The sequence below is a fragment of the Anabaena sp. UHCC 0253 genome (assembly GCF_009712085.1).
Classification (GTDB): Bacteria; Cyanobacteriota; Cyanobacteriia; order Cyanobacteriales; family Nostocaceae; genus Dolichospermum.
In genome coordinates, this window is the sequence record NZ_VILD01000003.1 from 570010 (window position 1) to 616725 (window position 46716).

Below are 46716 nucleotides of genomic sequence, written 5' to 3' on the forward strand. Positions count from 1 at the left end.
TTCTTACCTTGACGAGGATAAGGTGCATCCACAAAACCTAGTTCAAATAATTGTTGATAAGCTTTTGTACCTAATTCTCTGGTGGGGTTTTGACTTTTGATGATTTGCACTAGTAAAGGTACGGCCAATTCTGGCTGATTTTGCGCTCGATGGACTAAGGCTAGTTGATAGGTGGCTTCATCTCGTTTTTGGGCTGTTGCTAAGGCTCTTTGGCGTTGGGAATCGGATACACGAATATCAATGCCGGCAAAACTGGAATTTAGGTCTTGATAGAAGCTGGATAATTGATTATATACCTGGCGTGCTTCTTGGAGTTTTTTGGCTGCTAGGGGGTAGTTTTGATTAGCAACCGCTTGGGCTGCATCGTTCATTAAGCGATCGCCTCCTTCAATACTCAAGACACTATTACTAGGTCCAGTGGGGCTGAGGGTATTAGGCTTGTCTGCTTCAGTGGGTTGTGCTTGACTAATAATAACTGATAAGTTTTGCACTTGAGCCTGGGCAGGTGATAGCAGTCCCAGAACTGTAATAAGTGACAAAGACGTGAAGCGAATTAAGGGCGCAACAGCAACATTCATGAGGTTCATTAGGGCAAAAATTATATAAAAAATATTGAGAAACTCTGTGTATCTTAACTCTGTTTGTCCATCAAGTCGTTTTTGATCTAGTGCTTGTTCCCTTTGTGGTTTTTATGGTGATTTGCAAAAAAAAACAGGAAAGTCGGAGAATTTGGCAACGAAAAGGCCAACCTTCCCACAGGCTGGCCTCTCAAAAAAATGTTGTTCGCGTTATCTTCTTAGTAGAGTCAAAACCAAATTGCGCGTTCCCAAAATTCAACGGGCAACCTTTCTTAACAAGATTGTAACAGCCAGTACAGTTTTTTCATGAAAATATCTTAAAAAAATATCTGTCCTGAGTGAGGAGATTTTCTATTCTAGGGTAGATGACAGAAGAGGCAGGGAGCAGGGGGGCAAGGGAGCAGGGAGCAGGGGAGCAGGGGAAACCCTATTTATTTTTCTTCTTCAATGCGTGACAGCTTAGGCTGGAAAGTATTTCTGGAGCTAAGTTTTATTACCAATGACAGATTGCGGTTTTCCCCAAATAATAGTTTCTTGTTTATAAACCACAAGTCCTGGTTTCGTTCCTTTGGGTTTGTAGACGTGCTTGGGTTGGGTGTACACTACCGGTACTTGGTCACTTTGACGGGCGCGACTGAAATAAGCTGCTAGGTTGGCTGTAAATTGTAAATCAGCTTCTTCGGCGACTGTACCGGGTTCTAGACGGAGGAGGGTATGACTCCCCGGAATTTCTTGGGCGTGAAACCACAAATCATAATCTCCGGCTACACGAAAGGTTAGTTGGTCATTTTGGAGATTATTGCGACCGATGAGGACTTCAAAGCCGCTGGGAGTGCGATAACGATGGAAATTGGTGCTGGGAGTGTTGGCGCTGCGGCTGCGATATTCTGGGTCTTCTAGATATTTTTGCCCAATTAGTTCATCACGGATTTCTTCTAAAGCTTGTAAATCTTCTGGGGTTTGATAGTTGTCTAGCTGAGAAATGGTTGCTTCTACTTGTTCCAAATAGTCAATTTCTGCTTGGACTGCAAATAGTAGTGGTTCGACAGCGGCACGGGCGCGTTTAAGTTTTTGGTGCTGTTTGTAAAGCTTTTGGGCATTTTGAACGGCGTTTTTATCTGGGAAGAGGGCGATCGCTCTTAGTTCTCCAGTTTCAAAATCTGGGAGGCTAATTTCTTGCATTCCCGGTTGCCAGTGGTGGAGATGTGCCATTAATAAATCAGCTTTTTGGCGATATTCCTCTGCTTGATCTGATTGTTGCAAGCGATCGCTAAAAGTTTTGGCTTTGGTGCGTAATTTACCGAGAATATTCACCAATTTCTGACTTAATTGATGACGCAGTTGCACAAATACTTGTTGATTCAACTGGTCAGTATAATAACGGTAAATTAACTCTTGAATACTATTAGCTGGTGCGACTCCTCCCCAACCCATGACAGTATATCCATTGTCTGTCCAGGCTGGTTGAAATTTACCTGCTTCTAAAGCTTGTAGCCATTCTTGCCAGCGGTGAAATAAATTTTGCCAATCATTGGCAGTCAGGACATCAGTATTTGTATCTGGTGTAATATTGGCGGCTAAAAGCATTGTATCCAGCAAAGCTGCACTCAAACCACTATAACTTTTGAGTAACTGCCGTTTAATACCACCAGGGACTAAACTTACGCGTTCTTGCCAGCGTTCTAGAGACTCGCTAAAACTAGGGATTTTGCCTGTTAGTTTAGGGGGTGTTTCGTAATTTTGTCCAGTTTGGATAGGACGAACGCTAGATTGTTGCTGACTAACTTGATGGGCAGCGGTGATAATTTCATTACTAGCATCAGTCAAAATCACATTACTGTATTTACCCATCACTTCTGCATAAACGTGATAGAGGGCGTTTTCTCCAGGACGACGAGCAAATTGCAAATCAATCACCCGTTCCCAAGGAGAAATAGCTTCAATTCCTACTAAGGCCAACCCACCCAACTGATGTCTTAACTGTTGGCTGAAAGTAAAAGTATCTGGGTTGCGTGGTGGTGGATCACCAATACAAATATGAGCAGCTTGGGGATGCCAGCAAACTTCCAGCCAACCCCGTTGATTTAAAGTTCGTAAAGCAATAGCAATAGTATAGCGATCGCGCTGATATACCTGTTCTGTGCGTGCAGGCAACCAGTTCGCGCGGATTTCGCTACAAGCAGCAGTTAAAGCCGTAAAGTCAAGGGGTTGCAAAATAATTAGTTACAATAACGAAGTTTTTCTTACTAATTAGGTTATCAGCAAATCAAAAAACGAGGAAATAATGACTATAACATTCTTCTTCTTTTCCGATTTTCAGGCTGTGTTCTCCGCAAAGGAACTACTTCTGCTTCACTACTTTCCCTAGCTACGCGAATTAATAATGCCGAAGATATCAAACTGGAAATCATGGAATTACCACCATAACTAAACATGGGTAGAGGTAAACCTGTCGTAGGTAGCGCACCTGTTGTGACACCAATATGTAATAATGACTGTCCAACCATGACAACCACTACACCAATCGCTACTAATTGGGATGTGAAATTTTTGGACTTGATGGCAATGATTAATCCTAAAGTAGCAAATATGGCTAACAATATTAATAGTAAAATCCCACCAACAAAGCCAAATTCTTCCGAAAAAATTGCAAATATAAAATCAGTATCTTGAATTGGTAAATAAAACAGCTTTTGTTGAGAAAGTCCAAATCCAACTCCCCATGTTTGCCCTGAACCTACAGCTAATAAACTTTGTACTAACTGATAGCCGTCTCCTGTGGCATCAGCCCAAGGATTGAGAAAGGACATAATTCGTTTACGTTGATATTCTTTAATACTAATACTGAGTAATGCTAACATTACCCCACCAATGGCTGTTCCTCCCAAGTATTTAGTCGGTATTCCTGCGGCTAAAGCAATAAACCAAATTGTCATGCCACAAAGTGCTGTTGTACTTAAATTAGGTTGAGCAAGAATTCCTAACAAAACCAGACAGAAAACACCCAACCAAGATAAACGAATTCCCCAGTTAAGTTTTTCCCACTGACTAAAAAGAGTCGCACTTTGTAAAACTAAAAATGGTTTAATTAATTCTGATGGTTGGATAGGAATTGGTCCAATGGCTATCCATCTAGCTGCATCAAAGGCTTTTCTTCCTAATCCTGGTACTAAAGTCAGAAAAATTAACATTAGGAAAAATATCAAAAACCAATGAGCTACTCCCAAAATTTTCCGTAATGGCAAATTAACAATGATATTGAAAATAATTAAGGCAGCAAATGCCCAAATAAGTTGACGTTTGAAATAAAATAAACCATCACCTTGACGGTCATCAGCTACAACATAGGATGCGGAAAAAAGGATAATTAACCCAATAGACATCCACAAAAATGTTAACCAGCGCAATAACCGTGCTTCTAAAGCCCAGCTAGAGACAGAATCATCAAAAAATGGTATGAAACGGAGTAGATTCACAATATTTGTCAGTTGTTAGTTGTCAGTTGTCAGTGGTAATGCTTATTTATCAATTACCAATTACCTACTTAAATCAATACTAAATTATCTCGGTGAATCACAGTATCTACACCTTCATAACCTAAAATTGCCGGAATTTCCCGTGAATGTCTTCCGCAAATTTTCTGTAATTCCTTGCTATTATAATTCACCAATCCTCTAGCTATTTCTTGTCCATTATTGTCATACAACTGCACAGCTTCTTGATTGTCAAATTCCCCTTCTACAGCTTTAATTCCCGCTGCTAATAAAGATTTTCCGCCTTGAACAATAGCTATAATTGCTCCTGCATCTAAATATAATTTTCCCCCCTGGTATTAAACCATAAGCTATCCAGCGTTTCCTGGCTGAAGTTGGTTCTGGTTGGGGTGTAAAGTGTGTTCCAATCAGTTCCCCTTGAATAATTTTTTCAATATTGCGGGGAAAACGCCCTTGGGTAATGACTGTACGGATACCAGCAGCGATCGCAATTCTAGCCGCAGAAATTTTAGTCATCATCCCCCCAGTCCCCCATTGAGAACCCTGTCCCCCAGTTTGAATCTGTAATTCTGTCAGTTCTTGCATACTACTAACTAAACTAATCGGTTTAGCATCGGGTACGGAACGAGGATCGGCTGAGTATAATTTATCAACATCCGTTAACAAAAATAGCCAATCTGCTTCTACTAAACTGGCTACTAATGCAGACAAGGTATCATTATCCCCAAATTTTAATTCTTCTACTGCTACTGTATCATTTTCATTAACTATGGGAATGACTCCTAAACCCAGTAATTCTTGAAAAGTATTATTGGCATTAAGATAGCGGCTACGTTGTACTAAATCTGCTCTGGTTAATAATACTTGAGCAATGGGTTGTTGTAAAGTAGTGAATAAATCATCATATATCCGCATTAATCGACCTTGCCCAACTGCTGCTACAGCCTGTTTTAAAGCTATGGTTTTAGGACGTTCTGTTAAACCTAACCGCGCACAACCTATTCCCACAGCACCGGAGGAAACTAAAATTACCTGATGTCCTTGTCGTCTCAAATCACTGAGAGTTTCCGCTAAAGTAGCAATGCTAGAAAGGGCTAATTGTCCCGTTTCTGGTTGAGTTAGGCTAGAAGTACCGATTTTAACAACTATTGTTTTGGTCATTAGTCAGTTGACATTGATACATAAAAAATTGTACAGCGCCAATCCATCTATAGTGAAGGTTGACGCTGTACGGGTTTATATTTATCTATTATCTGCTAGGGTCTTTTTTTGGCTGACCCTGATGTTATTAACATTAATAATCGCTGATTTTGGGGAAACTATAGAATTTCTTAAGTATTTCTTTAGGTTTACTTTCCTGACGAATTATAAAATATTTATGAATTTTTGTATCTTTTTCAGTAAATAGCACAATAAATACTTATACAGAAATCCTATTTAAGTCTAAAATAAAACAATATATTCGTTTTTTACTGAAATCTCATTACGAAATTTGTATATTTTGTCTATAAACTTAATCAAACAAAGTATTTACAATCACGTTGAAATATGATTGCATACTAATTAATATATCTCTTGCTACATCAAGTAGTGAGATTGACGTTAATAAATTAACTATTGATAGTCCCATAACTAGACATTGATTAGCTAATTCGTGGTTTAGGCTTAGAAAATAACAGAGGGAAACTGAATGGTAATGAATATTGATGCTAAATTAAACAATGCCCGCACCCTATTAAACGAATTAGGTAACTCAATTGCTAATTTAGTTAATTCGTCTCCCGATGTTTTTGCAGATCCAGGAATTAAATCAGCTTTAGACGGTTTTTTAGATGCTTTTGAAGAAGCGGTAGAAAGATTAGAAAATCCCAGTTTTCGTATTGCTACTATTGGTACAACATCCTCTGGAAAATCAACTATAGTTAATGCTTTAATAGGGCGAAAAATTGCCCCCATAGAAGCAGGAGAAATGAGTGGAGGAGTTTTAACACTCAAACATTCTCAAGAATCAAAATTAATTATTGAAAAAACCACAGATGCAGCTTGGGAAACAGGAGAATGGACGGGATTAACTGATGATGATTTATATCAACGTATTCGTTCAGTCATGCACTCCTATCATGAAGCCAGACAAAAACGCGAATATGTTGCACCCCAAATAACTGCTTATGTTCCTTTATTACCAGCTTGTGATCCTTTTTTATTAGGTTTACCTCCAGGAATAGGCGTAGAATTAATTGATTTACCTGGTTTAAAATCAGTACAAGATCGGGCTAATTTGGCAACTATTCAACAGCAAGTTAATAAGGCTTTTAGTTTAGTTGCTTTGGACTATATGCAGATAGATGATAGTCATAGAAAACGATTATTAGAAGAATTAAAAAGGGTTGTTGAATATTTACAAGGGCGTACAGACTCGATGATTTTTATTTTAAATCGAGTTGATCAACGTGGTGCGGATGATTTACCTTTAGAAGTGCGAATTAATAAGTTAAGGGAAGAAATTAAAGAGACATTATCACTGGCTGAATTGCCTGATGTTTTACCATTTAATGCTCGTCTTTTATATTATGCCCAATGTGCTTGGGGTGCTGGTGCTTTAAATAAACCTTCAACAGTTGATTCTAAATTAAGATTAGAAAATTTAGAAAAGATGTTTCAAGATTGTGCTGGAGTAATTAAGCTAAATCTTAAAGGTAATAAGGATTTAAAATATTGGTTTTTGGAAGTTGAAGAGAAAGTTGAAAATAATGAAATAATTGATGATGAAACCATGTTAAAAATCCTTATTCATTCTTTAGAATGGAGTGGAGGTAAGGAACTATGGCGACGTTTTAAGGTCAGAGTAGAAGAATCATTTGATAAGTTGGTAATTTTTCCTGCATTAGTAGAAGTATTTGAAAACTATTCAGCTTTATCAGAAGTATTAGATGTTTTGATTCAAACTCGAAAAATTTACAATCAGGAACAGGTTGAATTAGAAAAAGAAAACATAGCTAAAATTCGTCAAGATTTACAGGCAAATATCAATCAGGTGATTCAAAAATTTAAGAAAAAAAGTGAATTGATTATAGAAACACTCCAAGCGAATGATAAAAAAAAGATGGTTAATCTTAAAAAAAGAGATGAGGAATTATTTAAAAAATTATCCCCTTTACTCGGCACTGCTAATAAAGTAGGAACAGATATAACTATAGATTTAATTGTTCCCGTGCGGGATGCTTTAAAAAATAATTCAGGAGTTTTTGAGTTAAGAGATAAACTTCAGGAAGTTACATCACCTGCATTAGCTGATGATATTGCCAGAAACTATGATAATGTTAGTCGCAGATTAAGTAAATTTTCTCCACAATCAGAATACTTCTTTAAAAGTGTAAGGGCTGATGATGAAACTGCTAAAAAAGAACTTGAACATGATGAACGCTATGTTAGGCTACTCTATCACTGTATGAGACAAGCTATATCAGCAAGAGCAGAATTTTTTCTACAAGGAAAAGCACAACAATTTTATGAATGTTTAGATTTTTTAGTTAATCAACAAGTTGAATTATTGAAAATTTGCTTATCAGATGATATTTTTGCTTCTTCAATTAATATTGAAAAAGCAACTATAAGTAATTTGCTAAAACAATTATCTCAAAATCCGCCTAATTTACCAAAGAATTTTTTTGATTTAGAAGCTAACATTAAACAAAAACAAACTAAGAAAAAAGAGGTAGTTGGGCAAAAAACAGAAGATGAAAATTATACAGAATACTATCAAAGTGGTTCGTGTTATAAAAGCACAAAAAGTAGAACCAAAAGCGGACCAGTAACTCGTGATATTACCGATGATGTTGAATATGTGGAATTGTTTTTACCATCTCCAGATTTAATGGCTGAACAATGGTTAAGCGGTATTAATAAAGGAAAAGATAGTTTATGGGATAATTTACTAGACTGGATTCTTCAAAGGTTAGATTATGTTAGTAGTATCTTTGAGGAATCAGTTAATGATATCACTAATTTAGCTGAACGGGCTTTGGAACAGCAATTAAGGATTATTGAGGAAAATTTCGAGAATGAAAAACAATTTTGGCATAATTTTGAATTACAAAAAGATAATGCAAATGCCATTTGTCGAAAACTAGAAGATAAGGTTTAAGTCTTTTAAAAAGATTTCTATATATTTTCTAGGCATTTTGCTGTAATTAACAATAATCTATTTAACAATTAACATTTATTATGTTTACTAAATTATTGCAGGAAGTTACAAAGCAAGTCGAATTAAAGATTGAATATGAATGTAAGGGAAAGAAGATTTATATATATGATCTTATTAAAATATCTGTAGAAATATGGTGTTACAAATTGGAATATTATATAGATATACATCCTAAAAATATAAGTAACTACATTTTCAGTGGATATAGATTGGATTCTAAATTTAATTCACTAAGTGATTATCTTTATACAGAATGGGCAAACGAAAAAAGCCAATTGTACAAGTTAATAACACCAATTGTACAACCTACTTTTAAACGAATAATTGTAAGAAGGAAAGATATGAGAATTGTAGTCATTATTGGCTTTGTTATTACAGCCGTTGGTTATTTACTTTATATCATTAATCGTCAAAAGGCAACGAGAGAATCAACACAACAAATAACATATACAACACCATTAGTACAAAGTGAACATCTTGATGTTCCTGCATCTATTCCATTACAAACAAGTACAAAACCAACTTTAGTTTTAGTTATATCTGCTTCAAATCAATACTTTGTAGAATCACTAAAGATGAAAGGAATAATTGATATTAATGATGCCAAGCAACTGATGAAAATTACAAAATTCCTTTGGCTGGGTTCTAATGATAAATTCAAACAAATACAATCCAATTTTAATCAGTATTCAGTATCAGAAATACGAGAATCTCCAGATGATATTTTTTTATTGTATTTTACACTTAAAGAACCTCATCATGGTTTTCAAGAGAATAAGAATGATCTAGATAGATATGATGCTTTTGATAAACTAGCTTCTTTAGAAACTGGTTTTACTCCATCACCTAGATTAAGAATGGAAGCATTAGATGTTCTTGAATTTTATAGCCTCTAACATAGGTAGATTAAAATGCTAATTGATACTACTCTTTTATTAAACAGTCCAGAAATTATCCAAGGTTTATTAAATGGTTCAATGCAACGCTATGGTAGCGTTATTCGCTGGTCTGCTGGTACAGAAAAAGCAGGTCAAATTGTCCGCCATTTAGCAGAAACACCAGGACTAACTAACCAATTAACAAATATTCCATTTTCCCCCGTATTAGGCGGAACTAATATTATAGGTCATGGATTAACCTATCATAAATTAATGGGAATTGAAAAAACCTTATCATCAGTAATGGGATTAACTCAAATAGCTGCTGGTGCAAGTGTTTTAAACCTGGGAGTAAGTATTGCTGGTTTTGCTTACATGGGTTATAAATTACATCAAATTCAAAATTCTTTAAGTAATCTTCAGCAATTTGTAGAAAAAGAATTTGCAATTGTTAAAGAACGCCTAGATATAATTTCTGGACAACTTGCATATTTATATCTCTTAGTTGAAGATAATCGCCAAAAACAACAAAATTTAGCAAAAGCAATTTCTCATATTCAACAAGCAATGATAATTAAAGAAATTGCCTCATTAAATGCCGAATTAAACGACAGAAAGCTATTCCCCAGTGAATCACCAAGAGAATGCTTAAAAGTTGCTAACAGAGTACGATTATTTTTATCAAATCAAGCGTTACAAATTTCCCCAGCATTAGACGCGGAATTAATGCTAAATACAGATATTGCTATTCAAGGTTGGGCGGTAGCAACAGCAACAGAAGCTAACTTATTATTAGAAATTGGACAACATCAAGAAGCTAGAGAATTACTATCTGTAGAAGTTGCCAAATTTCAACAAATAGCCCAAACTTGGGGAAACCAATTAATCAATGATGAAAACTCTTATTTATCTACAACTTATCGGTTTACACATTCTCGGTTTCAAGACCATATTACACCACAACGAGTAGAAAGAATCACCCAAATTTCCCCCAAAGATTATACATTATCATCTGAAGATATTCGCCGTAAAAAAACTAATATTGATGTAGAATTTCAAATGTCCTATAGTAATCAATGGGATGAAATCTGGACACATCGGCAAATAGCTATAGCTGAATATTTAGATACCCTCAGCGAACTTTTAGCCAGATTAGATAGTTTACAATCTTTTGCTGTTTTATGTGAAAGTGAAAATGTCAAAAGTAGTAAAGATATTCTTCCTAATGAAAATACACCACCTGGTTTGTATCTTTTACCTTATGAGGAGAAATCAAAATGACCATCATAGAAAGAATAAAATGTATTATTCCTTCATTCCTACTTATAGGAATTGGTATTTTAGAAATTAACTATCCTCACTTCATGGATAATTTTGATGATGGTTATACAGGGCGTGGTATATCAGGCTTTATAATGCTATTGTTCGAGTTATTTATCAAGTTTACATGGGGCAAGATAGAAGGGTTTATTGCAATTATTATAGGTATATTTCTCATAGTAATTTTCTTGTTGCCAGATTTTGAAACCAAAAATGAACAAACAGCAGAACAAACAGAAATAAATAATCAAAAAAAATCATTAACTAAATCTCTATCTTCAGCAGCATTTCGCGCTGGTAAATCTTACTTACAACGAAAATATGATCAGAAATGAAAACATGAAAATAAATTTCCCAACCATTACTTACAAACTTACTCATCGTCTAATTACACACCTTCAATAATCAAATAAATAAACTAGCGGGAACATGAAAATATTTACCTAAAAGAGTAAAAATAAACTCACCTATTTAGGAAATTTCACAACTACAGATTTTTACTTTTTAATCACTTTACCTGTAATAGATGCACCTAATATCTCTGATATCCAGACTTCAATGTTGCGGATGGGATGGGTGCTGATAGCTGTAAAATCGGGATGAATGATTGGCTCGACTAAAATTGTAAACATTCCCAAACGATTACCTGCTAAAACATCTGTAAACAAGCGATCGCCTACCATTCCCACTTGATGTGCAGGTAAATTCATCTCTCGTAACGCCGCTCTAATTTTCCGCCGGGAGGGCTTAGTCGCACCTAAATAGTAAGGTAAATTTAGAGAACGGGCAATACTACCAATTCTGGCTTCACTTAAATTATTACTAACTAACCACAGTGCTGTGCAAGTCCGTATCTCTTCTACCCATCGCTGTAGTGCAGGGGAAGCAGAACCCGCTCTAATTGGTACTAACGTATCATCAACATCTAACACCAGTCCTTTCAGCCCATATTGTTGGATCACATCTGGTGTCAGCTTCAAAACTGAACCCGCTAAAATCAAGTCAGGCTGTAAGAGATGGTTTCGAGTCATAATTTTGTATAGTTAACCCAAGTTGCTAGTTATCTAGTTAAGGCTGGTAATTGGTGACTTGCCCTGAGCGAAGCCGAAGGGTTGGTAATTGGTGATTGGTAATAAAATGCCAGTTTCCATCCTGTACATCCTTAAATCCTGGACATCCTGATTTTGACAATTTATCTAACTAGCAACTTACGTGATTACTTTTCCCCGTCTTGTAAAAACGGGGATTATAAACTAATGCTACAAGGAAGAATAATTATTCAACCTCATTAAAAAGATGTTCTTCTAGAAGGGGTTGGAACTGACGAAACTCTTCAGGAGAAAGTAATTCTGGCTCACCTGTCTTAGTAATTCTAGCGAAAAATAACAGGGGATCGAGAGGAGTATAAATTGCATACTCCTGTTCATCATGATAAAAAGTTGTAATTTCCAGTAGTTGCTCAGGCTCTAAACCGTTTTCTTCATCTTCAATTTCTAAAGTGAATAATTTTGATTCATCATCTTCAGGAGGCAACTCACCGGCTACAGTCAAAGCGTAAGCAGTATTTTTGAGAATCAGATTTTGCTCAGAAAGAACAGCTTGAGCCGTACCAAAAATTTCGTCAATGATTTCATCATCTTCTACCAATACGGCTTCTTCTTCGTCGCCATCAACTTGCCAAGCAAAAATTTCTATGGGGGCATCAACCGGCAGCAGGAGAACATATTTTTCCCCATCTACCGAGAGCGTATGCTCAATATAACATTCTAGAGTTCGTTTTAGTTCATCTGTTAAGGTCAGAGAATTCCCGGAATCGTGATCTTCAGAAAGTGGAGAGGAAAACATAGCTGGATTATGTAACTTTAACAATATTTCAATTGCTACATAAATCCTAGACAAGTCTAGACATTTATTTCTTACTTCAACGGGAGCATGGGAGCATTTATCCCTCTGTAAGCTTACACGCTGTAGCCAAACGCGATTAATTAATTGCTCTTAAATATGGAAATCATTGAACCGTTAAACGACAGTCAATGTCAACCATAAATTCAGAGATGCAAGTAATAGTTTTTAGAATACCATGGGAAAACCAATCACTCATCAGTAATTGCTACTGATCTCTTTATCGAACTACGCCTAGCATCTAGCCATTGTTGTAAAATTAATGCCGCCGCCTTGCGGTCAATTAAACCCTTATTTCTAGATGGGGAGCGATTTTCAGCTATCAATAATTGTTCTGCCTGAAAAGAAGTTAATCGTTCATCCATATATTCCAAAGGAAGTTGGAGCGCACCAGCCAATCTAGCTGCAAATTTCTGCACATGACGGGCTTGAGTACCTATAGAACCATCCATTGAGTATGGTAAACCAACAATGAGAATTTGTACCTGTCGCTCATTCACTATTTGTTGAATTTGCTCTACATCTTCTATAAAAGACCTGCGCTCAATTGTCGTAATACCTGTAGCAATCAAACCAGTCCCATCACATCCCGCTAACCCAATGCGTTTACTACCAACATCCACACCCAAGGCGGAAATAAATAATTTTGATGACTGTTGAGAAATCACGCTATGGTTGCTCCTGGGAAGGCTCTATAGATGAGTCAGATGGGCAGGGTGTATCTATAGTAGGGTTTTTATAAGTGAAAGCCACATTTTCGGACTGAATGGGTATAACTTGTTCTTGCTGTACCTGCTGTGCTTGCTGCACCCATGACATCCCCCCTGGTATGGGCTTCCGCGCTGGTTGTAAGCCTTGTAACACTTCTTGCCACTGAATCCCTTCTAAAGAGACAAATTTTGACTCTCGTAGTTTATGCCAGACTGAGCGAGACATGATCAAGGTATGTTCTATCCGTTTAGCCCCAATCCGCTCTAAATATTCTTCCCTTTCTGGTTGATAGTCTGAAGAAGCTAATTGTAACCCTTGTTGCGGAAAATCTTGGGCAATGCGGGCTAATTGAGACAATAGTTCAGGATACAACCAAGTATAAGCCGGATGCACCGTAAGTGAAGCTACATGAGGATTTGTGCCTGTGCGGTCAAGCTGTACCTGAAAATAGCCAATGGCTGCTTTGCGCTGGGGTTCAAAGACATAGCCGCTCACAACTTCAATTTTAGTCATCCACTGCTTGAGTCCATCACTAATAGCCCCAAACAAAGTGGTTTTAAAGTCGTGGGTGTGACGATCAAATACTTGCCTTACCAAAGGAGGCATAGATGCTGTATCTAGTTGATATAGTAACTGAGCATCAGCGTTACTAACTGGTAATAGATTGGGTAAATCTGGTTCGGTTTGGATTAATTCAGCTAATAACTGGGGACTAATTTCCCAGTATGTCATTTCTGCCAGCCGTTGAAATCCATTGTGCCGATAAAGTGCTAAGGCATCAACATCATTGATATTAACTTCTAATATCCAAGTTCGCGCTTCTAAAATTGATTCAAAGCAATGCCGCAGCAGTTGTGAGCCTACTCCTAGCTTATCCCCAGTCGCTTCTAGCATCACTCTGTCAATGCGCCAAGTGCTGCGAGTCCGATTAAAGGGTGATACTTGAATCATTCCCAACAGTATCCTTCCCTGTTCGGCGACGTAGCCCCAAAAGCGGTACTGTAGTGGGTTGGGAAACCAACTTAAGAATTTGAGTAATCCATACCAACGTCGTAGCCATTGCATTTGACCCATGGCTTCACCAACTTCTTTGGGGGAAAGATGGGACAATGATTCTTGAGTTAAGCGATCAATTCCGTCCAAGTCCCTATGTTGAACTGGTCGGATTACAACGCTGAGGTTTCGAGGGAGTAGTGAAGTCATGTTGATTCAAGCCGCCATTTAACCTTTACAAAATGCGATTGGTGATGTAATTCTGGAATTATTTTAACGGCTTTTTGCTCTGAGGTCTTGCTACCAAAGAGTGATTTTCTTAACTAAATACGTAAAAAAATATAAAAAGCAGAAATCGTTAGTATGCCCTGCGGCTGAAAACAACAATATCTGCTTTTATTTTAGGTCAATTATCGTAAAAATGCTGTTAAATCTATAGACTTTGGCGAGAAGCGAATTTTTCAAAGTCAGCTTGGGTTTGATGAAGTAATTGTTGACGACTATCTTCTACAGTCTGTCTAAGGCTTGGAACTAAGTTGCGAGCTTGTAGTGTCATGTGTAGTTGTAAATGAGCAACATATTCACTAATATCTTGATTATTTACAGTTGCGCCCGTTAATACGTTTAATTCCATTGCCACTGTGTTCTCCTTTGTGAATTCAGAGTAATTGCTTGACCAAATCCGAACCTATCATATTTTTCACCTAGCTGCTGATTTTGCAATGAAGTGTAATGATTGGGGAAGAGGCAACATCCATGAATAAAGATAAAGCAGGAGTTAGAAGTCTTAGGGGCGAAGCATTCGGTGTAAGGGCGTTCGCGAAGCGTGCTGAAAGCATCAGCATTCGGAAAATAAACTTGGGAAAAAACCGATAATTAATCGCCCGAATGCTTCGCCCCTACTTTGTGTATAGGTTTAAATTTAGATTCTGTACCTCATTGATATGCAATCAGCATGAAACCCAAAAAATGCGTTGGGTGGCGTTGTCGCTTAACCCAACAAAGTAGAAAATGGACAAGGTATTGGCTGTAAATAACCTTATTTTTTACGAAATAGCAATTTTCTAATCTGCCCAAAGTGTATAAGTTTCCTGAAAAACCTCATCCCAACTTAAAGCAATAATATCTGGTTTTTTGCCCATTTCATCTCTAGCATCCTGTTTTGCAGACACAAAACACTTATCCCAAATTGACTTCAGAAAATCTCGATTGAGACTTGGCATTTCCTCTTGACTGGCAGTAATTTCTGCCCTAGCTGAACGAATAGAAATTACCCAACTAGCACTACGTTTTTCCGGTTGACATTTCCACTTAATTATATGCAACATCAATCGAGTTAATTGACTAATTACTGCTCTTTTTTCTGAGCGCCCCATTGACTCTGCTAAACTTTCTAAAATATGATCAACTTCTGTCATTTTTCCCTCCTGTAGTAATTGTTTTGCTTTCACTACAGCTAAATATGGCGATTGAAAAACCAGTTCATCATAAGGTACTGTCATGATTGATAACCTCCTTAGCTTGTTTTTCACCAAATCTTTAATCAAAGATGGTAATGTTTTAAAAACTTCGAGAAAAATATCTCTTTGTTATTAGATACAATCAGCAACAAGCTCTGCCTTAAGAGTATTGTAAATTTACAAATCAGTCAATAACCGTTATAATCTTACGCCTCATAGATAAATTATTTAGCAAGCCCTAAGTAAATTTGGACATAATTCCCAGCTATACATATAATATATGTATGCAAGTTGAATGGAATCCTGAAAAAGCTAAAAGCAATTTACAAAAACACGGAGTCAGTTTTTCGGATGCTGAGGCTGTGTTGTTCGATCCTTATGCACTTTCTTTTGAAGATCAATCAGCACAAGGTGAACAGCGATTTATTATTATGGGAATGGATCACCTTTGGCGGTTGCTGGTAGTAGTCTATACCTATCGAGGTGATAACATTCGCTTAATTTCTGCCCGTCCCGCTACTCCTAAGGAGAGACGTGAATATGAAACCGGAATATGATTTTGATCAAGCTAAACGGGGTGCGATTATCCCACAACAAGGTAAAACTCGTATTACCATCTATATTGATGATGATATTTTGGAAGCGTTTAGACAAAAAGGAGATGCTGAAGGGAAAGGTTATCAAACAATGATGAATCAAGCGTTACGAGAATATCTTGATCAAGCCAAACCCCCCTTAGATGAAGATACACTACGCCGAGTTTTTCAAGAAGAACTGCGGGCTGTAACTTTTGTTAGTTCAGTTTGATCTAAAGTTTGTAGTGAGGAATTTAATCCTAATTTAAGGGCTGAAGCCCTTACTAGCAAATAATTTCAAGATTTTTTATTACTTAGTGTTGATAAGATTTAGCTGCGTAACAGCTTACTTGTAGCAATGACCATTCAAGTGAGGTACAAGCAGTATTAATGAAACGCAGATGGACGCAGATAATTTTGTACTTCACCAGACTAGAAAACACTATATCATTCCATCACTGCTAGGACGGATTTTGGTAGTAGTTTTTCTTTAAACCAAATTATTCTGGCGGGAACATTATCTAGTTTTATACCGGCTTTTTCTAAGTTCAATCTTTCGGAAATTGCTAAAATTAAATTATCACAATTTGCTTTTCTGACTTGAGCGAATTTCTTTTGTAAATATTCTGGCCGCCAATAACCAACAATTTCTAATAAAAATGTCCGTCCGTCAGGATGAACTAGCCGAAAATCGGGAATCATTACGCTACCAGGAATGGCAATTAAATCAACTTCTCGCTCTAATATCCAACCACTTTTTAAAGCATCCCATTTACTAGCAAAAGATTCTTCTAACATACTATCATAAGGTTTACCTGGGGGATAGTGAGAGACTAATCCACATTCAGAATTCAGGGTAAAACGTCCTGTTTTCCATTCATTGGTGTAAAAATCACGGGTTTTTAAAGTTGCGGATAAACTCCATTTGGTAACATGAAGTAAGGCGGGAATTAGTTTGGCTATGGCTAAACCGTAACGGGTGCTGGGAGTAAATAAACTTGTGGGTCCATCTACACTAATTGTAAAACCATGATCTGCATCACCTTCAATATAAGCCATTAATTGAAATAGCTTTAAATAACGAAATAAGAGTTTATATTCTCCGGGAACATTGCGATGAGCATTTAATACTAATTGACTGGCTTTGTAAAAAACTCCTTGCACTTGAGATAAGTTATAACGATGTAACACATCTTCTGGTTTAGGAGCTTCAAAAGCTGTTAAAATTTTATTTTCTGATAAATCGGCATAAAGTCCATCTCGGATTTGAATTGGTAAAACTTCTTGGTTAAGTTCTTGACTTAAATCCTCGGCAATTTTGTTGAGTGTAATATCAGTTGATTCTCGACTAGAAACAGATTTTGCTGCTAAAGCAAATACCCTTGCTCTTAACATGGGTGGTTCGAGAGGACTAACTATTTCAAAGGTGCAAAAACCACTTTTGAGAATATAGGCTAAACCCCTTTTCATTCGGTAATCTGTTGTATCTCCTTCAAAGTCAGATAATTGACGTTCTAGTAAACCTTGAGTTTTTCCTACTGCTTCCTGAAAAAAACTAATTAAATCAGTAGCTAGACCCAAATGTTTATGATCAAGTTTCAGTCTTTTTGGGATAATTTCTTCGCCGTTTTGGCGGTGTATTAGTAGATCCGTTGGTAACATCTTTCTTTTCGGTTGAATAATTAATTTCTAATTGTTCGGCTGCTTTTAAGTCGCTGTTATTTTCCCTACTATAAATAACTTGTAAATTTGCTCTTTGCGGTTTTTCTTCTTGGCTGTTATTTTCTCCTCTGCGTCTAGCGGAAGTTCTTTCTTCGCTGGTGTCTTCGGCTATGACTTCATATAAAATCGCTTGTTTATTTGCTATATTTCCTTTCCGTAATATTCTCCCCAAACGTTGAATATATTCCCTAGTTGAACCTGTACCTGATAAGATAATGGCGATACTGGCTGCGGGGACATCTACACCTTCATTAAGAACATTAGAAGCAACTAAACTAATATATTCACCTTCTTTGAATTTAGTTAATATTTCATGTCTTTCTTTGACCGGTGTTTGATGAGTAATCGCGGGAATTAATAAATCTTGAGAAATGTGGTAAACTGTGGCATTATCAGCAGTAAAAATTAAGATTCTTTCGGAAGAATGCGTTGCTAATAAGTCTACAAGTACCCGAATTTTACCATCCGTTCCCAAAGCGATTTCTTTGGCTTGACGATGTGCTAACATGGCTCTGCGTCCAGGTTGCGATCGCGCACTCATTTGTACAAACATTTGCCAACCTTGAAGACTTCCTAAAGAAATTTTTGATTGCTTTAAAAAATCATTGCGCGTTTGAATTAATTGATTGTATTTCTCCCGTTCTAATTGGGATAATTTAACTTTTATTTGGACTATTTCATGGGCTGCTAAAGCTTTACCAGCTAAATCTTCAGGGCGTTGACGATAAACTTCTTTACCAATGAGAATATCTAAATCAGCGTGTTTACCATCAGTGCGTTCTGGAGTTGCGGAAAGTCCTAAGCGATAAGGTGCGATCGCATATTCAGCAATAACTCGGTTAAAATCCGTAGGTAAGTGGTGACATTCGTCAAAAATTATCAAGGCATATTTATTACCCAAACTTTCTGCGTGAATGGCCGCACTATCATAGGTAGCAACTAAAATTGCTGTTCTATCCCGTGAACCACCCCCCAGTAAACCCACTTCCCCATCAGGAAAAGCCGCTACTAAGTGAGCATACCACTGGTGCATTAAGTCCAAGGTTGGGACTACAATTAACGTTGTCCGTGGTGTAGCTTGCATGGCCATTTGTGCCAAATAAGTCTTACCTGCGGCTGTAGGCAAAACAACTACCCCCTGTCGTCCCGCCAGTTTCCAAGCTGCTAATGCCTCATTTTGGTGGGGATAGGGTGTCATTTCCAAACTAGCAACCAACTCTAGGGGATAAAAAGCCTTGGCTTCATCAATAAAATCTGTTGCTTCTGCTTGGAGGGCTTCGACTAAAGAACGGTATCTAATCGCAGGAATCCGGAATTTTTCGACTCTATCATCCCAAGTTGCATAGTCTATCCAAGTTTTACTTCGTGGTGGTGGGTGTAAAATTAACGTACCACGATCAAAAGTTAAAGTCGGGTGACGAACCATTTATTTTCTCTCGATACGGTTACACTGATTTAACTACTCATAACGCAAAACGGGCATGATGACTAATATTAATGCTGTCAGAACCCAGCTAGAGGCAATTGTTGGTCCAGAAGTATTCGACTTCGAGACAAATGAAAATTTTGCTGAATCCTATAGAGAACAGCGCAAAGTTTTTCTGCTGAGTCGAATGAAATTACAAGCCAAACTGATGATCATTATTGGCTTAACATTAACTGCTTTTTTTGTCTGGGTAAATGAAGGCATACCTCAAAAAATACACGCTTTTAAAATTGGCTTATTAATTGAGTTTTTCATTATTGTTTGTTGGTTTTTGTGCAAAAATCCCCTAGCACGTCGTTACCCACAGATGATTTTTTTAAGTTTATGTTGGTCAGCAACTTGTGCTATCCAAATTGATACAGCTATATTATTTAATTATGTTGAGCCACTCACAAATATTTGGAACTTGATGTTTATTACCCAAGCAACAATTATCCCTGTTCAATGGCGGATACATTTAATATCACAAGTAGGAACAATTGTTTGTTATTTAGGATTATGTGCAGTATATAGGCCTAAGTTTCAATACCAAGTTTCCCATTATATAGAACAAGGTTTATATTTATTTTGGACTGCGATAATTTGTGTTTTTTCTGTTTATTTATATGAGAAACTCAAGAAAAAAGAATTTCGTGCTAAACGAGAATTAGAAATAGCCCAAGAACAATCTGAAAAAACTATTATTAAATATTTTACCTGCGGTAATTGCTAAACAGTTAAAACTGCAACCTACTACTATTGCCGACATTTTTCATGAAGTGACAGTATTATTTGCTGATATCGTCGGTTTTACAGAATTATCAAGTCATACATCACCACCGGAATTAGTAGAATTATTAAATCAAATATTTTGTTTATTTGACGAATTAGCAGAACGTCACGGAATCGAAAAAATTAAGACAATTGGTGATGCTTACATGGCCGTGGCTGGTTTACCTAATTATCAGAGTGATCATGCTTTAGCGATCGCTAATATGGCATTGGATATGCAAAAAGCTATGATTGAGTTTAATCAACAAAATAATTTATCTTTTCAAATTCGTGTGGGTATTAGCACGGGTCCCGTAGTCGCAGGTGTAATTGGTTTAAAAAAATTTGCCTATGATTTGTGGGGTGATACGGTGAATACAGCCAGTAGAATGGAATCCCACGGTATACCCGATAATATCCAGCTTTGTGAAGCTACTTATCAATTGTTAAAAGATAAATATCTGTTGGAAAAACGGGGGTTAATTAAAATTAAAGGGAAAGGAGAAATGATGACCTATTTACTACATGGAAGGAAGATGTCAGACATAGGTTAATGTCAATAATTTAATAATTCATTCAAATCCCCGATTTCTTTAAGAAGTCGGGGATATATTCAATTGAGAGTTTGATATTTAATGAACTTGAATTTTCAAAACTACTTTACTAACAAATGTTTCTAAAGATCGCCAAGTGAATAGTTTACGTCTAATTTCCTCAATTATTGTCGGTTCTTTGATTGTAGAAACCTGTTCATCTAATAGCAAATTTATCACTCTCCCATTGTTATATTCAAATTCAAACACTAACTCACCGCTAACACTATCAGGAACTTGAATTAATTGCAGGTATTGAGTGATTTGAGAAATCATTTGTTGAGTTAAGCCTGTAATACTTACTATTTGTAAACGAGAAACAAGTGCATTACTTCCCGGTAAATATTGTGATTCTTCTAACTCAATTTCTAGTTCATCAGGTTGATTTTTTGGTGATGGAGATAGAGAATCATAACTACTAATGATAGCTCCCAAATCACTAAACTCATCATCCGAGCTAATACTCTCTGATTGCAGCCAATTTCTACTTTCTTCTCTCTTAGGAGCAGAAATAGACGTAGACGGAGCGGGTGCAGGTGGAATATTAGCCATTATACTTCTGCTTCTAGTTAAAAACTCAGGTGTCTCAGATTGAGCTACTTTTTTGGACGTAGCATTACCAAATATACCTTGATGGCTAATACCTTGTGGCATTTCTACTGGTACTTGTAGGGATAAAGAATCTTGGAGAGGATTAACTCTCACATCATCACTCACAGCAACAAAGGCGGTATATTGGGATAATAACTGATAAGTTAATGCCGTATTTGTCACAGCTTCTACACCTGCTTTGGTGTCACCACTAACCATTTGATTCATTAAATCTTTAATCCGAAAACGTCCCCAAAGTTGAGCAATACCAGGATTTCCTGTAATATCAAAGTTCAAGTTAAAAGTTTGTTGATGGTATTTACCACCAGCAGTCATACCAGTAATATGCAATTTTCCAGCCAGACGATCTGGTTTATTTCCAAATAATACTAATGGCTGTTCTGCAAATAAATCTGGTGTTGTTAATGGATAAATAGTTGGTGATTCTCCATCACCTTCCCATTGCAATTGAATGTTAGTAAAAACAGGATTATTAATTTGTTGGTAGAATTTTTCTACTACTTCATTGACTGGTTCATCGTGACGAATAATCCGTGCTATTCCTCTACCTATTTCGGCAATTCTATTTAATAAAAAGCGATTTATAGAACTACCTGCACCAAAACTATGTAAACGAGTTCCCGGTTGCAGATGGCGTTGTACTTCTGCTAAAATTTGGTTTTCATTACCGATATAACCATCTGTTAATAAAACAATTGTTCTTAACCTACTAAAATCTGTAACTGGGAAATTTAAGACTTTGCGAATACCTGGTAACATTTCTGTTCCCCCACCTGCATTTAAGCGATTAATATAATTAATTGCTGCTGTACGATTTTGGGGAGTATTATTTAAAGGAATCGGTGAAAGTTGCTGTGTAGTGTCAGCAAAATCAATGATGCTAAATGTATCTTGAGGATTAAGTCCATTGATAAACTGACGCATTAATTCTTGACATTGATTTAATGGTGCGCCATGTTGAGAACCAGATGTATCAATTAAAAAGATGACATCTTTAGGAACTAATTGATCTGGTTGATATTGAAGTGCAGGAATTAGATATAAAGCGAAATGTCCACCTCTTTCATCAGCTTGGATATGTACACTAGCTTGAGTATTTTTAGTAGCTATTTGGTAGCGGAGAATTAAGTCTTTGTTGGGTATTGTATCTCCACCTGCTAGTTTTATTTCTGCTATTTGTTTGTTGCGGGTAATTTGAATATGGTGAGAGGGTGAACTAATATCCTGAATTTCTACGCCGGCGTTAATTTCTACTGTGACATTAATATCATGGCGGGAGCGTGTTCCGACTGGGAGAATAGGAGCATTTAAACGGGAAGCATCTGGAACTAAATCGGTATCTTGATTGAGAGTCATGGGTGCAGATGCAGAACCACCAATAACTGTATTTTCCTCAATAGTGATACCGGGAATGTAACGGGGTCCAACTACCATTGGAAAGACAAATTCATAATTTCCACTCTCGAATTTGAGGCTTTCCGTGTAGCGAATGATGACATCAATTTGTTCACCGGGTTTGATGTTAGCGAGGGATTGGGTGAAGATATTGTCTCGTTCTTGTTCTAGGAGTCCTGCGGTGCGTCCTTCTCGTTTGGCTTGTTCGTATATTTGCTGTGCTTCTTGGCGTTTTTTGATACTGCCTTGAATTGTGCGATCGCCTATCTTGATCAACATATCATCAACAGCAGCTTCATCGGGTAAGGGAAAAATATATGTAGCTTCTAAGGTAGTTGTAAAGGGGTTTTCAAAGCTTTGGGTAACTTCTACCCGCGAGATATTACCATTAACTTTAGCTTTAACTTCAGTGTGTTTGAGGGGAAAAGCGATCGCTTGCTGGTTAAGGTTTTGAATGTATAAACCACTGGTTTGAGTTTCTAAGTTGCGAGTCATAGTCTTTACCTGTCGCTATTGTTTGTATGTCTCTAGCGTAGGTTGGTTTTGTGGGGAGATATGCTCAGTTTTATGCTCAGTTGCTGCTCACTGGTAGGTTCAGGGTTATTAATTTTCAATAATTAGTCAAACAAATCTATTATAATTAATTCATCAATTATGATTTTCTACATAATTATGCAAAATACCTTTATTCCGGAAGAAGAAGTAACTTTTTTTGAAGAAAGTGAAGATCAAGATATTAATTCGGATTCTTCTATAAATTACAAATCACAATTAGAAGAAATCTCAGAAGTTGTTGTAGTAGGAACTGACTGGACAACAGCAACAATATTTGATCAAATGGTTCGTGAGAATATACAGTTAAATCCCAAATTTCAGAGAAGAGATGCCTGGAATATAACTCGTAAAAGCAGGTTTATAGAATCACTGATGCTTGGGTTTCCTGTTCCACAAATAGTATTAGCAGCTAATCAAAAAGAACGTGGCAAGTTTATAGTTCTTGATGGTAAACAACGGTTACTCACAATCCTACAATTTTATGGTAGCAGTGAAACTTCAAATAATGGTTTTGCGTTGAAAGATTTGGAATTTAGAACTGATCTAAATGGATACACTTATGAGAATATAGAAAATAATATTTCCTTCCGAATGGAACAAAATGCTCTTGATAATCAAACTATTCGTACCATATTAATTCGGAATTGGAAAAGCGAAAATTTTCTCTATAAAGTATTTCTACGGTTGAATGTAGAAAGCACTCCTTTATCTCCTCAAGAACTCAGACAAGCACTGCATCCAGGTGAGTTCATTAATTTTTTAGATGATCAATCTATTAAAAGCCAGGCTCTTAAAAAAATATTCAAATCTAAAAACCCTGATTTTCGGATGCGTGACGTTGATTTGTTATTGCGTTATGTAGGATTCCATTATTTTCTGTCTGAATATCGTGGTAATCTGAAATATTTTTTAGATATGACTTGTGAAAGACTTAATGAAGATTGGGAGAAATTACATAATGATATTGAAAATGTAGTAAACGAATTTGAGAAAGCAGTGCAAACAACCATTCATATCTTTGGAGAAAAAAATTTTTCTCGGCAATGGTTAAGCAACAATAAATACAAAGGACATTTTAATAGAGCCATCTTAGATGTAATGGCTTTTTATTTTTCTGATGAAATCATCAGACAATCTGCTGAAGAACATAAACAAGCAGTTGAAGAGGCGTTTAAAAAATTATGTTCATCAAATAGACAATTTAGAGAAGGTATTGAACGAACAACTAATAATACTCGTGAAACTTACAATCGTTTGAGATTATGGGGAGAAAGTCTTTTAGAAGTTTTAGAAATAGAGTTTAATCTACCTGAGCTTGTTGATAATCGGATTATTTTCAATGGTTTGAGGTAGGTTATAAAAATGCCTAAATCTAATAGATTTCGTATTTTAAACCAGGAATTAAGTAGGCTTAAAAAGCAATTAATTCCAAAACCTAGTTTCACAGGTTTATATTCTGATAGACAGCTAACTAGAACTGTTGCATACCGAGTTTTAGCTCATGCGGAAATTGAATCTTATCTTGAAGATCGAGCTTGGGAAGTTGTTCAAAATGCCAAAAATATTTGGGATAATACAGGTAAGATTAATCTTACTTTAATATGTTTACTTGGTTTTTCTGGATTAACTATGGATGCACCACCAGAAACACTGAGTCCAAAAAAGGAAATAAAACTGTTAAAGATGAACAAATCAAAATCCAGAAAAAAATAGATTTAGCTTTGGCAAATTTTAAGAGGATTATTAATGAAAATCATGGACTCAAAGAAAAAAATCTTCTAGCTTTACTTTTACCTATAGGGCTAGATATCAAGGATTTAGATACTTCGTGGCTTGTTACTATGAACACATTTGGAGAAAATAGAGGTGAAGTAGCTCATAAATCTGCTAGTTTTTATAGTATTATTCAACCAATAAATCCCGTAGATGAAGTAAATATGGTTAAGCAAATTATTCAGGATCTTCTCAAAATAGATGAGTTAATGAATCTGTTGATGAAATAAATATTAATTAATATTATTTTCTACCCTATAATTAATTCTGATCTCAAAATATATGTCCAATTCTCTTAAAGCATCACCCACAGGATTAGAAATTGTTGATAAAGCCCGTCAGCGGTTAGGATGGACTAAAACCAGCACTGCAAGATGGTGGCAAGATGCTCATACTTCTAAGGCTACTTTACGACGATTTTGGCAAGGCGATCACATTCAGAAAGAAATCTTCATCGCTATCTGTCAAGCTGTGGGAATTAGCAATTGGGAAACTATCACAGATTTAACTGATATTAATACAGATAATTCTACACCCTATATAGATTGGGATGAAGCGCCTAATGTAGAAAGTTTTTATGGTAGAAATCAGGAATTATTAAAATTAGACAAATGGATTAAAAATGGTTGTAAATTAATCAATATTACGGGAATTGCTGGTATTGGTAAAACTTCCCTTGTGTTAGCTTTAGTAGATCAGATTCAGTCTCAGTTTAATTGTTTAATTTGGAAATCTATTGATAATATCTTCTCAGTTAGTGATTTATTAGCTAATTTATTAAATCAGTTTAATTTACCTCTTACTGCTGATATTAATGCTGCTAGTTATCAAATTATCAATTATCTTCAAAAGCATCGCTGTTTAATAGTTTTAGATGGCATAGATAATATTAGTGAAAATTTAGAATTAAATAAATTTATCCAACAATTAAGCCTTCATCGTCATCAAAGTTGTATAATTACAACCAGTCGCAAAAAACAAAATAATACAGAAATCAATCCCAAAATAGTTGCTAATCTGGCTTTAAATGGGTTATCAAAAACCGAAGCTTTAGAATTATTAAATTCACGGGGATTTACAGGAAAAGAATTAGGAATATCTGCCTTAATTCAACTTTATCGCGGTAATCCTTTAGGCTTAAAACTGGTAACACCGTTAATTCAATCTATGTTTTCTGGTAATGTAGCGGCATTTATTAATCAGAATACCTTAATTGTAGGCGATCGCTTGCGTATTGTCCTCAAACAACAATTAGAAAACCTCTCAGAATTAGAACAAGAAATTATTTACTGGTTAGCAATTTGGCAAGAACCAATATCTTTTGCTCGCTTGCAAACTCACTTAATTGTATCTATTGATCCTGCTAAAGTTTTTACAGAAATTATCGAATTAGAACAAAAATCACTTTTAGAAAAGTGGGTAAATGATTATGAACCTTCCTTTACATTGCAACCATTAATAATGAAAATAGTCACAGATGAATTAGTTGAAAATGCAACTCATGAAATAAAAAATTGTACAGAAAATCAAGATATTAGTTATTTAAAAATATTGCGAAATCATTGGTTATTACGCCCAGGGACAGATGATATTGCTGGAGAAAAAATTATCAAGCAATTGCGAGAAAGTTTATTCCGGATTTATGGTGCAAATTTACCCCAAATATTAAAACAAATTTTATTACTTTTAGATAACAAATCCCCCTTAGTAATTGGTTATATTGGGTGTAATGTTATAGCTTTGGAAAATTTCAATTAATAAAATCTAGATATAGGTAATTTTTCAGAAATTGTCAAACTCAATATGATTATACTTAGAATAGGGAGTATAATTATATCATAAGTCTACAAGCTGAATATTTACACATTTTCCTGCTCAAATTAAGTTATGATAATTTTTAGTTGCTTCTGATACGGCATTTTTATAGACATCCAGAGATAATAATTAGATATTCAATCAATCTTCACTACCATCTGACACAAAATTAGCAATTAGTCTTAGTTGACAACTAATGACTAATAACCAATAACTAATGACTAATTAGGTTTTGTTCTGATGATAAATACTTACACCACTCAAGAGTTAATTCAAATTTTGGCAACCGAACGCCAAGCCTGTTTAAAAGGGGAACGTTTAAAATTAGAAGTAACAGTTTCTGGTAATCCACTTATAGACCAGTTTATCAGAACTGATGGATTACAAAGATTTACTGCTTATCAAGATTTTAAGTCTTCCATTCACGAATATCAAAGAGCAAATCAAGTCTCTGGAATTATTTGGAAAGATATAACAGTCAAGGGTAATACTCTTCATTATCCAGAAATTAATAATGAATTGATAGCTTTAGAAAATGACTTAGAAATATTAAAAAGTGCCAAAAATTCAATTTTAGATTTTTGGTATCTAACAACAGTAGATATGGATTTATATTTGAGTTTTAGTAATGGTAAACAACATGATAGAATTACTAAAATAGATGTCGAGAGAATTGCTCAAATAACAGAATGGGCAACTTTATTAAAATGGGAAAATCCCAATTTTTTAGAACTTATTTTACAATTAGGTTGGGGACAACCAGAAGAAGCTGCTTATAAACGGGGAAGGCCACTAGCTGGGAGTGATTTTATTCATGCCGTCAATCCGGGTTATTATCCTATAGGATAGTATCAATCAGGATTTAAGAAAGTTCGTGAAAACAGATACCATATTTTATCGTCTATTTCAAAGTTTTCCCAGCGTCTTCTTTGAACTTATTAATCAACCCACAGAAACCGCTAATACTTACCAATTTTCATCCGTTGAAGTTAAACAACTAGCTTTTCGTATTGACGGCGTATTTATTCCCAAGGGTAATGCAGCATCATTACCTATCTACTTCCTAGAAGTTCAATTTCAACCCGATAAAAAAATATACTCTCGGTTTCTTGCTGAAACATTCCTTTACCTTGATAAAACTCAACTTACGAACAATTGGCGAGGTGTTCTAGTTTATCCTACCCGTAGCATAGATATAGGGGAAACAGAAAGATATATTGAATTACTGGCATCTGGACGCATACAATGTATATATCTCGATGAACTAGACTCGACAACAGAAGTCTCTATTGGCGTTGAAACTGTTAAATTATTAATAGAACCGGAGTCAGGTACAGCCACAAAAGCTAAGGAGTTAATCAATCTCGCTAGACAACAAATAACCTCAGCCATTACCCAAAGAGAATTTATCGAATTGATAGAAACAATAGTTATTTACAAATTTCCCCAAAAAAATCGGCAGGAGATTGAGCAAATGTTAGGATTAAGTGAATTAAAGAAAACAAAAGTTTATCAAGAAGCTAAGTTAGAAGGCAAACTAGAAGGTAAGTTAGAAGGTAAATTAGAAGGTAAATTAGAAGGCAAACTAGAAGGCAAATTAGAAGCTATTCCTTTTATGTTGAGCTTAGGTGCAAATGTAGAACAAATAGCAGAAGCATTAAGTTTGGATATCGAGTTAGTTCGATTAGTAGCTAAGAATGGGTAATGGATAATAATAAATAGTGAAAAAGGGAGAAGAAAAATATATTTCTCTCCCTAATTTATAACATCAGAAAAATCTAAATTTTGCCGATGTTATGCAGTCCTAAAATAATACCTGCGCCTAAAATATGCCCAAAGGAAGTAGTTGCTAATACCGCAGGTAAACCAAAACCACCAAAAATTGAGGTGCTGGTAATTCTGGTTTAGCGTTAGGATGCTGAATAGTAAATTTACCGACAGCAATAGCAAAGATATTGGCAATAATCATAATTATGCCAACAGTAGGACTCCATTCTAGAGGTGGGATAGTGGTAGCGGTAGCGATTAAGGTTGAAGTTAACATTTCAATTACTCCTGATATTTTTGAATGCTTGACAATATAATCTGAATATTGACAAAAAAAAATCTATATAATTGCTTACTTTGTCACAAATTTTAACAGTTGTTTTCAATCTATAATATAAACAAGTGCTGTACTGAATAGAAAATTTTCATATTTGCTGTTTTAATACTTATGGTGTCCGAAAATGCTAGTGATTGCTAAGATAAGAGTAATTATTTCCTGAATTGATCATGTCCTCAACTCTTGATTCCTTACCACCCGCATTAAATAAAATTGTCCAACGCTTTCAACGGGCTACAGAACCAAAAAGACGCTATGAGCAGTTAATATGGTATGCTCAGAAGCTACAAGCATTTCCAGAAGCTGAGAAACTGCCAGAAAACAAAGTTCCTGGTTGCGTTTCTCAGGTATTTGTTACAGCTTCATTAGAAGATGGTAAAGTGATGTTTCAGGGTGATTCTGATTCCCAACTAACTAAGGGATTATTAGCATTATTGATCGAAGGATTAAATGGATCAACACCTACAGAAATAGTCCAACTTACTCCTGATTTTATTCAAGAAACTGGTTTAAATGTGAGTTTGACACCTTCTCGCGCTAATGGTTTTTACAACATTTTTAAAACTATGCAGAAAAAAGCTTTGGAATGTAAGTTAGAAAGTTAAGAGATTAGGAGATTAGGGATTAGAGCATGGGTAAAGTTGTTTTATGACAAACTTAATCAGATGTCTACTAATTTATTAACAAATCCTGCTGCTGGTGCATTTGGTGGTAAAGTACAGGAATATTTTTGGCAATGGGAAAACCAACAGTTACGAGTGGTTTATGAAACTATTGGTCAAGGTTCACCAATTTTGCTATTACCGGCTTTTAGCAGCGTTTCTACAAGGGAAGAAATGGGAGAGTTAGCAGAATTACTTGCACCCCATTTTCAAGTCACTGTTATAGACTGGCCTGGGTTTGGTGAATCTTCTCGACTCAGTTTAGATTATAGACCAGTCATATATCAGCGATTTTTAGCAGATTTTACGAAATCTGTGTTTAATACGGCAGTTTCCGTAATTGGTGCTGGCCACGCTGCTGGTTATATTCTCCAGTTGGCGTTGAAAGAACCGCAGATATTTGCCAAAATTGTCTTACTCGCACCAACTTGGCGAGGTCCTTTACCAACAATGGGCGCAAGTCAGCAAATTGCAGCTATGGTAAGGGGAATAATTAGATTTCCCATTATTGGTCAATTACTGTATAAACTCAACACTACTCCATCATTTTTAAGTTGGATGTATAGTCGTCACGTTTTTACGAATATGGCAAAACTTACACCCAATTTTATCACTAAAAAATGGCAAAGTACCCAGCAACCGGGGGCGAGATTTGCTTCAGCGGCTTTTGTGACAGGTAATATAGACACATTTCGGACTCAATCTGAATTTCTCTCTCTAGTTCAATCCTTGTCTATACCCATTATGGCTATCCTTGGCGCATCTAGTCCTCCCAAATCACGCCAAGAAATGGACGCATTAGCAGCTTTACCAAATGTAGACAGTGTAGTTGTTCCCGGTTCTCTAGGACTCCATGAAGAATTCCCCGTGGAAGTTTTTGAAGCTATATTGCCATTTTTAAAGGTTGTTTAAAAAGCAAAAAGTATCAATTGCAATAATTTAAAATGCGGGATTATGTTCATAATCCCAACATTTATTATCACGCCAAACTCTATCTGTTGCTTCACAGTTTTCCTGGTCTTTAATGCCAGGAATTGATGTAGGGTGAATAGTGTTTAAGCTGGATGTAACATAAGAGATCAGAAAAGAACCTGTAAAGAAACCACAAAATATTAATGTTCCAAAAAAAACGTAAAGCTGACAAATTTAACAGCAGCTACAACAGAAATAGTCCGTTTTTTTCCATAAGGTTTATAGCGCATACATTACCTCAAAATGGTGTTTGTGGCAGATCACACCCTGGGAATGTTTTCGCGCTGATAATATAAACTTGCAAAATTATTTATAGCAGAATGTGATGGGTATTTCTGTTAGCTAATAGACAAAGCTAAATTTTAGAGAAAGAAACCTGCAATATCGGTTTTTAATATTCCTCAATTGTCTCGATTTATTGTGGTGCGGGTCTCTTGCTCGCTAATTTCATACCAACTTCATCAAATCTTTACACAAATTTTACGTCTTATGACGGTGCAAACCACTGACTTAAAGCAATTACAACTGATTCATCAGTATATTTAAGTATGTTTTTTCTGTAAAGATAGTCTTAAACTATTGACCTCGCTGATGGTGGTATGAAAATATATTTTCAGTGAAGGTACTCAGACAAGCTCGGTGGCCAAATCACCGCAATCAGTTCTCAAAATATATTAATAGGTGGTTTTTAACTATAAAAAGTTTATATCGAATCGCACTTGTGAGTATCTACACTGTCAATATTCACTTTTTTAGAGTAGGACTTACGCAAGTGTCACACCAAAAATCTGTTGTAGGGTGCGTCAGATATCAAGAATCTGTTTATTTGCAGGATTTATGCAGTCTGACGCACCCTACCAATGTAACAGTTGCGTCAGTCCTGGAGAGACTGGATCTGATAGAGGCTTTGTGGTGTGGGTCTCTTGCTCGCTAATTTCATGCTAACTTCATCAAATCTTTACACAAATTTTACGTCTTATTGCGGTGCAAACCACTGACTTGGAGCAATTACAACTGATTCGTCAGTATATTGAATTATGTTTTTTCTGTGAAGATAGTCTTAAACTCTTGACCTTGCTTGATGCTGGTATGAAAATATGTTGTTAGTTAAGGTACTCAGATCAGCGGTATGTAAAATTACCGTAGTTGAATTCTAAATATATTGATAGGTAGTCTTTACCTGTTTAATACTATCAACATTTACTTTTTCAGGAGATAAGAATCATGCCCATATCGAATTTGATCAAGAAGTTATCAATAAGTCTGATTGGAGCAACAGTCCTTGGTTTAGGAACATCAAATGCAGCACAGGCCACTTCTTTTTTCGTTTCTACTAACGACGGGAAAGTTGGTACTGTAGATCAAGCAACAGGAGTATTTACTCAAATTGCTAGTGGTCCAGTATTTACTGATATAGCTTTATCTAATTCAGAAGAGATTTTTGGGGTGACTTTTAGTCAACTGTATAAAGTTAACCAAACCACAAGTACATCCTCACTAATTGGTAATTTGGGTGTATCAAATATGAATGGGCTAGGATTTACTACTAGCAACACACTCTATGGAACTGGTGGTTCTAGGTTTTACAGCGTTAATACCTCAACAGGTGCAGCCTCTTTAGTATCTAATATCTCTGGATTTAGTAGCAGTGGTGATATAGTGTACGACCCTGTAAATAATAGATTTCTAGCTACATCAGCAGGTGATAGCTTGTGGTCTATTGGTTTAAATGGTATAGCTAACAAGATTGGAGATATTGGTTTTGGTGATGTCTATGGTTTAGCTTTTGATGACGATGGGACTTTATATGGTTACACTGCTAATAGACAGCAGATAGTTATTAATCCAACAACAGGATCAGGTACATTTAATCAAAATGTTACTGGTATTTCTAGTCAGATATTTGGTTCTGCATCACTGCCATCAACAGGACCAAGCACTTCTGTACCTGAACCTGCTTCTGTATTAGGTTTGTTTGCCTTTGGTGCAATAGGTGCAGGTTCTTTGCTTAAACGTAAGCAGCAACAACAAGCGACGGTAAAAGCATAATCGTCCAATCTCCTATTCCTCTATTTCGCGCCAGTTACTACAACTGAGGAAGCCAAAAATTCACCTATTTTACAACAACAAAAAACCGGGAACTGAAATGCCCCCGGTTTTTGTTGTCAAGGTATAGTCTAGCTATACCCTAATTTATTGCTGAGAAAGATTAAACTTTAGCAGCCGCTCTCATTACCAATTCGCCTTTAGCATACTTAGCAGCAAAATCTTCTAAAGAAACTTGCTTAATTTTGCTTGCGTTACCAGCAGTACCAAATTGTACATAACGGTCAGCACAAACCTTTTGCATATATTTAATAGAAGGCTTGAGGAAGTGACGAGGATCGAATTCCTTGGGATTAGCAGCCAAAGCTTCACGCACAGCAGCGGTGATAGCCAAACGGTTATCGGTGTCAATATTTACTTTACGAACACCACTCTTGATACCTTTTTGAATTTCTTCTACAGGTACACCGTAGGTTTCAGGGATAGCACCACCAAATTGGTTAATCAGTGCAATCAAATCTTCAGGTACAGAAGAAGAACCGTGCATTACCAAGTGGGTGTTAGGTAGACGGCGGTGAATTTCTTCAATGCGGCTGATAGCCAAAATTTCACCAGTGGGTTTGCGGGTAAACTTATAAGCACCGTGGCTAGTACCGATAGCAACAGCCAAAGCATCTACTTGAGTTGCTTCTACGAAGCTAACAGCTTCATCAGGGTCAGTTAACAGTTGAGAATGGTCTAGTGTACCTTCAAAACCGTGACCATCTTCAGCTTCGCCAGCGCCGGTTTCTAAAGAACCTAAGCAACCGAGTTCACCTTCAACACTCACACCCAAAGAGTGAGCTACATTCACTACTTCGCTGGTAACTTTAACGTTATACTCAAAACTTGCTGGGGTTTTAGCGTCAGCTTCCAAAGAACCGTCCATCATGACGCTGGTGAAGTTGTTCTTAATTGCTGAGTAGCAGGTAGAAGGAGCATTACCATGATCTTGGTGCATGACAATGGGAATCTCTGGATAGGTTTCTACCGCAGCCAAAATCAGGTGACGGAGGAAGTTTTCCCCTGCATAGTTACGAGCGCCGCGAGAAGCTTGTAAGATTACGGGGCTATCTGTATCAGCCGCCGCCTTCATGATTGCCTGAATCTGCTCTAAATTATTAACGTTAAAAGCTGGAATGCCGTAACCGTTTTCAGCAGCGTGATCCAAAAGCAACCGCATTGGTACAAGCGCCATATATATTCCTCCTAATTTGGGTATCAGCTAGTCAGTTTAATAGAAGCGTAATCTTTATTTTAATGTAATTTTTACGCTAATCTTAAGAGTTTTTTCAACTTCTTATAGGAAATTATAACCAGTAGCGGGTGCTTATGTTTAAAAACTTTGCAGGCTTACCATATCAAGATAATCTATGGTTTGTCAGTATTGCCGTTATTTTTACTACTGTTAGCTAAGTGGTTTTAGTAAGTTTAGATACAGAGTTAGGACTTACGCATTGACAGGAATAACTAAATATGGCGGATGAGTTTCATGTATGGAAAGGTGATTTTTGGGCGATGATGGGCGATCGCTAGATGATCCAAAATGTAAAAGATGGTTTTGTCTAGATTTTGCATATTAGGTACTGAAATTTATTCTTTTTAGGTGCGATCGCTCTTACCTCAATTCCCATAATTCCAACCATGTATATACAATACTATTCTGCCGATTCCTGACTATCCCCAAATCCTTGACGGGCAAAGATTTCAATCATCTCGCTGCGAGTTAAATTATTTGTTGCTGCTAATTCATCCAACTTTGCCCAAGCGGTATCTGTAAGCCGGATAGACCGCAACTTTTTAGACTCAGAACCATAATCAGCCTCAAATTTGCCCCCTGGTGTCCGCTTACGTCTGGGTGATTTATGCCTTGTTCCTGAATACTTATCACCATGTATATCTATTTTATTACTGGTGATTAAATTAACTAGATTATCAATCAAGCGATCGCTCTCCATTGGTAAAATATCTCGACCATGCAACATATCTTGAATAATCTTAAAATGCACCAAAGTACCCATAAAAATCCTTGCAGCCACCGCTGCATCAGGTAATTGCAATTCTGGATGCGCCGCAAAATATTGGGTAATTGTATCTAAACCAGTTTTATCTACATTGCGAACAAAAACCTGCGCTAGTGAGGGAAAACGCCCAGATTCGGCAATAATCAACCTTACAAAACTCAATAATTCCTGTGAACAACCAATATTATTTAAAATATTGTTAGCAATCCGCCGCAGAACTATCTCCGGTTCTCCTGCGAGAAATTGCGGATCTTGGGGGTTAAAAACTGCCAAATATTTTTTCTGCACTAATTTTTCAATCAGCGCCGTAAATAATCCTTCCTTATCTTGAAAGTAGCTATATACCGTTGTTTTCGACACTCCTGCGGCTGCTGTCACCTTATCCATCGTTGTCGCTGCGTAACCATTTGCCAAAAATTCCTGCATTGCACCAGCCAAGATAGCATCAACTTTTTCTACTAACAGCAATCTTTCTACAGGAATTTCTTCAACTTCCTTATTCTTTTTTCGCATATAAGATTAATTATTTTGGTAATAACTCTTGACAAGATTGTAATGGACGGTTTAGTTTAGTTGTATAACTAAACTGATTAGTTTACTTCCCATTTTAAATCATAGGGGAAAACTTATGGTGCGTGATATAACAGCTAAAGATTCCGCATTCTGGAAACCTAGTTCCCGGCAATTGATGATGCTGACAACAGCTATAATTATGACAATTCTAGGAATCAAAGGGTATAGATTTTCACAAGTCCAATCCCAAAATACTGTAATCCAAGCTGCCCAAATAACTACACCGCAAATTAAGACGGTGACAGCATTAGGGAGAATCGAACCCAAAGGAAAAGTCATTAAACTTTCTGCACCTACATCTAGTCAAGGTAGCCGAGTAGAGACACTTTTAGTCAAAGAAGGGGATAACATTAAAGCAGGGCAAATCATCGCCATTTTAGATAATCGTCCCCGTCTCCAAGCCGCTTTTCAAGAAGCCCAAGCCGCAGTGAAAGTTGCCCAGGTAAACTTAGAAAAAGTCCAACAAGGAGCGAAAACAGGTGAAATAGAAGCCCAAAAAGCCGATATTGCCAGAATAGAAGCGCAAAAACTCGGAGATGAATCTGGACAAAGACAAACGGTTGCGAGATTAGAAGCGCAATGGCAAGGAGAAACAAGCGCCCAACAGGCTACAATTAATAAACTACAAGCAGAACTGAAAAATGCTCAAGTAGAATGGCAACGCTATCAGCAACTTTACCAAGATGGGGCAATTTCTCAGTCATTATTTGATAGTAAACGTCTCAGTGTTGATACCATAACCCAACAATTGAGCGAAGCTAGAGCTAACCTCAACCGCATTGATAGCACGGGACGCAAGCAAATTAGTGAAGCTAAAACTGCCCTCACCCGAATTAATGCCACAGGTAGCAAACAAGTCATTTCTGCTCAAGCCACATTAAATAAAATAGCCGAAGTGCGTCCAGTAGACATAGCCGCAGCCAAAGCTGAAGTTAACCGTGCTATGGCCGCAGCCCAACAAGCAAAAGCGAATTTAGATCAAACTTATGTTAAAGCACCTCAAAATGGTGTAGTTTTTGACATTTATACCCGTGCAGGTGAAGTAGTATCCAATAACGGCATTGTCGAACTTGGGCAAATAAATCAGATGTATGCAGTAGTTGAAGTTTACCAAAGTGATGTTAGTAAAATCCGTCCCCAACAAGAGGTAAAAATATCTAGTAACTCCCTGACTGGAGAATTACAGGGAAAAGTAGATTGGGTTGGCTGGAAAGTGCAACGGCAAAATATTATCAATTCTGATCCTAGTGAAAATATTGATTCTAGAGTAGTAGAAGTTCATGTCCAGCTAGATGAAGCCTCAAGCAAGAAAGCAGCAAAATTTACCAATTTGCAAGTTAAGGCGGTAATTTCACTATGATAGGATTTATTCAAGCAATCCAAAGACGCACACCGCTGGGATGGTTGCAACTTAACCATAGTAGAAGTCGCTTATTAGTTGCTATATCGGGAATTGCCTTTGCAGATGTGCTAATTTTTATGCAGCTTGGCTTTCAAAATGCCTTGTATGACAGCAATACCACCTTAAACCGGGCTGTGCTTGCAGACATCGTTTTGATCAGTCCGCAAAGCCGAAATATGCAAAATATGTCCACCTTTTCCCGCAGAAGGTTATATCAAGCTGCTGATGTCCCTGGTGTCAAATCTGCTGACTCCATGTATATCGGTTTAGTTACTTGGAAAAATCCCCAAACGAGACGCAAAACCACAGTTCAAGCGATCGCTTTTAATCCCGAACAACCTGTATTAAATATACCAGAAATCAACACCCAATTAGATAAAATTAAATTACCCGATCATTTTCTTTTTGATCGTGGTGCGAGAGGAGATTATGCTCAAATTTTGAGTCAAATAGATGCAGGTCAAATTGTCACCACAGAAATAGATAAACGGACAATTAATATTAGTGGTTTATTTAAATTAGGAGCATCATTTGGGGCTGATGGAACAATAATTTCTAGTGATGAAAACTTTCTACGGATCTTTCCTAGACGCAAAGCAGGAAGTATCAACCTTGGCTTAATTTATATTCAACCAGGATATGAACCAGAACAAGTAGCAGCAGCATTAAAATCCCATCTCCAAGATAATCAAGATGTAAAAGTTTTCACCCGCCAAGAATTTATCAAATTTGAAGAAGCATATTGGAAAAAAGAAAGTCCCATCGGCTTTATTTTCACATTAGGCGTATCAATGGGATTTATTGTCGGTGTGATCATTGTTTATCAAGTTCTCTCCACAGACGTAAATTCCCATCTCAAAGAATACGCCACATTTAAAGCCATGGGATATCAAAACTCATATTTATTAGGCGTAATTTTTGAAGAAGCCATAATTTTAGCAGCATTAGGCTTCATTCCCGGATTAATATTACCAATAGGACTTTATCAACTAGCAAGAAACGCCACCAAATTACCCATATACATGACCTTAGCTAGAGCATTAATGGTTTTTCTAATGACAATCATCATGTGTATAATTTCCGGCGCTATAGCCACCAGTAAACTACAATCAGCCGATCCAGCCGATATGTTTTAAACTCCTCTCTGCGCCTCTGCGTCTCTGCGTGCAAAAAAATCCTGAAAACCTAATTATGCAAACTATTAACCCTCAAAAACCAGTAATTTTCATCCAAAACCTTGACCATTATTTTGGAACTGGAAAACTGCGAAAACAAGTATTATTTAATATCAACCTCACCATTAATACAGGAGAAATTGTGATCATGACAGGTCCCTCTGGATCTGGAAAAACCACATTATTAACCTTAGCCGGTGGATTGCGTTCTGCTCAATCTGGAAATTTGCAAATATTAGGTAATGAACTATGTAACGCTAATTCCCAACAATTAACTCAAGCCCGACGCAGTAATGGCTATATTTTCCAAGCCCATAATTTACATGGTAGCTTAACAGCCATCCAAAACGTGAGAATGGGTTTAGAATTACAGCCCAAAATAACTGCAAAAGAAATGTTAATGCAGTCACAAAAAATGCTAGAAGAAGTAGGATTAGGAGATCGCCTTAATTACTATCCAGATAACTTATCAGGGGGACAAAAACAACGGGTTGCGATCGCTCGTGCATTAGTAAGTCAACCGAAAATCGTCCTAGCTGATGAACCCACAGCCGCACTTGATAAACAGTCGGGACGGGATGTAGTAGAATTAATGCAAAAATTAGCCAAAGAGCATGGTTGTACAATTTTACTTGTTACCCACGATAACCGGATTTTAGATATTGCTGACCGCATTGTTTATATGGAAGACGGCCATCTTGTCAGAGAAGAAAGCGGTTCTTTACAAGGTATAGGAACTTAAAAATACCCAGTGATAAGAACCGCCAGGGTCATATTAACAGGTAGCTTGTTGGATTAAAATATCCAATTCCTGCTGCATTTTACCTTTGACTAACTCATAACATTCGTTAACATAAGTGCGATCGCTTGCGGCTTCTCTTCCATAGCGTTCAAACACAATTGGGGGACAAACCCTTGTATAGATAGACACAGGCAAAGGAATATTAGGCAAAGGTCCAATGGCTAATCCCCAAGGTAATCCCAGATAAATGGGAAAAACCACCGGATCAATCCCAAGCAGCCAAGGCATCCCCATTTTATGAAATTGGTGCATGATTTTATACATATCAGCTAGAACAATCAAGGTATCATGCGACCCCCAGGAAATTGCCGGGACAATAGGCACATTTTCCCGTAGCGCCAACTTAATAAACCCCCTGCGTTCAGCAAAATAAATTTTATCCCGCATCCTATGAGGTCGAAAGACATCCTCCGCACCACCAGGATAAACTAAGACACTAGCACCAGACCGCAAAGCAGCATAAGCCATTTTGGGATGCGCTCTCACTGCGCCAGCCTTCATCGCCATTTCTGCTGCTGGAGGGAATACATCCCAAACTTTAGGGTGCATCAAGCCATAAATCGGTCGTTTCACACCAAAGCGGCGTAACCAATCATACAACATCATAGAAGTATCAGGAGATGCCAGTCCGCCATTATGAGAACCAACAATCAAGATTTTTTCATCGGGGACATTTTCCCAGCCACTAGTTTGGACTCGAAAATAACAATTATATAACAAGCCCAGGATAGGCATCATAGACTCGATGAACCTTAGATCTCGTTGATCCAAAGACCATCCCAGGTTAGTGTTTTGAGGATGTTTTAGTTTTAACATCAGGGAATTTTATCAGGATTTATACGGATAAAACAATCCGTTTTTTGCGGTTTTATGATATCTCTATCTTTATTCTGCAATGTTTTTGCCCAAATTGCCTTTTCTCAATCAGCCATAATCAAATTTTTCTTGACTGAGCTTTAAACTCAGCCACTTTTGTTTCTTATCTGTTCCCTGTTCCCTTTTTTTGTAATTAATTGTCCATTGTCAATTATTGCCAGCACTTATGGTTGATAATTAATATTAAAATAAAATCCATTATCCTGAATATTATTACTTTTATCCTCAAGATTAATAAAAGGAAAACCATAGTCAAGTCGTAAATTTAACCCTGGTAAAGGTTGCCAAATCAGCCCTATACCTGAACTGATCAAAAATGTTTGTTTTGATAATTCATTAGGATTTTGAGAAGCATTCCAAACTTTCCCTAAATCTAAAAACGGTGCAACTTTAAATGTCGAATTTAAAGTAATTCTATTTTCAATAGAGAAAAACAATCCATTATCACCAGAACGGGTATTTTGCCGATAACCACGAACTGATTGGCCACCACCAAGAATAAACTGATGAGAAGGTAACAACCCATCTGGAGTTAGTTGTAAATTAGCTTTGACAATTAATAAATTGTTCTTACTCAGTTGTTGCCATCGTTGGACTTGACCACTCCAACTGAAAAAATACCCATCAGGAACAGGCTCTTTATTAGAAGTAGGATTAAATAGCCCAGTGCCAATCTTAAATTCTGAGTCTAAAAACCAAGCTCCTTGGAGATCACGACTAGTATAATCTTGACGAAATGAAATAACACTACTACGACTGACACCATCTTCATTAGGCCCAAAACCAAAAGCAGTTGGTTGATCAAAAGTAAAAGTTTGACCATTATCAACACTCAAACCTAAAGATAAAGCCAATTCTTTTTGAGAAGTCCGGACTATTGGTTGACGATAAAATATTTCATAAATCTGTTTTTCTCCTTTAATATCTAACTCATCAAATGGAGATTGAGTAATTTTTGTTGAATTAAAAGATGCTCTGAGTTGCACTTGACCATTCATCGAATTCACAGGAATTTGATATCCAAAATCTAATACCTTACTTCCTCCAGTAAAAGTAGTGCTGTAATTAGCTGCAAATATATCTCCCAATCCTGTGACATTACGATAACTAAAACCAACACCTACTTTTTCTGAACCGATAGTAGCAGGAGATTGGTTATCAACGCTTATATTAGTAGCTAAAGTAGGTGCTTCTTTAACTGTAACTACCAGGATTTTTGACCCATCATTAAGTTTCTGCGGATTATTTTCATCTTCAGGTGGATCACTTAAATTTGCTTCAACATTAGTGAAAAGGGGATCTTGTTTTAGTAGCCTTAATTTATCTTCAATTTTGCCGGCATTGAAAGTTTCTCCCGTAGCTAATTGTAGCCGACTCATCACATAAGATTTTAATCTTTCCGTACCTAGTATCTCTATCTTTACCAACCGAGTTTCAGTAACATTAATCTCAATAACACCATTTTTAATTGTTTGATCTGGCAATGGTCTTGCTGTTGCAATATACCCATTTTTTTGATAAAGTTCCTTGATAGTATCAGCAATTTCCTTAGATTTTTCTCCCAACTCTTCTGGAGTGAAATCTTTACCCTCAAATTTTTGAATTTCTTGATTAATTTTATCTTCACTAAAAACTGTATTACCAGTAACTTTAATTAACCGAATCGGAATAAGTGCTATTTTTGTTGGAGTTTGTGGTGTAGAAGTTACTTTTTCTGTTGTTGTCGGAGCAACAAATTCAGTAGCAGATTCAGAATTATCTTCAGAAGTAATTTTACTATCTTGATTGGGTTCTGATATCTGAGGTTCTACCTCTGATGTTGGTATATTTTGACTTGGTTCGGAAATCTGTACCGTTGAATCAGGTAGTTTAGTTGGTAATTCTGATTTTGGCGCAATAGATGTTGCAGTTATATCATTAATAGATATATCAGGAATATTTGTTAAATTATTAATTGGTACTGCTGTAACCATAGAGTTAGCTACAGCAACAATGTTTTGGGAATTTTGCCGAAATCTGATCCTAGAAATTAATCCATCCTGCTCCCACATAACTGAAGAAAATTCAGAAGGAGGATTTTGTTTTTCACCAGCTACTAAATAACCACTAATTTTATCTTTGAGAATAATTTTTGAGCCGCTATTTTGATGTTCGCTAAGTTCTTCACGACTACCTAGAGAAGCTGGAGAATTAACAGACAAACTACCAACTAAACAAGCCTGAGATTCTAATTGACAATTAAAAATGCTAACAGTTATACCAGGATTAACTAAAGAAGGAGAAACTTTTACTCGATAATTACTTTGTTTTTCTGCTGAAATATCAATAGTTGGAACTTGCGACGGTAAACGCAATAATAACCCTGGTTCTAACTGATTTTTAATCTGTTGTAAATATGGCGTAAAAATCTGATTGTAACTATTATTAGAACTGGCTTCACTAGCAGCAATATTGCCTACTATTATTAGTCCAGGAAGTATGAGAAAAACTGTATTTAAATGCCGATTAATCACAATAGCTCCCTGTTTCTCTGATTATTGCTACAATATTTAAATAAAACAATAGGACTTATACAATAAGTATTAAACTAAATGTCTTTTAGCCGATATCTTAGGTATCGAAAACCTGTTAATCATTAACAAATTATCAAGTCTAAAACACCTTATAACATATTAGTTGTATAAGTCCTAACATTACTAAATTCCAGGAATTTCTGATAAATTCCCCTGTAATTCTTCAACTTGAAACCTAGTTACATCTTGCCATTCTTCTAGGGTAAAATCATATCCATGTTCTTGAGCCATTTGCACAAATTTTTCCAGATTAGGTGCAGAGTTTAGTTTTTGCTTTAAATCAGCATCAATTTGTACTTTTCTAAATAGTCTCACTACATTCTCTTTTGCCATAACTATAAATTCCTATGACAATTAACCAATTAAAACAGTCGCGCAACCATTAACAATCTTATTTGGTGGACCAACAGCTTCTAAAATCGTACAGCCTAGAAAACAGGCAGGTAAACCATTAATCAAAACTGTCGCACTACCATCAATCACCACTCCAGGTCCATGAGGTGGGATTGGTAAAGGTGTCATACAGACATGAATATCAGCACCAGCAGCACTACTGCTAATAGTGCTACCCATACTCACAGCGGCAGCCGCCTTGGCGGCCTCCTCCGCCGCTTTAGCTGCCGGCATTCCTGGTGTACCAGTTGCGGCTTTAGTGGCAGATTCAGCTACTTGAATCGTAGTATCAGATATTTTTTTAGCAGACTGTAAAGCCGAAGCAATAGCTTGGGGGACACCTCTCCATGCAGGTAAACCACCAATAAACACATTCAAGCTACCAGGTCCTGGTGTCAACATTCCTGGTAAAGGGTGGGCGACTTTATCCGTTATTCTCGCTGCGGGTTTACCCATAGAAATTTCCTTTGTTTTAATTGAGTTTAATTACAGCACCTTTAATGGAAATACTAGCATTAGCATTAATATCAATAGTAGTTGTAGCATCAAGTTTTATGCTACCTGCTGATTTCATGCTAATACTCCTTGAGCTATCATCCAAAACATAGCTATGACCACCACTAGATTTAATTTCAATTTTCCTATTTTTATCATCTAATATTATTTTATGATTGCCATTAGTGGTAATTGTCACACATTCTTCTGTATCATTAATGTTGATTTTATGACCCTTAGCTGTCTTAACCTCAAAACCAGCTTTGACTGCACCTTTTGCTTCTTCTACAAATTGCATTTTATGACCAGTCCGAGTTTTAAATGTTCGTAGTCTGACTTTACCACCTACAACTGTATCATCTATCTTTTCAGGTGGTTTATCTTTACCGTTCCAGACTCCACCTAATACATAAGGACGATGAATATCGCCATGTTCAAATCCTACTAATACTTCATCATTAATTTCTGGCAAACAGTCATTGCCTCGATCTGGACCTATTCCATGTCCAACTATTCTTGCCCAATTACTTTCGTGATCTTCTGTAAGAGTGGGCAATTTTACCTTAACTCTACCCAATCCTTCAGGATCTTTATTATTACTAACTATTCCTACTAAAAGAGTCTGTCCAGGTTGAAGGTGAGTCGCTGGGGATAAAATAGACAAGAGATCACCACCACGTAACCCTCTAATACTAAACTCTGTTGTATATACTCTTTCATCATAAAGGTGGCGAGTTTCAGTCACATAATATTTACCACTATATTTTCCCATACCTTCTAGTTTTACTACTTGCCCAGGACGAATCTTGGGGTTTCCTAATGCTCTAGCATCAGCATGAACAAATTCACCACCTAATTCATCAAATAGACCTTGAGCAATCTTCTTTGCTTCTCCAGAAGCGAATACAGGTTGATCGACAACAATCATTTTAGGTGCGCTATTAAAAGCTGTACTTTTTTTACTACCTTTACCATGATCTGTCTCTGTAAAAACTTTTTCTGCATTAACAGTTTCGACAATAGGTAGTTTTTTCATGTAGTCCCAACCACGAACTTCTACTTCTTTGACTTGTTGACTACTACTAACTCTGACTCGAAAACTTTCCAAATCCTCTAACCATTTAAGTGATATTTCCCCATCACTTTTTGGTTTACGAAAGTTCAGTTTTCCGTCCTGGACAAAAAATTCAAATCCATTGCGAACTGCCCTTTCTTTTAAAAACTCCATATTAGTTTGGTTTTCTTGGAAAATGTATTTATGTGTAATCCCAGTTTGATCGATAGTACCACTGGGTATACCTACTTCTTGAGTAATCTTATTAATAATATCTGTGTCTGTCATATCTTGAAATGACCGATTATAGCGTCCCCGATGTAATCGGTGGGAAATATCATATCCTCGAATGATAATTGGGGCTTGAGAACCACTGGTAAAGTGTGTCTCCATTGCTGTAATTTCCCCATCTATAAGATAACCTTGAGTCCGATCTGGAAACTGATCTGTAGTAGCAGAACTAAATCCTATTTTGATTTTTTTACCAATTTCAAACAACTTTTGATGTTTCCCTGCTGGTTCTGTACTTTCACGTCCTGATAGATAAGGATTATTAATGACTAAAGTAAACATTCCTGGTAAATGTAAACTTTCTTCAACTGAAATTTGCAGAATATCTTCCATTAATTCCGGTGAAGCAGATGCTCCATCAATTTTTAAAATTGGTTTAGATGTATAACTAGCTGTCATAGTATTTTACTGTAGATTGGATAATGGTCTAGATCGATCAATGATTTTATTTCTTAGTTTGTTCTGCTATTACGATTATCTTGTTTTTTCTGATCTGGGGTAGGATTTGGTGTACCTCCTGGTCCTTTTTTACTAGATAAATCTATTTCTTCTAAGGTTAAATCCACAAATGCTCTCACTGGTAAACCATTGGCATTAAACATAGTTAATTTATATTTTAAGGTTTTGACAAAGCATTTCAAATAATTTTGACCTCCCCAAGTAAATAAATAAAGAGGAGGTCGTTTTACACCATCTATTTCTACACCGAATTCGACAGATTTTTTAAATGCTTCTATGTCTTTAATAACAGTTTCACCACTTTCATATCTATCTATGAGAATGTTACTAATAGTCAATGTATAAGGATTAGGATGCTTAAAACTAGTTTTGTTCATTCCTTCCTCAGTCCGCGCACCAGGAGATTGTTCTAAACTAATACTACGACTAAAATCTAGCTGATTTGGATTGAACATAAATTCGATATGATAACCAGTGTCAATAGATAGAAGTTTAGCTTTAATTGGAGTTGCCATATTAGTTGTTGGTGTATATTTTATGCAAGTGGATATTGTCTAATAATTAATAGTAATTTCGACTTCTTTCTCTCTCTATTTCTAAACGCTGTCGGATAAAACCATATATCTCTCTTGCTAATATTTCTAGGTTTTTTGAGTCTTCATTATCGTCTTTATGATCTGAATGTGTTTGAGATTCTGCTGTGCTAGAGCTATCAACAGATGATACTGCTTGATTCGTACTTGTCTCTTGTCCCACTGTGGCTGAGGCCATCTGGATCAAAGATTCTATACCATGACTATTACGAGTATTACTATAGTCACTATTATAATATTCTGTGTTAGTATTTGTTAAATTATCTGATATTCCTGAATCAAAGTTTTCTTTTTCTTTAGCAGAGAAGGAAGACATCTGTATACTGGGTTCGGTAGTATGAATTTGATTAGATATAGAGTGACTATTACCCATAAGTTCGTCAATACTTGACCAAGAATTGGGTATTTCTGTGCTATTTACGGATGATTGTAATGGTTGATTATGTTGCTGATTCCTATTTTCTGATTTTCTTTGTAGCCTAAATGGTGGAGTGGTACTATTTTCTCGAATATTTGGGATGTTATTTGTTGAACTATCGAGTACATTATTTTCTGGAAAATAGGAAGTTTGTCCTTCTCTTTTGTTTTGTATATTGCTAATTATTCCCCGACTAAATTTAGAGATTGTATTAGATCCAATTATGTTACTTTTTTGAATCATGGGTTTTGATAAACCTAGTGGTTTTGTAGAAACAAGACTTTCTATGGTTGTAGATAATGCAGGAATTTGTTGTAATTCATTATTAGGTGTTTCTGCGAAAGTCTGAATATCTGTTTTTTCAGGTTCTGCAAAAGTCTGGATATTTGCTACTTCAGAATTTGGTGTATCTGAGAAAGGTTGAATATTCTCTATTTCAGAATTAGGTATTTCTGCAAAAGTCTGGATATTTGCTAATTCAGAGTTTGGTATTTCCGAGAAAGTTTGAATATCCCTTTTTTCTGGTTCTGAAAAAGTCTGGATATTTGCTAATTCAGAGTTTGGTATTTCCGAGAAAGTTTGAATATCGGTTTTTTCTGGTTCTGAGAAAGTTTGGATATTTGCTACTTCAGAGTTTGATGTTTCTGCAAAAGTCTGGATATCGGTTTTTTGTGGTTCTGTAAAAGTTTGGATATTTGCTACTTCAGAGTTGGATGTTTCCGAGAAAGTTTGAATATTCTCTATTTCAGAATTTGGTGTTTCTGCAAAAGTTTGGATATTCTCTATTTCAGAATTTGGTGTTTTCGAGAAAGGTTGAATATTGGTTTTTTCTGGTTCTGAGAAAGTTTGGATATTTACTACTTCAGAGTTTGGTGTTTCTGAGAAAGGTTGAATATCGGTTTTTTCTGGTTCTGTAAAAGTTTGGATATTTGCTACTTCAGAGTTGGAT

The 46716-nt window shown here is 36.4% G+C and carries 41 protein-coding genes and 2 pseudogenes; 20 read left to right on the plus strand and 23 right to left on the minus strand.

Annotated features, from left to right (window positions below; all coding sequences use genetic code 11):
• From FJR38_RS10760 to proB, 4 genes and pseudogenes are all read right to left on the minus strand, one after another.
• Positions 1-578: hypothetical protein (locus FJR38_RS10760; protein WP_168536940.1), on the minus strand; the 578-nt coding region annotated here is incomplete at its 3' end.
• A 483-nt stretch (positions 579-1061) separates the two neighbouring features.
• Positions 1062-2792, minus strand: coding sequence for an NFACT family protein (locus FJR38_RS10765; RefSeq protein ID WP_168536942.1), 1731 nt, complete (start codon positions 2790-2792; stop codon positions 1062-1064).
• Between the two features lie 74 nt (positions 2793-2866).
• Entirely contained in the window at positions 2867-4054 is a 1188-nt protein-coding gene (locus tag FJR38_RS10770; RefSeq protein WP_168536944.1) for an FtsW/RodA/SpoVE family cell cycle protein, read from the minus strand.
• Positions 4055-4122: 68 nt separating this feature from the next.
• Positions 4123-5233: pseudogene (proB, locus tag FJR38_RS10775) on the minus strand (glutamate 5-kinase).
• 529 nt (positions 5234-5762) lie between these two features.
• Here proB and FJR38_RS10780 point away from each other — a divergent pair.
• From FJR38_RS10780 to FJR38_RS10795, 4 genes are all read left to right on the plus strand, one after another.
• Complete coding sequence (locus tag FJR38_RS10780) at positions 5763-8216, plus strand: dynamin family protein (RefSeq protein WP_168536946.1); 2454 nt, start codon at positions 5763-5765, stop codon at positions 8214-8216.
• Positions 8217-8296: 80 nt separating this feature from the next.
• On the plus strand, positions 8297-9172 hold the full coding sequence (locus tag FJR38_RS10785; protein WP_168536948.1) for a hypothetical protein: 876 nt from the start codon (positions 8297-8299) through the stop codon (positions 9170-9172).
• Between the two features lie 15 nt (positions 9173-9187).
• Complete coding sequence (locus tag FJR38_RS10790) at positions 9188-10435, plus strand: hypothetical protein (protein ID WP_168536950.1); 1248 nt, start codon at positions 9188-9190, stop codon at positions 10433-10435.
• On the plus strand, positions 10432-10809 hold the full coding sequence (locus FJR38_RS10795; RefSeq protein WP_168495775.1) for a hypothetical protein: 378 nt from the start codon (positions 10432-10434) through the stop codon (positions 10807-10809). The genes FJR38_RS10790 and FJR38_RS10795 overlap by 4 nt, the downstream gene beginning before the upstream one ends.
• Positions 10810-10971: 162 nt before the next feature.
• On the opposite strand, the gene FJR38_RS10800 is transcribed toward FJR38_RS10795, so the two are convergent.
• The 6 genes from FJR38_RS10800 to FJR38_RS10825 all read right to left on the minus strand — a co-directional run bounded on the left by FJR38_RS10800 (position 10972) and on the right by FJR38_RS10825 (position 15582).
• Entirely contained in the window at positions 10972-11505 is a 534-nt protein-coding gene (locus FJR38_RS10800) for a YqeG family HAD IIIA-type phosphatase (RefSeq protein WP_168495777.1), read from the minus strand.
• A gap of 244 nt (positions 11506-11749) precedes the next feature.
• Positions 11750-12319, minus strand: coding sequence for a DUF3727 domain-containing protein (locus tag FJR38_RS10805; RefSeq protein ID WP_168495779.1), 570 nt, complete (start codon positions 12317-12319; stop codon positions 11750-11752).
• Positions 12320-12567: 248 nt separating this feature from the next.
• Positions 12568-13044, minus strand: a complete 477-nt coding sequence (gene ruvX / locus FJR38_RS10810) for a Holliday junction resolvase RuvX (RefSeq protein ID WP_168495781.1) — start codon at positions 13042-13044, stop codon at positions 12568-12570.
• Position 13045: 1 nt separating this feature from the next.
• Positions 13046-14290: a GNAT family N-acetyltransferase gene (locus tag FJR38_RS10815; RefSeq protein ID WP_168495783.1), complete on the minus strand. Its 1245-nt coding sequence runs from the start codon at positions 14288-14290 to the stop codon at positions 13046-13048.
• 223 nt (positions 14291-14513) lie between these two features.
• The gene (locus FJR38_RS10820; RefSeq protein WP_168495852.1) at positions 14514-14714 is read right to left on the minus strand and encodes a hypothetical protein; all 201 of its coding nucleotides are present in this window, start codon (positions 14712-14714) and stop codon (positions 14514-14516) included.
• Between the two features lie 430 nt (positions 14715-15144).
• Positions 15145-15582 (minus strand): DUF29 domain-containing protein, encoded by a 438-nt coding sequence (locus tag FJR38_RS10825; protein ID WP_168495785.1) that lies wholly within the window; start codon positions 15580-15582, stop codon positions 15145-15147.
• A 242-nt stretch (positions 15583-15824) separates the two neighbouring features.
• On the opposite strand from FJR38_RS10825, the gene FJR38_RS10830 reads away from it, so the two are divergent.
• Together FJR38_RS10830 and FJR38_RS10835 are read left to right on the plus strand one after the other, a co-directional pair.
• The gene (locus tag FJR38_RS10830; protein ID WP_168495787.1) at positions 15825-16097 is read left to right on the plus strand and encodes a BrnT family toxin; all 273 of its coding nucleotides are present in this window, start codon (positions 15825-15827) and stop codon (positions 16095-16097) included.
• Entirely contained in the window at positions 16081-16347 is a 267-nt protein-coding gene (locus FJR38_RS10835) for a BrnA antitoxin family protein (protein WP_168495789.1), read from the plus strand. Before FJR38_RS10830 ends, FJR38_RS10835 begins: the two co-directional genes overlap by 17 nt.
• Positions 16348-16562: 215 nt before the next feature.
• Here FJR38_RS10835 and FJR38_RS10840 read toward each other — a convergent pair whose 3' ends face one another.
• Together FJR38_RS10840 and FJR38_RS10845 are read right to left on the minus strand one after the other, a co-directional pair.
• Positions 16563-17777, minus strand: coding sequence for a DUF790 family protein (locus FJR38_RS10840; protein ID WP_168495791.1), 1215 nt, complete (start codon positions 17775-17777; stop codon positions 16563-16565).
• Positions 17707-19263 carry a DEAD/DEAH box helicase gene (locus FJR38_RS10845; RefSeq protein ID WP_168536952.1) on the minus strand — a complete coding sequence of 519 codons (1557 nt, stop codon included), beginning with the start codon at positions 19261-19263 and terminating at the stop codon, positions 17707-17709. The genes FJR38_RS10840 and FJR38_RS10845 overlap by 71 nt, the downstream gene beginning before the upstream one ends.
• A gap of 55 nt (positions 19264-19318) precedes the next feature.
• Here FJR38_RS10845 and FJR38_RS28410 point away from each other — a divergent pair, with 55 nt between their 5' ends.
• Entirely contained in the window at positions 19319-20035 is a 717-nt protein-coding gene (locus tag FJR38_RS28410) for a hypothetical protein (RefSeq protein ID WP_168536954.1), read from the plus strand.
• A gap of 46 nt (positions 20036-20081) precedes the next feature.
• Entirely contained in the window at positions 20082-20627 is a 546-nt protein-coding gene (locus FJR38_RS28415) for an adenylate/guanylate cyclase domain-containing protein (RefSeq protein WP_371418176.1), read from the plus strand.
• Positions 20628-20705: 78 nt separating this feature from the next.
• Here FJR38_RS28415 and FJR38_RS10860 read toward each other — a convergent pair whose 3' ends face one another.
• Positions 20706-23168 (minus strand): VIT domain-containing protein, encoded by a 2463-nt coding sequence (locus FJR38_RS10860; RefSeq protein WP_168536956.1) that lies wholly within the window; start codon positions 23166-23168, stop codon positions 20706-20708.
• A gap of 177 nt (positions 23169-23345) precedes the next feature.
• Between FJR38_RS10860 and FJR38_RS10865 the strand changes: the two genes are divergently transcribed.
• From FJR38_RS10865 to FJR38_RS10885, 6 genes are all read left to right on the plus strand, one after another.
• Positions 23346-24581 (plus strand): DUF262 domain-containing protein, encoded by a 1236-nt coding sequence (locus FJR38_RS10865; RefSeq protein ID WP_168495799.1) that lies wholly within the window; start codon positions 23346-23348, stop codon positions 24579-24581.
• Between the two features lie 9 nt (positions 24582-24590).
• Complete coding sequence (locus FJR38_RS28420; protein ID WP_254449421.1) at positions 24591-24941, plus strand: hypothetical protein; 351 nt, start codon at positions 24591-24593, stop codon at positions 24939-24941.
• A complete protein-coding gene (locus FJR38_RS28425; RefSeq protein WP_371418177.1) occupies positions 24830-25231 on the plus strand; it encodes a HEPN domain-containing protein in 402 nt (133 codons plus the stop codon). Before FJR38_RS28420 ends, FJR38_RS28425 begins: the two co-directional genes overlap by 112 nt.
• Before the next feature lie 52 nt (positions 25232-25283).
• Complete coding sequence (locus FJR38_RS10875; RefSeq protein ID WP_168536958.1) at positions 25284-26759, plus strand: NB-ARC domain-containing protein; 1476 nt, start codon at positions 25284-25286, stop codon at positions 26757-26759.
• A gap of 297 nt (positions 26760-27056) precedes the next feature.
• A complete protein-coding gene (locus FJR38_RS10880; RefSeq protein WP_168495805.1) occupies positions 27057-27665 on the plus strand; it encodes a hypothetical protein in 609 nt (202 codons plus the stop codon).
• A gap of 25 nt (positions 27666-27690) precedes the next feature.
• Positions 27691-28521 (plus strand): Rpn family recombination-promoting nuclease/putative transposase, encoded by an 831-nt coding sequence (locus FJR38_RS10885; RefSeq protein WP_168495807.1) that lies wholly within the window; start codon positions 27691-27693, stop codon positions 28519-28521.
• Between the two features lie 73 nt (positions 28522-28594).
• Here the strand turns inward: FJR38_RS10885 and psaK are convergent.
• Positions 28595-28860: pseudogene (psaK, locus tag FJR38_RS10890) on the minus strand (photosystem I reaction center subunit PsaK).
• Between the two features lie 230 nt (positions 28861-29090).
• Here psaK and FJR38_RS10895 point away from each other — a divergent pair.
• From FJR38_RS10895 to FJR38_RS28430, 3 genes are all read left to right on the plus strand, one after another.
• The gene (locus tag FJR38_RS10895; protein WP_168536960.1) at positions 29091-29525 is read left to right on the plus strand and encodes a SufE family protein; all 435 of its coding nucleotides are present in this window, start codon (positions 29091-29093) and stop codon (positions 29523-29525) included.
• A 60-nt stretch (positions 29526-29585) separates the two neighbouring features.
• Positions 29586-30494 carry an alpha/beta fold hydrolase gene (locus tag FJR38_RS10900; RefSeq protein WP_168536962.1) on the plus strand — a complete coding sequence of 303 codons (909 nt, stop codon included), beginning with the start codon at positions 29586-29588 and terminating at the stop codon, positions 30492-30494.
• A 1284-nt stretch (positions 30495-31778) separates the two neighbouring features.
• The gene (locus FJR38_RS28430; protein ID WP_168495817.1) at positions 31779-32603 is read left to right on the plus strand and encodes a PEP-CTERM sorting domain-containing protein; all 825 of its coding nucleotides are present in this window, start codon (positions 31779-31781) and stop codon (positions 32601-32603) included.
• Between the two features lie 160 nt (positions 32604-32763).
• Here the strand turns inward: FJR38_RS28430 and fba are convergent, their stop codons facing one another.
• Together fba and FJR38_RS10915 are read right to left on the minus strand one after the other, a co-directional pair.
• A complete protein-coding gene (fba, locus tag FJR38_RS10910; RefSeq protein WP_168536964.1) occupies positions 32764-33837 on the minus strand; it encodes a class II fructose-bisphosphate aldolase in 1074 nt (357 codons plus the stop codon).
• Between the two features lie 460 nt (positions 33838-34297).
• Positions 34298-35176, minus strand: a complete 879-nt coding sequence (locus FJR38_RS10915) for a TetR/AcrR family transcriptional regulator (protein WP_168536966.1) — start codon at positions 35174-35176, stop codon at positions 34298-34300.
• Between the two features lie 115 nt (positions 35177-35291).
• Here FJR38_RS10915 and FJR38_RS10920 point away from each other — a divergent pair, with 115 nt between their 5' ends.
• From FJR38_RS10920 to FJR38_RS10930, 3 genes are read left to right on the plus strand one after another with little or no spacing between them, the layout of a single operon-like run.
• Positions 35292-36596 carry an ABC exporter membrane fusion protein gene (locus tag FJR38_RS10920; RefSeq protein ID WP_168536968.1) on the plus strand — a complete coding sequence of 435 codons (1305 nt, stop codon included), beginning with the start codon at positions 35292-35294 and terminating at the stop codon, positions 36594-36596.
• Complete coding sequence (gene devC, locus FJR38_RS10925; protein WP_168495825.1) at positions 36593-37774, plus strand: ABC transporter permease DevC; 1182 nt, start codon at positions 36593-36595, stop codon at positions 37772-37774. Before FJR38_RS10920 ends, devC begins: the two co-directional genes overlap by 4 nt.
• Positions 37775-37829: 55 nt before the next feature.
• Positions 37830-38555, plus strand: a complete 726-nt coding sequence (locus FJR38_RS10930) for a DevA family ABC transporter ATP-binding protein (RefSeq protein WP_168536970.1) — start codon at positions 37830-37832, stop codon at positions 38553-38555.
• Positions 38556-38588: 33 nt separating this feature from the next.
• On the opposite strand, the gene FJR38_RS10935 is transcribed toward FJR38_RS10930, so the two are convergent.
• The 7 genes from FJR38_RS10935 to FJR38_RS10965 all read right to left on the minus strand — a co-directional run.
• Positions 38589-39431, minus strand: coding sequence for a lysophospholipid acyltransferase family protein (locus FJR38_RS10935; RefSeq protein ID WP_168536972.1), 843 nt, complete (start codon positions 39429-39431; stop codon positions 38589-38591).
• A gap of 224 nt (positions 39432-39655) precedes the next feature.
• Entirely contained in the window at positions 39656-42004 is a 2349-nt protein-coding gene (locus tag FJR38_RS10940; RefSeq protein WP_168536974.1) for a ShlB/FhaC/HecB family hemolysin secretion/activation protein, read from the minus strand.
• A 183-nt stretch (positions 42005-42187) separates the two neighbouring features.
• Entirely contained in the window at positions 42188-42397 is a 210-nt protein-coding gene (locus FJR38_RS10945; protein ID WP_168495833.1) for a Nif11-like leader peptide family natural product precursor, read from the minus strand.
• A 21-nt stretch (positions 42398-42418) separates the two neighbouring features.
• Positions 42419-42913, minus strand: a complete 495-nt coding sequence (locus tag FJR38_RS10950; RefSeq protein ID WP_168536976.1) for a PAAR domain-containing protein — start codon at positions 42911-42913, stop codon at positions 42419-42421.
• A gap of 16 nt (positions 42914-42929) precedes the next feature.
• A complete protein-coding gene (locus FJR38_RS10955; protein ID WP_168536978.1) occupies positions 42930-44696 on the minus strand; it encodes a VgrG-related protein in 1767 nt (588 codons plus the stop codon).
• A gap of 53 nt (positions 44697-44749) precedes the next feature.
• Positions 44750-45271 carry a hypothetical protein gene (locus FJR38_RS10960; protein ID WP_168536980.1) on the minus strand — a complete coding sequence of 174 codons (522 nt, stop codon included), beginning with the start codon at positions 45269-45271 and terminating at the stop codon, positions 44750-44752.
• A 46-nt stretch (positions 45272-45317) separates the two neighbouring features.
• Positions 45318-46716 (minus strand): hypothetical protein (locus FJR38_RS10965; RefSeq protein ID WP_217360003.1); only part of this gene is annotated, 1399 nt, incomplete at its 5' end.

What these genes read in the sequence shown, in the direction of transcription:
- FJR38_RS10960 (WP_168536980.1), bottom strand. Translation starts at nt 45,271, where the DNA reads ATGGCAACTCCAATTAAAGCTAAACTTCTATCTATTGACACTGGTTAT.
- FJR38_RS10930 (WP_168536970.1), top strand. Translation starts at nt 37,830, where the DNA reads ATGCAAACTATTAACCCTCAAAAACCAGTAATTTTCATCCAAAACCTT.
- FJR38_RS28430 (WP_168495817.1), top strand. Translation starts at nt 31,779, where the DNA reads ATGCCCATATCGAATTTGATCAAGAAGTTATCAATAAGTCTGATTGGA.
- FJR38_RS10805 (WP_168495779.1), bottom strand. Translation starts at nt 12,319, where the DNA reads ATGTTTTCCTCTCCACTTTCTGAAGATCACGATTCCGGGAATTCTCTG.
- FJR38_RS10895 (WP_168536960.1), top strand. Translation starts at nt 29,091, where the DNA reads ATGTCCTCAACTCTTGATTCCTTACCACCCGCATTAAATAAAATTGTC.
- FJR38_RS28410 (WP_168536954.1), top strand. Translation starts at nt 19,319, where the DNA reads ATGATGACTAATATTAATGCTGTCAGAACCCAGCTAGAGGCAATTGTT.
- FJR38_RS10815 (WP_168495783.1), bottom strand. Translation starts at nt 14,290, where the DNA reads ATGACTTCACTACTCCCTCGAAACCTCAGCGTTGTAATCCGACCAGTT.
- FJR38_RS10880 (WP_168495805.1), top strand. Translation starts at nt 27,057, where the DNA reads ATGATAAATACTTACACCACTCAAGAGTTAATTCAAATTTTGGCAACC.
- FJR38_RS10835 (WP_168495789.1), top strand. Translation starts at nt 16,081, where the DNA reads ATGAAACCGGAATATGATTTTGATCAAGCTAAACGGGGTGCGATTATC.
- devC (WP_168495825.1), top strand. Translation starts at nt 36,593, where the DNA reads ATGATAGGATTTATTCAAGCAATCCAAAGACGCACACCGCTGGGATGG.
- fba (WP_168536964.1), bottom strand. Translation starts at nt 33,837, where the DNA reads ATGGCGCTTGTACCAATGCGGTTGCTTTTGGATCACGCTGCTGAAAAC.
- FJR38_RS10830 (WP_168495787.1), top strand. Translation starts at nt 15,825, where the DNA reads ATGCAAGTTGAATGGAATCCTGAAAAAGCTAAAAGCAATTTACAAAAA.
- FJR38_RS10950 (WP_168536976.1), bottom strand. Translation starts at nt 42,913, where the DNA reads ATGGGTAAACCCGCAGCGAGAATAACGGATAAAGTCGCCCACCCTTTA.
- FJR38_RS10795 (WP_168495775.1), top strand. Translation starts at nt 10,432, where the DNA reads ATGACCATCATAGAAAGAATAAAATGTATTATTCCTTCATTCCTACTT.
- FJR38_RS28420 (WP_254449421.1), top strand. Translation starts at nt 24,591, where the DNA reads ATGCCTAAATCTAATAGATTTCGTATTTTAAACCAGGAATTAAGTAGG.
- FJR38_RS10935 (WP_168536972.1), bottom strand. Translation starts at nt 39,431, where the DNA reads ATGTTAAAACTAAAACATCCTCAAAACACTAACCTGGGATGGTCTTTG.
- FJR38_RS10945 (WP_168495833.1), bottom strand. Translation starts at nt 42,397, where the DNA reads ATGGCAAAAGAGAATGTAGTGAGACTATTTAGAAAAGTACAAATTGAT.
- FJR38_RS10900 (WP_168536962.1), top strand. Translation starts at nt 29,586, where the DNA reads ATGTCTACTAATTTATTAACAAATCCTGCTGCTGGTGCATTTGGTGGT.
- FJR38_RS10845 (WP_168536952.1), bottom strand. Translation starts at nt 19,263, where the DNA reads ATGGTTCGTCACCCGACTTTAACTTTTGATCGTGGTACGTTAATTTTA.
- FJR38_RS10915 (WP_168536966.1), bottom strand. Translation starts at nt 35,176, where the DNA reads ATGCGAAAAAAGAATAAGGAAGTTGAAGAAATTCCTGTAGAAAGATTG.
- FJR38_RS10955 (WP_168536978.1), bottom strand. Translation starts at nt 44,696, where the DNA reads ATGACAGCTAGTTATACATCTAAACCAATTTTAAAAATTGATGGAGCA.
- FJR38_RS10920 (WP_168536968.1), top strand. Translation starts at nt 35,292, where the DNA reads ATGGTGCGTGATATAACAGCTAAAGATTCCGCATTCTGGAAACCTAGT.
- FJR38_RS28425 (WP_371418177.1), top strand. Translation starts at nt 24,830, where the DNA reads ATGTTTACTTGGTTTTTCTGGATTAACTATGGATGCACCACCAGAAAC.
- FJR38_RS10820 (WP_168495852.1), bottom strand. Translation starts at nt 14,714, where the DNA reads ATGGAATTAAACGTATTAACGGGCGCAACTGTAAATAATCAAGATATT.
- FJR38_RS10800 (WP_168495777.1), bottom strand. Translation starts at nt 11,505, where the DNA reads ATGACTCGAAACCATCTCTTACAGCCTGACTTGATTTTAGCGGGTTCA.
- FJR38_RS10840 (WP_168495791.1), bottom strand. Translation starts at nt 17,777, where the DNA reads ATGTTACCAACGGATCTACTAATACACCGCCAAAACGGCGAAGAAATT.
- FJR38_RS10780 (WP_168536946.1), top strand. Translation starts at nt 5,763, where the DNA reads ATGGTAATGAATATTGATGCTAAATTAAACAATGCCCGCACCCTATTA.
- FJR38_RS10790 (WP_168536950.1), top strand. Translation starts at nt 9,188, where the DNA reads ATGCTAATTGATACTACTCTTTTATTAAACAGTCCAGAAATTATCCAA.
- FJR38_RS10860 (WP_168536956.1), bottom strand. Translation starts at nt 23,168, where the DNA reads ATGACTCGCAACTTAGAAACTCAAACCAGTGGTTTATACATTCAAAAC.
- FJR38_RS10875 (WP_168536958.1), top strand. Translation starts at nt 25,284, where the DNA reads ATGTCCAATTCTCTTAAAGCATCACCCACAGGATTAGAAATTGTTGAT.
- FJR38_RS10825 (WP_168495785.1), bottom strand. Translation starts at nt 15,582, where the DNA reads ATGACAGTACCTTATGATGAACTGGTTTTTCAATCGCCATATTTAGCT.
- FJR38_RS10785 (WP_168536948.1), top strand. Translation starts at nt 8,297, where the DNA reads ATGTTTACTAAATTATTGCAGGAAGTTACAAAGCAAGTCGAATTAAAG.
- FJR38_RS10865 (WP_168495799.1), top strand. Translation starts at nt 23,346, where the DNA reads ATGCAAAATACCTTTATTCCGGAAGAAGAAGTAACTTTTTTTGAAGAA.